Here is a 57,671-nt window from a genome sequence, read left to right as displayed (position 1 = left end):
AGCACTTCTTCGCCTGCCGGCTCGCCTCGATGGACCTCAGCCGGCGGCACGGCCCCGAGGTGGACGAGCCCAACGGCGAGTACCAGGTGGTCCGGCTGCCGTTCACCCGCGAGGGGGTGACCTCCGTCAACGTCGTCCCGCCCCGGCTGCGGGCGTACCTGGCGGCCAACATCGAGGGCGTCCGCGCGCTGCTCGCCCCGGACCTCGGCTGACCGGCTGACCCGCCGGCCACTCCCGATCACCCCGCCGCGAGGTCGCCCACCAGGTCGTGCCGGATCCGCTCGGCCGCCACGCCCGAGCGCAGCAGCACCCCGACGCCCCGGCGGACCATCGCGGGCGGCCCGCTGAGGAAGGCCTCCCGCCCGGCCCACGGCCCGAACCGGCCCACCACCTCGGGGAGTTCGCCGGTCAGCGCACCCTCGGCCGGCCCGGTGCCGGAGAGCACCGGCCGCACCGTGAGCCACGGCAGCCGCCGGGCCAACTCGTCCAGCCCGTCCAGCTCGTACAGGTCGGCGACGCGGCGGGCCCCGTAGAACACGTCGACGGCGCCGACCGGCGTCCCGCGCTCGGCCACCTCCTCGACCAGCGCGCGGATCGGCGCGATGCCGGTGCCGCCGCCGAGGCAGAGCAGGTCCGCGCCGGCGACGTGGTCGGCGGTCATCGTGCCGACCGCCGGGCCCAGCCGCAGGACGTCCCCGGGCGCGGCCCGGTGGACGAGCGCGTTGCTCACCCAGCCCGCCTGGACGGCCTTCACGTGGAAGGTCAGCAGCCCGTCCGGCCGGGGGGCCGAGGCGAACGAGAAGTGCCGCCAGACCCGCGGCCACCAGGGCGTCTCCAGACTGGTGTACTGCCCGGCCCGGTACGGGTACGCCTGGTCCGGCCGGACGGTGATCACCGCGACGTCCCGGGTGCGGCGCTCGTGCCGGACCACCTCGCCCTGCCACCAGGGCGGCGAGGTGCGGGCGGCGTCCTCGGCGGCCTCGATCATGATCGAGGAGACCAGCCGGTAGACCCGGCGCCAGGCCAGCTCGGTCTCGGCGTCCCACCGGCTGCCCGCGTACCTGGCCAGCGCCTGTACCAGGCACTCGCCGACCGGGCCGTAGTGGCCGGTCAGCGTGCCGTACCGGCGGTGGCCGCGGCCGAGCGCGCCGAGGTGGACGCGCAGGCCGGCCGGGTCGTCGGCGCTGCGGGCGGCGGCCAGCAGCGCGCGGAACAGGCGGTCCCGCTGGACGTCCATGGCGGCCGGGAAGAGCGCCCGGACCTCGGGGTGGTGCAGGAAGATCAGCGCGTAGAAGTGCGCGGTGGCGCGGTCGGCGACCGGCTCGACGACCGCCAGGCTGGCCCGGATCAGCTCGACGTCCCGTACGGTGAGCGGCTGGTCGACGGCGGAGGCGCCGAGGCCAGGGGCGCCGAGGCCGGGGGCGCCGAGGCCGGGGGCGGGCAGCGGGGCCGACAGCTGGGCCGGGCGGCCCTCGGCGGGCTCCTGCGCGGCCCAGGCCCTGGTCCAACTGTCGCCGGGGCCAGCCCAGTTGAGGCCGGGAGCGTCGGTGAAAAGCGGCCGGAACGCGGGGGCGGCAGGCGGTTCGGCGGGCGGCTCCGGGTAGTCGGGCGCGGGGACGACGGGTGGCTGCACCGGCGGGGCGGGCACCGTCGGAAGGACGGCCGTCGGCGCCTCGGCCGGGATCCACGGCGGGAGGTCCGGCGGGTCCAGCGGCATCGGCGGCCGCTCGGGCCCCGCCGCGTCCGGGCCCGCGTCCGCCGGGAGCTCCGGCAGGCCCGGGACGGAGGCGGCGCCCGCCGATCCGTGCCCGGTGCGGACCAGAAGTGTTCTGCGGGACTTCACCGCAACGTTTCGAGTACCCAAGAGAATCGTTTCGCCTCCGGCCGCCCTGCGCCACCACCTGGCTTGTCTCTGCTAGCGCCTAGGCAGCGTGGCACGCCCGAACTGCTCATCCGACAAATCACGCGAAGCCCGGACGCCCGGGCCCGGGACGCGCTACTCTCCCTCGATTCGCGCCCCGTCGCCCTGGGTGCGGAGCACGCCACCCAGGGCGACCGAGCCGTGCTCAGAGCTGCCGCAGCAGCGTCCCCGGCCGCTCCACGCAGTCCGCGACGAACCGCAGGAAACCGCCCGCCGTCCCGCCGTCGCAGACCCGGTGGTCGAAGGTGAACGACAGCTGCACGACCTCGCGCACAGCCAACTCCCCCTCGTGCACCCAGGGTTTGGCGACGATCCGGCCGACCCCGAGCATCGCCGCCTCGGGGTGGTTCAGGATCGGGGTGGAGCCGTCCACGCCGAACACCCCGTAGTTGTTCAACGTGAAGGTGCCACCGGTCAGTTCGGCCGGGGTGAGCGAGCCGTCGCGTGCCGCCTCGGTCAACCGACCGAGTTCCTCGCCGAGTTGCTCGGTGGTGCGGGCGTGGGCGTCCCGCACCACCGGGACGACCAGACCCCGCCGGCCCTGCGCGGCGAAGCCCAGGTGCACCGCCGGGTGCCGGATGATGCCCGAACCGTCCTCCGTCACACTGGAGTTGAGCTCCGGGAAGCGGGCCAGCGCGACCGTGCAGATCCGGGCGAGCAGCGCCAGCACGCTCACCTTCGGGCCCGGGGCGGCATTCAACTGCCGCCGCAGCAGCATCAGTTCGGTGGCATCGGTGTCCACCCAGCAGGTCACCGCGGGGATCTCCCGGTGGCTGCGGCCGAGCTTCTCGGCCACCGCCTTGCGCAGCCCGCGCAGCGGGACGACGCCCTCCCGCGCGACCGGCCCCGGAGCCGTCGGAGCCGCCGGAGCCGTCGGAGCCGTCAGGGCCACCGCCTTCACCGCGACCGCCCGTTCGACGTCCGCGCGCATGATCAGCCCGTCCGGGCCGCTGCCGGAGAGCGCGGCCAGGTCGACCCCCTGTTCCCGGGCCAGCCGCCGCACCAGCGGCGAGATCACCGGCACCACGCCCGGAACGGTCCGCACCACCGGCGCGGGAGCCGGAACGACAACCGGGACGACAGCCGGAACAGCAGCGGAGACAGGACCAGGAACCGCACCCCCCACCCGGCGCCGCCGCCCGCCCTTCCCCGGCTCGGCGACCCCGTACCCGACCAGCGGCCGCTCCACCTCCGCCGCCGCCTCGGCCAGCATCCCGGCCGCCGCCTCGACCAGCAGCGAAGCCCCGTCCGCCGGAGCCACCGCGACCGTCACCAGCGGCGCGCCCACGGCGATCTCCTCGCCCTCCTCGCCGTACCGGGCGGTGACCACCCCGCCGTACGGGCAGGGCACCTCCACCACGGCCTTGGCGGTCTCCACCTCCACCACCGGCTGGTCGACCGCGATCACCTCGCCGACCTCGACCAGCCACCGCACCACCTCGGCCCCGGTGAGTCCCTCACCGAGGTCGGGCAGCCGGAACTCGCGCACGACGGGCATCATCCTCGGTCCTCCCACTGCAGCCGGGCGACCGCGTCCAGGATCCGGTCCACCCCGGGCAGGTGGTGGTGCTCCAGCATCGGCGGCGGGTACGGGATGTCGAAGCCGGTCACCCGCAGCACGGGCGCGGCCAGGTGGTGGAAGCAGCGCTCGGTGACCCGGGCGGCGATCTCCGCGCCGGTACCGCCGAAGCCGCTCGCCTCGTGCACCACCACGGCCCGGCCGAGCGAGCGCACCACCCGGCAGACCGTCTCGTCGTCGAACGGCACCAGGGTGCGCAGGTCCAGCACCGCGAGGTCCCAGCCCTCGGCCTTCGCCGTCTCGGCCGCCTCCAGGCAGACCGGCAGCGAGGGCCCGTAGGTGATCAGGACGGCGGAGGTGCCGGGCCGCCGCAGCACGGCCCGGCCGATCGGCTCGACCGGCGCGGCCGGGTCGAACCCGTCCTTGCCCCAGTAGAGCCGCTTGGGCTCCAGGAAGACCACCGGGTCGTCGGAGGCGATCGAGGCCCGCAGCAGCCCGTACGCGTCGGCGACCGTCGCCGGGGTGACCACGTGCAGGCCGGGGGTGGCCGCGTAGTACGCCTCGGAGGCGTCGCTGTGGTGCTCGACCCCGCCGATGCCGCCGCCGTACGGGATGCGGACGGTGATCGGCAGCGGGAGCCGACCGGCCGTGCGGTTGCGCATCTTGGCGACGTGCGAGAACAGCTGCTCCAGCGCCGGGTAGGCGAAGGCGTCGAACTGCATCTCGACGACCGGGCGCAGCCCGTACATCGCCATGCCGATCGCGGTGCCGAGGATGCCGGCCTCGGCCAGCGGGGTGTCCAGGCAGCGGTCGGGGCCGAACTCGGCGGTCAGCCCGTCGGTGATCCGGAAGACGCCGCCGAGCGCGCCGACGTCCTCGCCGAGCACGTGCACCGCCGGGTCCTCGCGCAGGGCGTCGCGCAGCGCCGCGTTGAGCGCCTGCGCCATGCTCGCCGTACGGGTCGGTGTGGCCGTCTGGTTCATCAGTGCTGCACCTCGGCCTCGGCGGCCAGCTCGGCGGACAACTGGGCGGCCTGTTCCCGCAGTTGCGGGGTCGGCTCGGCGAAGACATGGGTGAACAGGGCCATCGGGTCCAGCTCGGGGTCGGCGTGGAACTCGGCCCGCATCCGGGCCGCCAGCGCCTCCGCCTCGTCGGCCGCCGACTGCACCAGCGCGTCGTCCAGGACGCCGAGTTCGCGCAGCGAGCGGTCCATCAGCAGGATCGGGTCGTACTCCCGCCAGGCGGCGACCTCCGGGTCGGTGCGGTAGCGGGTGGCGTCGTCGGCGTTGGTGTGCGCCTCGACCCGGTAGGTGAGCGCCTCGACCAGGGTCGGGCCGCCGCCGGTCCGGGCCCGCTCGACCGCCTCGGTCAGGACGCCGTGCACGGCGGGCGCGTCGTTGCCGTCCACCAGCCGGCCCGGCATGCCGTAACCGACGGCCTTGTGGGCGAGGGTGGGCGCGGCGGACTGCGCGCTGAGCGGGACGGATATCGCGTAGCCGTTGTTCTGCACCAGGAAGACCACCGGTGCCTGGAGCACCGCGGCGAAGTTCAGCGCCTCGTGGAAGTCGCCCTCGCTGGTGCCGCCGTCGCCGAGCAGGGCCAGCGCGACCACCGGCTCGCCGGCCAGCCGGGCGGCGTGCGCCAGCCCGACGGCGTGCGGGGCCTGGGTGGCGAGCGGGGTGCAGAGCGGGGCGGTGCGGGTGGCTCGCGGGTCGTAGCCGGTGTGGGCGGTGCCGCGCAACAGGGTCAGCGCCTCCAGCGGGTCGACGCCCCGGGAGACCACCGCGAGGGTGTCGCGGTAGCTGGGGAACAGCCAGTCGGCCTCGCCGAGCACCAGCGCGGCGGCGACCTGGCAGGCCTCCTGGCCGGTGGACGCCGGGTAGACGGCCAGCCGGCCCTGTTTGGTCAGGGTGGTGGCCTGCTGGTTGAAGCGGCGGCCGACCACCAGGCGGCGGTACAGCTCGCGCAGCAGTGCGGGGTCGTACTTCTCCAGCGCGGGGGTGCCGAGCACCCGGACCGGTGAGGCGTCCGGGAGCAGGGGGGCCGGGTCGGTCCGCGGGGCGGTGGCTCCGGGGGTCCAGCCGGGCACCGCCGTGTGGTGTCTGTGGTCGAGAACGGTCATCTCGGGGCACCTCCTGGGGTGGCGGGGGCTCCCTACCGATTGTTCGGTCGTCTGTTCATCTTGACCAGAAGCGTGACAAGGTGGTGGACATTCGGCCTGAGCGGCGGTCGACTGGTGGCAGTGCGTCCAATCGGCGAGGGTGGGGGGTCATGTCGGCTGAACAGATGTCCAGACTCGACCGGGTCGACCGTTCGATCCTGCGGCTGCTGCAGCAGGACGGCCGCGCCTCGATCCGCTCGGTGGCCGAGCGGGTGCACGTGTCCCGGGCGAACGCCTACGCCCGGATATCCAGGATGGTCGAGGACGGCATCATTCGCGGCTTCACCGCCCGCGTCGACCACGAACGGGCAGGTCAGGGCGCGTCCGCGTACATCACCCTGAAGATCGTCCAGAACTCCTGGCGCACGGTCCGGGAGCAGCTGCTGGAGCTCCCCGGGGTCGCCCACATCGCCCTGGTCGGCGGAGACTTCGACGTCCTGCTGCTGGTGCACACCGCGGACAACCACGCGCTGCGGGAGCTGGTGCTGGGCAGCATCCAGTCCATCCCCCAGGTGCTCGGCACCCGGACCATGCTGATCTTCGAGGAGACCGACCAGGTCCCCCCGGACTGACCAGGCCCCCCGGACCGACCAGGCCTCCGGACCGACCGGCAGGCCCCGGCCACCGGCCGGCGGCGGCTACCGCGCGCGCAGCCCGTCGAAGGCCAGGTGGACGACCGCGTCCGCGACCCCGTCGGTGCCCTTGAGGCCCGGCCGGTACCACTCCACGATCGAGTTGATCATCCCGAACAGCAGCCGGGTGGCCAGCCGCGGCTCGACGTCCGCGCGCAGCGCACCGTCCGCGACCGCCGCCCGCAGCAGCTCGGCGACCTGGTGGTCGAACTCCCGGCGCCGCTCCAGCGCCCACTGCTCGGTCACCGTGTTCCCGCGCACCCGCAGCAGCAGCGTCACGTACGGCAGTTCCGCGAGCAGCACCTCGGCGGTGCGGCGCACCACGTGCTCCAGCCGCTCCACCGCCGGGCCCCGCACCGCCGCCGGCTCGGCCAGGATCGCGAACAGCCCGTCCAGCGCCCGCCCGACGGCCAGCCGCAGCAGCTCCTCCTTGCCGCGGACGTGGTGGTAGATGGACGACTTGGAGATCCCGGCCGCCCGGGACAGGTCCTCCATCGAGGTGCCGTCGTAGCCGCGCTCGTTGAACACGTCGACGGTCACCGCGAGCAGTGACTCCACGGTGTAGGCGGTACGCGTGCTGTGATCGGCCATCCTCCGAGTATCCCCGGCCGCCCCGCACCGTACGCGATCGGGTCCGGTCGGGTCCGCGGCAGCGCTCTGGTCCACACCAGGCCCCGAGGCGCAGGCCCTAGACTCGGCGGACGATCGTCCACGTCCAGCAGGGTGGGGTCCAGTCCGAATGAACGCAATACCGGCCGTCGCCTCCGACGTGCCCGAGCAGCGCAGCGATGATCCGGGGGGCGTGCCCGGCGGCGGCTGGCGGGAAGGCGCCCGCGCCCTGGTGGTCCGGTTCGGGCCGGCGGTGTGGTGCTACGCGGTGCTGAAGCTGATCGGCTTCACCGTCTTCATGAAGCTGCTCTCCTTCTCCGGCGACTACCTCAAGAAGCCGGCCCGGTTCGGCGGCGGCGCCAACCCCTGGGACGTGCTGGCGACCTGGGACGGCTGGTGGTACCAGCAGGTGGCCCAGTTCGGCTACCACCCGGCGCTGGTCACGATCCCCAACGGCCCGGTCGGCTTCTCCGTCGAGCAGAACTCCGCCGCGTTCTTCCCGCTCTACCCGGGCCTGATGCGGATGACCTCGGACGTCACCGGCCTCGGCCTGTACGGCGCCGGGATGCTGGTGTCGGTGGTGGCCTCGCTGTTCGCCGCCGCCGGGATCTACGCCGTGGTGGACCGGATGGCCGGCCCCAGGGCGGGCGTGATCGCGGCCGGGATCTGGGCGATCGCCCCGGGCTCGGGCGCCGAGTGGGCGGTCTACTCGGACTCCACCTTCGTCGCGCTGGCCGCCTGGGCCTGCTACTGCGTGATGACCAAGCAGTGGGTCGCCGCCGGAGTGATCACCCTGGTCACCGGGCTCAACCGGCCGACCGCCGCGGCGCTGATAGGCGCGGTCGGCCTGGCCGCGCTGGTGGAGCTGTACCGGCGGGAGAGCGGCGTCCTGCGCCCGCTGACCGCGATGCTGCTGGCCCCGGTCGGCCTGCTCGGCTACGTGGCCTGGGTGGGCTGGCGGATGGGCGAGTGGGGCGGCTACTTCCGGCTCCAGCACGACGCCTGGCTGCACTACTTCGACTGGGGTCAGGGCACCTGGCACGCGATCCGCGGCGTGCTGCTGGGCCGCAACGACTACCCGTTCGCGTTCCCGGTGCCGGACCTCTTCGCCACCCTGATCGTGCTCACCCTGCCGGTGCTGATCGTGCTGCTGATCCGGCTGCGCCCGCCGCTGGTGCTGACCGCCTACACGCTGGCCACGATCGTCTCGGTGCTGGGGAGCCTCGGCATCTTCGGCAACGTCTCGCGCTACCTGCTGCCGGCGTTCCCGCTGCTGATCGCGCTCGCGGTGGCGATGCGCAAGCTCAGCTGGCCGGTGCTGGCCGCGGTGCTGGGTTTCGGCGCGGTCGCCTCCGGCTGGTACGCGGGGTACGTCATCTTCGAGCTGGGCGTGCCGTAGGCCCTGCCCCGCACCGACCCCCAGGGGGCGCGTCCACGACGGACGCGCCCCCGCGCGTCTTCCGGCCACCGCGCCCGCGCGTTTCCGGACACCACCCCCGCGCGTTCTCCCGGATTCCGTCCCCTGCACCCTCTTGAGCCGACCGATCGTTCGGTTACCCTGTGACGTGTCCCGTCCTCCCTCCTGAGGAGCGCACAGATGTCCGCAGCGGTCACCCACCCCCTCGTCGGCGAACTGGTCGAGCGCCACCAGGCCACCCTGGACGCCGCCCTCGACGCCGCCGCCAAGCGCGACTACTGGTCGCCCTACCCCGAGTTCCCGAAGGCGTACGGCGAGAGCGGCCCGGCGGACGGCAAGGCCGCCTTCGACGCCCTGCTCGGCCAGCCGTTCACCCTCGACGGCCACCCCGCCGACGGCGACCTGGTCGGCGGCGAGGCCTCCCCGTACGGCATCGAGCTGGGCATCGGCTACCCGCACGCCGAGCCGGACGCGCTGATCGCCGCGCTGAGCGCCGCCCGGCCCGGCTGGGCCGCCGCCACCCCGCTGGAGCGCGCCGCCGTCTGCCTGGAGATCCTGCACCGGATCAACGCCCGCTCCCACGAGTTCGGCCAGGCCGTCATGCACACCACCGGCCAGGCCTACGGCATGGCCTTCCAGGCCGGCGGCCCGCACGCCCAGGACCGCGGCCTGGAGGCGGTCGCCTACGCCTACGCCGAGCAGACCCGGCTGCCCCGCCGGGCCGGCTGGACCAAGCCCCAGGGCAAGCGCGAACCGCTGGTGATGACCAAGGAGTTCACCGTCGTCCCGCGCGGCCTCGCGCTGCTGGTCGGCTGCAACACCTTCCCCACCTGGAACGGCTACCCCGGCCTGTTCGCCTCGCTGGCCACCGGCAACCCGGTGCTGGTCAAACCGCACCCGCGCGCCGTGCTGCCGCTCGCGCTGACCGTCCGGACCGCCCGCGAGGTGCTCGCCGAGGCCGGCTACGACCCCAACCTGGTCTGCCTGGCCGTCGAGCACGAGGGCGGTACCGTCGCCCAGGCCCTCGCCGTCCGCCCCGAGATCCGGCTGATCGACTACACCGGCTCCACCGCCTTCGGCGACTGGCTGGAGGAGCACGCCAAGCAGGCCGAGGTGTACACCGAGAAGGCCGGCGTCAACGCGGTCGTCATCGACTCCACCGACGACTACAAGGGCATGCTCGGCAACCTGGCCTTCGCCCTCTCGCTCTACAGCGGCCAGATGTGCACCACCCCGCAGAACCTGCTGATCCCGCGCGGCGGCATCGCCACCGACCAGGGCGACAAGTCCTACGACCAGGTCGTCGCCGACCTCGCCGCCGCCATCGACGGCCTGCTCTCCGACGACGCCCGCGCCGCCGCCATCCTCGGCGCCGTGGTCAACCCGGGCGTGCTGCAGCGCTCGGCCGCCGCGGCCGGCGGCGAGTACGGCGAGCTCGCCCTCGCCCCGCGCGCGGTGACCTCGCCGGACTTCCCCGGCGCGACCGTCCGCACCCCCGCGCTGGTCAAGCTGGACGCCGACAAGCCGGACGACCGCGCGGTCTTCCGCACCGAGTGCTTCGGCCCGGTCTCCTTCGCCGTCGCCGTCGAGTCCACCCCCGCCGCCGTCGAGCTGCTGCGCACCACCGTCCGCGACAAGGGCGCCATGACGGCCTCCGCCTACACCACCTCGCCCGAGGTGGAGGGCCTGCTGGTGGCGGCCGCGCTCGACGCCGGCGTCTCGCTCTCGCTCAACCTGACCGGCGGCGTCTACCCCAACCAGACCGCCGCCTTCTCCGACCTGCACGGCACCGGCGCCAACCCGGCCGCCAACTCCGCCTACTGCGACGGCGCGTTCGTCGCCAACCGGTTCCGCACCGTGGAGGTCCGCCGGCACGGCTGAGCGCCGTCCGATCCGCTCCGGGCCCCGGCGGTCACCCACCGCCGGGGCCCGGCGGTTCACAGCTCCCCGCGGGCCCGGGATGATGGAGTCTGGGAGAACGCCGGACACGGCGTCCAACCGCCCTCCGAACACCGGGAGCTGACACATGACCGCGAAGCCGACGACCGCCACCGACATCCTGATCGTCGGTGCCGGACCGACCGGGCTGCTACTGGCCGGCGACCTCGCCGCGGCCGGGGTCGGCGTCACCGTCCTGGAGAAGCGCGGCGCCGAGTCCAACCTGACCCGGGCCTTCGCCGTGCACGCCCGCACGCTGGAGTTCCTGGACGCCCGCGGCCTCGCCGACGACCTCATCGCCACCGGCCGCCCGGTCACCGGCCTGAGGATGTTCGACCGTTTCGGCATCGACCTGAGTTCGCTGCCCACCCGCTTCCCGTTCGTCCTGATCACGCCGCAGTACCACGTCGAACGGCTGCTCCAGGACCGCGCCGAGCGGGCCGGCGCGACCGTCCTGCGCGGCGCCGAGGTCACCGCCCTGCGCCAGGACGCCGAGGGCGTCACCCTGGAGACCCGCGACGGGAACAGCTTCACCGCCCGGTACGCGGTCGGCACCGACGGCGTCCGCTCCACCGTGCGCGACCTGCTCGGCATCCCGTTCCCCGGCGAGTCCGTGGTCGACTCGGTGATGCTCGCCGACGTCCGGCTGGAGCGCGAGCCCGCCGACACCATCACCGTCGGCGCCAACGAGACCGGCTTCTCCTTCCTCGCCCCCTTCGGCGACGGCTGGTACCGGCTGATCGCCTGGGACCGCAAGGAGCGGCAGCCGGACGGCACCACCCCCTCGCCGGAACGCCTGGCCGCCATCGCCCGGACCACCCTCGGCGAGGACTACGGCCTGCACGACGTCCGCTGGAGCTCCACCTTCCACAGCGACGAGCGCCAGGCCCCCAACTACCGCTCCGGCCGGGTCTTCCTGGCCGGCGACGCGGCGCACTGCCACTCCCCGGCCGGCGGCCAGGGCATGAACACCGGCCTCCAGGACGCCGCCAACCTGTCCTGGAAGCTCGCCGCCACCCTTCAGGGCCGCGCCACCGACGCCCTGCTCGACACCTACCAGAGCGAACGGCACCCGGTCGGCCGGACGGTGCTGCGCACCTCCGGCGCGCTGATCCGGCTCGCCCTCGCCGAGTCCGCCCCCACCCGCGCACTGCGCGGGGCGCTCACCACGCTCGGCGGCCACCTCGACCTGGTCACCGAGCGCGGCGCCCGGATGGTCTCCGGCATCGACATCTCCTACCCGGCCCCGAAGGACGCCCACCCGCAGGTCGGCAAGCGCGTCCCGGACCTGCGGCTGACGGCGCTGCGCAAGCCCGTCGAGGGCGCCCCGGCCGCCCCCGAGCGGCTCTACGAGGCGCTGCGCGAGGGGAAGTTCGTCCTGGTCAGCAACGACGAGCTGGCCGCCGCCGAGCCCTGGGCGGACCGCATGGTCGCCGCCGCCCCGGCCGACCCGCACGGCAAGCTGCGCGACACCGTCCTGCTGATCCGCCCGGACGGCTACGCCGCCTGGGGCGCCGTCGACCCCGGCCAGGGCGAGCTCCGCACCGCCCTCACCGCCTGGCTCGGCACCCCCTGACCCCCGCCGGCGGGTGCGCGGCCTCCCCGCGCACCCGCCGGACCGGCTGTCAGACCGGTTTTCGGGCCCGGCCTTTCACACAGTTCCGCGCCGCCTGAGCCCGATTCCCGCGCGTCGCCTTTCGGCCCACGCCGGTCATGCTTCCCGCGCGGCCCCACCCGGTTCCACGTCCGTCCCTTCCGCCCCGCACCGGTAGGGGCCGGTTCCGGAATCCGGACCATTCACTGTATGGAATCCCCGCATTCCGGGTGTCCACAGTTGACTGTTTTTTAGCAACGAATTGCTTGACCATGAGCCACTTTGCCCACTGGTTCTGTCATGTTCTAGCCAGCGTTTTCGACTCCGGAACGCTCTGGCCCCTTGCCGGCCCCCACAGCCGGCCAGAGGAGGATCCGTTGCGCCCCCGCTCCCTTGCCCTCGCCGCGGCGATAGCCGTGCTGCCGCTGACCGCCGTCTCGCTCGGTGTCTCCACCGCGCAGGCCGCCCCCGCTCCCCGTGTCGCGCTCCCGAACACCGTCAACCCGGCGGTGGCCCACTCGGAGAAGAAGGGCGACGTCCCGGCCGAGCAGCAGATCTCGGTGGCCGTCAGCCTGAAGCTGCGTGACACCACCGCCCTGGACCGCTTCCTCACCGCGGTCGCCACCCCCGGCACCCCCGAGTTCGGCAAGTACCTGACGCCGGAGCAGTTCACCGCCCGGTTCGGGCCGACCCAGGCCGCCGTCGACCAGGTCAAGACCTACCTGGCCGCCCAGGGCCTGACCGTCACCGAGGTGAGCGCCAACCGCCAGGTGGTCAGCGCCCACGGCACCAACGCGCAGATCTCGCAGGCCTTCGGCACCCACGAGAGCTCCTACGTCGACCCGCAGCTGCAGCGCGCCTTCTTCGCCAACGACGCCGCCGCCTCCGTCCCGGCCGACCTGGCCGACGTGGTCCAGGGCGTGAGCGGCCTGGACAACCACGCGGTCCGCAAGAACCGCCTGGCCAAGCCGAACTCCGTCACCCCGCACACGGCCTCCTCGACCCCGAGCGGCTTCGGCCCGTCGCAGTACGACGGCGCCTACAACCTGAACAAGACCGGCGCCGACGGCACCGGCACCACGGTCGCCCTCTGGGAGTTCGACGGCTACTCGTCCTCCAACCTGACCACCTACGACTCGCAGTACGGCCTGTCCGGCCCGGCCGTCTCCACGGTCTCGGTGGACGGCGCCAACTACGACTCCGCCCCCGGCGGGGGCCAGGGCGAGGTCGAGCTGGACAGCGAGATCGTCCGCGGCGCGGCGCCGAAGGCGACCCAGCTGGTCTACGAGGCGCCCAACAGCGACCAGGGCGAGATCGACATGGCCAACAAGATCGTGGCCGACAACCAGGTCTCGGTCATCTCGATCTCGTGGGGCTCCTGCGAGCCGGACACCACCGCCGCCTCGATGACGGCCGTGGACAACGCCTTCAAGCAGGCCGCCGCCCAGGGCATCTCGATCTTCTCCGCCTCCGGTGACGACGGCTCCCGCGACTGCACCCGCTCCACCAGCGGCTCGTCGGTCAAGGCGGTCGACTTCCCGGCGTCCAGCCCGCACCAGACCGGCGTCGGCGGCACCAACCTCCAGGTGTCCGGCACCTCGTACTCCTCGGAGAGCGCCTGGAGCGGCGCCGGCGGCGGCGTCTCCACCGTGTTCGGCAAGCCGACCTGGCAGACCGGCACCGGCACCGGAACCGGCACCATGCGCACCGTCCCGGACGTCTCCTCCAACGCCGACCCGGCGAGCGGCTTCGCCATCTACACGGCCGGCTCCTGGCAGGTCTACGGCGGCACCAGCGCGGCCGCGCCGCTGTGGGCCGGCTACGCGGCCCAGTTCAACCAGAAGGCCAAGGCCGCCGGCCAGCCGGTCCTGGGCGAGGCGAGCCCGAAGCTGTACGCGGTCGCGAACAGCAGCAACTACTCCGGCGCCTTCCACGACGTGACCAGCGGCTCCAACCAGGACTACCCGGCCGGGACGGGCTACGACCAGGTCACCGGCTGGGGCACCCCGATCGCCGACGGCCTGACCACCGCCCTGCTCGGCGGCGGCTCCACCACCCCGCCCACCGGCGGCTGCACCGCGGCCCAGCTGATCGGCAACGGCGGCTTCGAGACCGGCACCGCCGCCCCGTGGACCACCTCCAGCGGCGTGATCGACAACAGCTCCTCGCAGGCGGCCCACTCGGGCAGCTGGAAGGCCTGGCTGGACGGCTACGGCAGCGCCCACACCGACACCCTGTCGCAGACCGTCTCGGTACCGGCCGGCTGCAAGTCCGCCAGCCTCACCTTCTGGCTGCACATCGACACCGCGGAGACCGGCACCACCGCGTACGACAAGCTGACCGTCCAGGCCAACGGCACCACGCTGGCGACGTACTCCAACGTCAACGCCGCCGCCGGCTACGTGAAGCGCACCCTGGACCTCTCCTCCTTCGCCGGCAAGAGCGTGACCATCAAGTTCACCGGCACCGAGGACGGCTCCAACCAGACCAGTTTCGTGATCGACGACGTCGCGCTGAACGTCAACTGACCACCAGCGGGTAGCACCACCTGACCCCCGCCGGGGCGGCGCCGACAGGGCCCGCCCCGGCGGTGTGCGTCCGCCCGGCGCGGCAGGCGGCACGGGCGGGCGGGCGGCGAGGACGTGTGTTTCCGAACTGTTTCAAGATCACTAACCCTTCGGTTCACCTGCCGTGACCCCTGTCGTACGCACGACTGATGACGTAGCCTCTCGACCGTGCATAGGGTTCCCCAAAGCTCGGTGAAGCCGTCGGCGGCGAGCCTCGGCGCCGGCCAGGCCCCTCCGAACTCACCTGGCGGGGAGGGTCACCGCATGGCCGCACAGCAGCCTCAGGACTCCGCGCGACTCCGGCTGGTCGGACTGCGCCCGGAGCGCCCCGGCCCGTCCGTACCCGCACCGCCCCCGGCACCGGCGCACGCCGGGCGGGCCACCGCCCCGGGCGGCTTCGCGGACACCCTGCACCTGGCCATCGAGGCCAGCGGCCTCAGCCTGGACCGGATCAGAGCCGCCCTCACCCAACGTGGCGTCAGAGTTAGCGTCACGACGCTGAGTTACTGGCGGCGTGGGCGCAGCCAGCCCGAACGGGCCAGCTCGCTGCGGGCCGTCCACCTGCTGGAGGAACTGCTCGGGCTGCCGCACAGCGCGCTCACCTCGCTGCTCGGCCCGCCCCGCCCGCGCGGCCGCTGGGCCGCCGTCGCGAACACCTGCCACCTCGGCCTGGAGGACGTCTGGCCGGGCGAACGGCAGATCGCGGACATCTTCGCCGAGCTGGACGCCCCGCCGCAGGGCGAACTGGAGCGGCTGAGCATCCACGACTCGTACTACGTGGACGCCGAGCGGCGCGGCAACCTGCTGCGGATGCGCCAGGTGGTGCGCGCCACCGTCGGCGGCGTGGGCCGCTGCCTGGTCGTGCACAAGGCCGACGAGGAGGCGACCGGCTGCCCGGAGATCACCTCGGTGCGGCACGGCCGGCTGGGCCGGGTCCGGCGCCGTCCGGAGGCCGGCCTGACCGTCGGCGAGCTGATGCTGGACCGCCCGCTGGCGCTCGGCGACAGCACGGTCTTCGAGTACGAGGTGGAGATCCCGCCGGGCGGCCCGACGCTGGAGTACAGCCGCCGCTTCGCCACCCCGGTGCGCGAGTACGTGCTCCAGGTGCACTTCGACCCGGCGGCCGTCCCGGCGCACTGCGAGCGCTACGACCGCGAGCCGGGCGCGGACGTCGACCACCGCCGCGAGCAGCTCTGGATCGGCGCCTCCGCGAGTGCCCACGTGCTCGCCCCGGACCAGCAGCCCGGGCACGTCGGCATCCGCTGGGAGTGGCAGTAGCCGCCCCGGCGTCCAGTCGTCCCCGGCATCCGGCCGCCCCGGCGCCCAACCGCCCCCGCCGTCCTCGAACCGGCCCGCGCACCCCCGCCACGCCTGACCGACCGCCAGGCCCCTTCCCGGCACTACCGCCTCCTCCTCGACCCCGCCACGCCCGGACCGCCGAACGGCTGTCACCCGTCCGGCGCAATCCGCCGTGCCACCTTCCGCCCGCTTTGGGACTTTGGTCCCGATAACACGCGGGGCCGGCCCGGGAAGGCCAGTCCTGTCACGCCGTCAGGCGTCGACCAGGAAGACCGCAGGAAAGAGGCGGAGCATGACCCTTACCGACCACCTGTCCCCGCTGCTGGAGTTCGACGAGGTCGAACCGGACGAGGACTGCATATGCGGGGGCTGCAGCGCCCGCCGCCGCGCCCGGCGGCACGCCGCACCGGTGCACGAGGGCGGGCACGCCGCGGCCCGCAGCATCCGCCGCCGGGCCGCCGTGCTGATGGCCGCCGTCGGCACCGCGGTGGGCGGCGGGACGGCCGCCGCCGGACACGCCACCGCCGCCCCCACCCCCGGCCCCACCCCGGGCGGCAGCAGCACCGCCCAGCCCCCGCAGACCCCGCAGGGCGAGGTCAGCGGCCTCTACGGACAGGCACCCGGCGCCCGCGCCTTCGCCGCCCCGCGCGCCGCCGCCCAACCGCCCACCCGGGCGCAGGTCATCCAGCGCGCCCAGGGCTGGGTCGACCAGCAGGTGCCGTACGGCATGGGCAGCTACTGGTCGGACGGCTACCGCCAGGACTGCTCCGGCTTCGTCTCGATGGCCTGGGGACTCGGCAGCAGCCAGACCACCTGGACCCTGCCGAACTTCGCCGAGCGGATCGGCAAGGACGACCTCCAGCCCGGCGACGTGCTGATCTACAACAACCCGGCCAGCCCGCAGTCCGGGTCGCACGTGACGATCTTCGGCGGCTGGACGGACTCCTCCCGCACCCGTTACCTCGCCTACGAGCAGACCTCCCCCAGCACCAAGAAGCGCGACACCCCGTACGCCTACTGGAACAACTCCGGCGCCTACGTCCCGTACCGCTACACCGGCCTGTCCGGCGGCAGCAACGACGGCGCCCCGGCCACCGCCTTCCCGGGCGCGGACAAGTTCGGCCCCGGCGCGAACAACGCGTACGTCACGGAGCTCGGCCGGCTGCTGGTGCAGCGCGGCGGCGCCCGGTTCTACTCCGAGGGGCCCGACCCGCGCTGGGGCGAGGCCGACCGGCGGGCCACCCAGGCATTCCAGGAGGCCCAGGGCTGGCGCGGCGCCGAGGCCGACGGCATCCCCGGCAAGGACACCTGGGACTACCTGGTCAACGGCAAGGGCCGCGCCATCGACGCCGGCACCACCCCGCTACCGCCGCCGCCGGTCCGGCCCGGCACCGGAGCGCCCGCCTTCCCCGGCCGGCAGTACTTCGGCCCGGGTCAGAACAACGACCAGGTCCGCCTGCTGGGCGAGCAACTGGTGCGCAAGGGCTTCGGCGGCTCGTACAGCGTCGGCCCCGGCCCGCGCTGGAGCGAGAGCGACCGGCGGGCCGTCCAGGCCTTCCAGCAGGCCCAGGGCTGGCGCGGCGCCGAGGCCGACGGCTACCCCGGCCCGGACACCTGGCGCCGGCTCTTCGCCTGACGCGCGCCGACGGCGTGGTGCCCGCCCCGGCGGGCGCCACGCCTCACCCCTGAGGCTTCGACGACATCCAGTGGAAGAGGCCCATCGCCACGCTGGTGGCCAGGTTGAAGCTGGACACCCCCGGCTGCATCGGCACCGAGACCAGGTGGTCCGCCCGCGCCTTGAGCTCCGCCGAGACGCCGTGCCGCTCGGTGCCGAAGGCGAGCAGCGCGTCGTCCGGGAACGGCAGCGTCCGGATGTCCGCGCCCTCCGGGTCCAGCACGTACAGCGGCCCGGCGGGCAGCTCCGGCAGGGCCAGCCGCTCCACCGCGGTGGCGAAGTGCAGGCCCGCGCTACCGCGCAGCACGGTCGGGTGCCAGGGGTCCAGATCGCCGGTGGTCACCACGCCGGTGGCGCCGAAGCCGGCCGCCAGCCGGATCACCGCCCCGACGTTGCCCAGGTTGCGCGGGTTCTCCAGCAGCACCACCGGGGCCGGGCGCGGGCGCCGGGCCAGGGCCGTCAGGTTCGCCCCGACGGACGGCCGCGCGGCCAGCGCGACCACCCCGGTCGGGTGCAGCCGGGGTGCCAGCGTCCGCAGCCGTTCCTCGGGCAGTTCCACCGCCAGCGCGTCCAGCGCCGGCGCGACGTCCGGCGCCAGCTCCCCGGCCAGGGCCAGCAGCGCCGCCCGGTCGGCGGTCAGCACCCGCCGGACGTCCCCGCCGAAGCGCAGCGCGTGCTTCAGCGGGTGGAACCCGTCCAGCAGGACGGCCCCCGGCTCCCGCTCCGCCGCCCGCCACGCCCGCAGCACCTCGTCGTCCATGGCGTTCACGGCGTTCATGGCGTTCACTCTGCCACCTCGTCCGAAGCCGTCCGATCCAGGGCCACCTGATCCAGGGCCACCCCACCTGAGGCCGCCCCGCCCGGACCGGGCTCACCGGGGCGGCCGGCGGCGGCGATCACCTCGTCGAAGCCGAGCGGCCGCCCGGTCGGGCCGTCCGGATCGGCGGCGAGCCCGGCGAGCGCGAGGTCGAGGTGCCGGTGGACCAGCGAGCCGTCCGCGTCGAGCGCGGCCAGCGCGCCCGGCAGCGGGCGGGACACCCGGACGCAGAGCAGCACCAGGTCGCCCATCCCCACGTCGGCCCGCAGCCGCCCGGCGTCCTGGGCGGCGCGCAGCAGCGCCTCGACGGCGGTGACGGCGTCGCGGCGGACGGCGACCAGGTCCTCGTCCACCACCAGCCGCTCCAGCAGCACCACGATCGCCGCGCCCATCCGCAGGTCGGCGGCGGCGTGCACGAAGCGGCGCAGCGCCCGGTACGGGTCGGTCTCGTCGCGGCGGGCCTGCGCGGCGGCCTCGGCGAGCCGGGCCAGCAGGTCGGTGACCAGGGCGCGGACCAGGGCCTCCCGGTCGGGGAAGCGCCGGTAGAGGGTGGCCGGGCCGACCCCGGCCCGCCGGACCACGGCGTCCAGCGGGGCGTCCGGGCCCCGTTCCAGGAACACCTCGCAGGCGGCGTCCAGGATCCTGCGCCGGCTGCGTTCCGCGTCGGCCCTCATCGGCAACTCCCTAACCGGAGAAATTCTCTCCCCCTATGCTAGCGTCCACTGAAGCGGAGAAAATCTCTCCGCATCGTTGAGGAGCCGAGGAGTGACGCCGTGACCACCACCGCGCTCACCGTCCACACCGACATCGACGGCACCAGCCACCCGCGCGAGGCCGTCCTCGCCTGGGAGCTCGACCGCGCCCGCACCGCCCTGCGCCTGCTCAAGCAGCGCCTCGGCGACGACCGGACGCGCGAACTGCTCACCCCCGACACCACCGCCGCCGACACCGCCCTGGCCGCCTGGGCCCACGCCTCCGGCGGCCGGTGGAGCACCGCCGTCACCGAGCTCACCGCCACCGGCATCGACGCCGACCGCTTCCTCACCTGGTGGCAGGGCCGCCTGCACGCCCCCGACCGGGACGCCCTGCTCGCCGCCAACCCCGAGCACTACCTGGCCGACTCCACCGGCGAACGGGTCGAGATCATCGAGACCCTCGGCACCGGCCCGGCCCGCTTCTTCCTGCGCTTCCACGACGACGTCCCGATCGCCGGGCCCGGCCACCAGGCCTTCCCGGTCCGCATCGGCGGCACCGGGACCCTCGCCGACGGCACCGAGGTGCTGCGGGTGATGCACGAGTTCGCCGACACCCCGGACGGCCTGCGGATCCGTCTCACCGTCCAGTTCCCCGAGGCCGCCCCCGCCCTCCTGGGCACCGGTCACCAGTGGCACTTCGCCTGCGAGTTCGCCAACTGGCTGGAGGCCGCGGCCCGCGCCGCCTGACGCCCCGGCGACGTTCGCCCCCCCGGACGTTCGCCCCCCGACGTTCGCCCTTCCAGGAGGGGCGAACGTCGCCTACTGCGGCCCCCGCACGTCCTCCCGCCCCCGCAGCGCCCGCTCCAGGTCCTTCAACGCCTGCCCCAGCAGCCGCGTCCCCGCCCGCACCACGTCCCGCTGCACCCCCGCCGGCGCCTGCGCCAGCCGTTCCTCCAGCCGCGCCTGCGCCTCCCGCACGGCGCCGAACTCCACCGGCTGCCCGGTGAGCAGCGCCGCCCCCGCGAGCGCGGTGGCCAGCCGCAGCTCCTCCGCGTACTCCGCCGTCCCCGGCACCGGGTCGGCGTCGGCGGCCGGCAGGTGCGCCTCCAGCAGGACGGCGACCCGTCCGAGGTGCCCGACGGCCGCCCGGGCCCGGTCGACCTGGCGCCGGGACACCCCGGGCAGTCCGGAGGCGTGCCGGCCCGGTTCGGCGTCGGCGCGCTGCATGGCCTGGAGCAGTTCCGAGCGGGCCTCCCGGGAGTCCAGCAGCGCGGTCCGCACCGCCCGCCCGCGCGGCGCGGCCGGGTCCTCGTAGCAGGCGACCACCGCGGCCGCGTACCGCCCGGCGGCGGCGAGCCACTCGGCCAGCCGCTCCCCGAGCCGGGCGGTCTGCCAGGTCGGGAAGAGCGCGTACGTCACCAGCGCCACCGACCCGCCGAGCAGGGTGAGCCCGACCCGTTCGAAGGCCGTCGTGAGCGGGTTCCCGGCCTGGAGCCCGAGCAGGAACACCACGTACGTCGAGATCCCGACCGTCGTCAGCGCGTACCCCGTCCGGAACGCGAGGTACGACCCGCCGATGCACAGCACGGCCAGCGCGGCCAGCACCCACTCCCCGGGGTGCGTGAGCTGCACCACCAGCGTCGAGACGGCGACCCCGACGACCGTCCCGGCCAGCCGGGCGACACCCCGGCTGTAGGTCTGGGCGAAGTCCGGCCGCATCACCATCGCGGCGGTCATCGGCGCCCAGTAGCCGTGGTGGAAGCCGATCAGCCGGGCCAGCAGGTAGGCGACGGTGACCACTCCGGCGAGCCGGACGGCGTGCTGGAAGATCGCCGAGCGCGGCCGCAGCTGCCGGCGCACCGTCCGCAGCGCGACCGGCAGCATCCGGAGGATCGACGGCCTGTGCAGCGCCCCGCCCGCGCCGATCACGGGCGTGGTGATGGTGTCCGCGTCGCCCCGCTCCAGCGTGTCCGCGGCCTTGCGCAGCAGCCCGCCCAGCCGGCGGGCCGACCGCCGGGCCGCCCCCTGCAACCGCGGCCCCTCGTCCGGCGGGACCAGGGTGAGCGTGGGCGCCGAGCGGGGCAGCCGGACGGGGTCGCCGGTGCGGACGGCCCGGGCCAGGGCGTCCATGACCTCGGCGGCGGCCGCCAGCACCTCACGGGCCCGGTCGCGTTCGGGCCCCTCCTCCGGGGCGCCCACCTTGGGATCGGCGAGCGCCGCCAGGGTGGGCCGGATGCGCTCGGCGAGGCCGCGCAGGCCGCGCAGTTCGGCCGGCCGGTGGCGGTCCTGCCAGGGGGTCAGGGCGGCGGCGTGCCGGGCCGTCATGAACGGCTCCGGGTCGACGTGCGCGGTCGGATCCTGTCTCAACCTGCGCGCGTAGTCGGCGAGTTCCGCGTAGGTGTCGGCGAGGGCGTCCCGCTGGGCGCTCCAGCTCCCGATCGGCCACAGGGTGATGACGACGGCTTGGACGACCCCGCCGAGGGCGGCGACCAGCCCGTGTCCGAGCGCGGCGGTCGCGCTGACCGGGAGCTGGACGACGATCAGCATCACCGAGACGGTGTTGGTCGCGACCACCCCGGCGGTCGGCCCGACCGCCCAGGCGAGCCCGGCGCCGAAGGCCCACACCGCGAGCAGCACCGGGAACAACCCGGGCACCCCGGCCGCCAGATAGCCGAGGAAGGTGCTGATCCCGAGCCCGGCCCCGGCCGCGACGGCGAGGCTGGCCCGGGGCCGGAAGCTGCGCTGGAAGGTGGCCGTGCCGGCGATGAAGGCGCCCATTGCGGCCGAGGTGGCGAGCGCGACCCCGCCGAGCGCGAGGGTGGGGAAGAGCACCAACGCCACCGCGACGGCCCCGCGCAGGGCCCGCTTGGGGTCGGTGAGCGCCCGGTCGAGGGTGAGTCCGGTCCGCGCGGTGTCGCGAAGGGCGGCGAACCAGGACATACGGGTCAGCCTAGGGCACGCCTTCCGCGACCGGCGCTCGTGACCGCCGGATCCGCCGCAGCCGCGCCGCCGCCCAGAGCAGCGCGCCGGTCGGCAGGAACACCGCGTCCGCCGCGATCATCGCGAGCGAGAACACCGGCAGCCCGAGCAGCAGCGCGATCCCCAGGTGTTCGGCCAGCAGCACGGCCAGCAGCACGTTCTTGACCCGCCGGTTGAGCAGCGTGAACGGGAACGCGACCTGCACGACCACCGTGCCGTACGAGATCAGGAAGACCGGCAGCAGCGCCGAGCCGACCAGCCCCGACAGCCACGGCCAGGGCGTGAAGTAGTCCAGGTGCAACGGGTAGTACAGCGCGGTGCCGTCCTGCCAGCGCGAGCCCTGCACCTTGTACCAGCCGGCCGTCGCGTAGATCAGCACCACCTCGGCGGCGATCACCAGCATCGCGCAGTTGTGCACCATGTTCGCCAGCGCGTCGAGCACCGCGCGCGGTTCGCCGTCCGGCCGCAGCCGCCCGAGCGCCCACCAGAGCCCGGCCACCGCCCAGAGCCCCCAGAACAACGGCGCCCAGCCGGCGTACGGGAAGGTCCGGGCCGTCCAGGTGAGGCTCTCACCGGAGAAGCCGCCGAACTGGCAGACCGCCAGGGCGGCGCCGAGCAGCACCCAGAGCACCACCCCGGCCCGCCCCGGCCGGGCCCGCCGGGAGTCCAGCGACCACACCTCGGCGCAGCGGGTGAAGACCAGGTAGACCGCCATCAGGTGGACGACGTTGTCGCCGCCGTCGCCGAGGAAGACGTCGCGGTTCTGCAGCGACAGCACGGTGACCAGGAACAGCACCGCGCTCGCCCTGGTCCGCCAGCCCAGCACCACCGCGACGGCGGCCAGCACCGCCAGGTGGTAGACCAGCTCGAACCAGGGCCGACCGCCGAACCACGGCAGCACGGTGAACGCCCCGTTGTCGGTCAGCAGCCGCTCGGCCAGGTCCATCGACCAGGGCGACCGGTCCCCGTACAGCACCCGCCGGTTGGGCCACTCGCGCAGCAGGTAGGCGAGCCAGACCAGCCCGAAGCCGATCCGTACCACGGCGGCCTGGTGGCGGCCCAGCGCGCGCCCGGTGAAGGCCGCCATCGCCCGGGCGGCCAGGTCGGCCGGGCCGGGCCCGCGCGGCGCCGGATCGGGCCGGGCGGCGACGGGCGGTTGCCCGGCCTGGCGCGGGATGCCCTCCGACCACCGCGGCTCAGGCGGCGGCGAGAGCTCGGGCGAGGCCTCCGGCGACACCTCGCTCACCCGAGCTCCCGGTAGTCCTCGTCGTCCACCGGCCACCAGGGCAGCTCCCGCACCTTCGGCGCCGGTGGCGCGGTCTCACCGCTCCAGGACGGCGGCGGGACGGTCACCGCGGTGGCCCGGAACTCGATCTCCAGGACCCGCTCGCCGTCCACCTCCCGGCCGATCCGCTGCAGGGCGATCCGCTTGAGGTACTGCTCGGCGAGCCTGCCGCGGGTGTTGGTCAGCGCCTCGTCCTGCGGGTTGTGCGAGCCGTCGTAGAAGTCCCAGGCCCGGCGCAGCAGGTTCTGGTCGACGTGGCTGGGGGCGGGGTTGTGCCGGATCGCGGCGAGGTCCTGCGCGGTCAGCCCGGTCCAGTCGCGGGTGCGGGTGGTGCCGTCGGCGGCGGCGGTGCGCACCCGGGCGTCCAGGTTGACGTTCTGCTGCAGCGGATTCGGCGCGAACAGCCGCCAGTTCTGTTCGAACTCCGGGTACACCAGGCCGTCGACCTCGTTCCGGTACTGCCGGGACAGCGAGTTGGCCGGCGCGACGTGCAGGAACACCGCCGCGAGGAAGAGCCCGGTGCCGACCACCAGCACCGCCGCGGTCAGGCCGAGCACGAGCTGCGCGGGCGTCGACCAGACCCGTCCGGCGGCCGGGCGGTCCGTCGTCTCCGTCATGGCCTCCCCGGCCCGGTCGGCGCGCCGCCCGGGTCCCGTCCCGGCGCGGTCGCGCGCCCATCCTGCCCTACCGGGCGAACACGACGGTGCCGGACGGGGCCACGGGGCTACGAAGCCAACAGGCCCACCGGCCTACAGGACGAAGGCGTCCTGGTCGGTGCTGCTCACCATCGGACGGCCCGCGCCCTCCCAGGCGTACATGCCGCCGTCCACGTTCACCGCGTCCCGGCCCTGCTGCACCAGGTACTGGACGACCTGCGCGGAGCGGCCGCCGACCCGGCAGAGCACGTACAGCTTCCCGTCCGGCAGTTCGCCGATCCGGGCGATCACCTCGCCGAGCGGGATGTGCAGCGCGCCGTCCACGTGGCCGGCGTCCCACTCGTCCTGCTCGCGCACGTCCAGCAGGACGGCGTCGGCGGGCACTGCGGCGGCGGTGGTGGAGGGGATCTGCGCGAACATCGTGTGGCTCTCCTGGGGCTGGGTCGGGTCGGTGCCATTGTCGCCCACCGGCTGCCGGTGGCCGTCGCCCGCCGCGGCCGGGGCGCCGAGCAGCCGCTCCAGCTCGGCCTGCTGGGCGGCGGCCTTGGCGAGCAGTTCCTCGGCGAGCTGCTCCAGCAGCCGGTCCGGGTCCTGCGGGGCCAGCGCGAGCAGCTGGCCCATCGGGGTCTGTTCCAGCCGGACCTGCTCGGTGGCGGTCTCGGTGATCTTGCCGGTCAGCCACTCCAGCCGGCGGCGCAGCCACTCCAGCCGGTCGGGGGAGTCGGTGCCGGGCGCGGCCTCGGGCGCGGTGGACCACTCGGCGGACAGGCCCTCCAGCGCGGCGGCGTCGCCGACCGCGTAGGCCTCGTTCACCCGGGCCAGGAACGCGGCCCGGCGCTGCTGCTCGGCCGGGTCGGTGCTGAGGTCGGGGTGGGCCCGGCGGACCAGCTCGCGGTAGATCCGCTGGGCGTCCCGCCCGGGGCGCACCCGGGCCGGCGCGGCGGGCGGCGGCGGGGCCGCCTCCTGCTCCCGGACGGAGTCGAACAGCGCGTCCAGGTCGGGCAGTTCGTCGACCTGTCGGCGGGCCTCGGCGGCCCGGCGGAGGTCCTCGGGGTGCCCGGTCCTGGCCGCGACCGCCTCGGCGACCAGCGCCTCCAGCTCGTCCAGCCGGGCGTAGAGCGGGCCCAGCAGCTGATGGTGGATCAGCGCGAAGTTGTCGATCTCGACCCGCAGCGTCTGCACGTCGACGTCCATGCTGAGCCAGGCGAGTTCGGCGGCGGCGACCCGCTCCTCCAGCTCCTGCTGCTGCGGGTCCGTCCAGCGGACGGGGCTCTGCGCGGTCACTTCTCGCCTCTGTCTCGTCCGGCCGGCTGCGTCCCTGCGGAGCCGCCTCGCGGGGTGGCCCGGCCTGCCACCCTACCCTCGCGCGCGAAAGCCCCGTCCGGGGCAACGGGGAGTGCGAACCGGCGCGCGCCGCACGGCACGCAACCGATCCTGAGGAATCTCCCCGTTTCGCTATCACGCCCGGGCCGGTCCGTGCTTCGCTAGGGCGTGTCTGATGATTCGCGTCGGATCAGCACGCGGCGTCGGGCGCCCGGCGGACTCGTTCAGACACGCCCTCAAGCCCGGCACGATCCACAAGACGCGCCCCGGGTTTCCGCACAGCGTGCCTTCCTCCGGAGAGACGGCCGCCTCCAGGCGTGGCGGCCAGGCGGGAGCAGACCGAATCCATGGTGGCCGAGTCCAACTCCACACCGCGTCCGGCGGACGCCGAGGCCGTACCGGGTGACCACCCGACCGGCGTGGCCGCCATGGTCCGGCTCGCCCTCGTCCTGGTCGACCGGGCCGGACGGATCGCCCAGTGGAGCCGGGCCGCCGAGGAACTGTTCGGGCACCGCGCCGAAGTCGCCCACGACCGGCCGGCCAGCGGACTGCTGCCCGCCGTGGAACCGCTCGCCGCCCCCGGCCAGGCCGCCGGGTCCGTCGTGCGCCGCCGCCGCGACGCCCTGGACACCCTGGCCGCGCTGACCGCCGACGGGCGCCCCTGGGCCGGCCAGCTGGCCGTCATCGACCGTGAGGAGCACCTGCGCGACGTGCTCTGGTGGGCCTGGCCGCTGCCCGACCCGTTCGGCGGCCTGCTCGCCCTCGCCGCCGACGCCCGGCCGCTGCGCACCGCCGGCCCCCGGCTCGCCCTCGGCGAGCGGCTGCTGCCGTTCGCCGCCGCCCCGCCCGCCCGGGGCGGCTTCCACCGGCTGGGCGCGGCCCTGACCCCGCCCGGCCGACTGGGCGCCGGTCCGCTGTCGGCCGACCGGCTGGCCGGGCTGCTGCCGGCGGGTTCGGCCGCGCGCCGGGCGCTGCTGCTCGACGTGCTGGACCAGGCCGGTCTGCCCGCCCTGCGGCTGGACCCGGCCACCGTGCTGCCGGTCCTGCCCGCCGACCCGCAGGCCGCCGCCGCGCACGCCGCCGCCGGACTCGGCCGCCGCTACCCGACCGCCCAGCAGCGCGCCGCCCGGGTCGGCCCGCCACCGCAGCCCGAGCAGTCCGCGCCCCCGGCCCGGACGGTCCGGGGTCGGCCGCCCGGCCCGCTGCCGGCCCAGCGCGAGACCGCCGAGCGGTCCGCGGCCGCCCAGCCGTCCGGCGCCGCAGGCGCCCCGGCAGGCGTCCCACCGACCAGCCCGGCCCTGACCGCCCCGGCCCCGGCGGTCCCGGCCCCGACCGCCCCGTCCCCGACCGGAGGAGGAGCCGCCATCGAGCCCGCCGCCGCCGAACCGTCCGCCGGCGGCCGTCCGCCCCGCCGCACCGACCGGACCCCTGCCGCCCCCACCGGCGCCGAGGGCGCCCAGTCCGGGCGGCTGAGCCCGTTCCTGACCAACGGGCAGGCCGGCGAGCAGCTGGCGCTGCTGAACGAGGTCGGCGGCAAGGTCGGCACCACCCTGGACCTCGGCTTCACCGCGCACGAGCTCTGCCAGGTGCTGGTCCCCCGGGTCGCCGACTTCGCCTGCGTGGACCTGGTGGACGGGCTGATCTCCGAATCCGAGCTGCCGGCCGCCCGCCCGGACGACGACACCATGCTCCGCCGGGTCGCCCTGGTCTACAACGAGACCGGCGGCGCCTGGGACCACGTGCTGTCCGAGGGCTCGCTGGTCAGCATGCCGCGCCGCACCCCGCCGGGGATGGCCCTGCAGCTGAACCAGCCGGTCCTGGTCCCGGTGATCAGCGCGGACGTCGCGGTCGACTACGCGATCGCGCTCGGCGGGGCCCGGCTGGCCCCGGTGGTCTCCGGCCGCTCGATGCTGGTGGTGCCGCTGTCCGCCCGGGGCACCGTGCTGGGCATCCTCAAGCTGCTCCGGCTGCCGGACCGCGCCCCCTTCGACGAGAGCGACGCCGCCACGCTCAAGGAGCTGGCCGTCCGCGCCGCGCTCTCCCTGGACAACGCCCGGCTGCACCGCGCCGAGGCCAGGGTGGCCACCACCCTCCAGCGCTCGATGATCCCGACCCGCCCGCCGCAGATCCCCGGCGTCCAGATCGCCCACCGCTACCTGCCGGGCGACCCCAAGGCCGAGGTCGGCGGCGACTGGTTCGACGCGATCCAGCTGCCCGGCAGCCGGGTCGCCCTGGTGGTCGGCGACGTGATGGGCCACGGCCTGCACTCGGCGGCCGCGATGGGCCGCTTCCGGACGGCCATGCAGACCCTCGCCGCGCTCGACCTGCCGCCCGGCCAGCTGCTGCGGCACCTGGACAACCTGGCCCACAAGCTCGGCGACGACCACCTCGCCACCTGCCTGTACGCGGTCTACGACCCGATCAACCGGACCTGCGAGCTGGCCAGCGCCGGCCACGTCCCGCCGGTGCTGGTGCACCCGGACGGCTCCGGCGAACTGCTGGAGATCCCGGCCGGCGCGCCGATCGGGGTCGGCGGGGTGCCGTTCGTCGCCAAGACCATCGACGTCTCGGACGGCTCGATGCTGGTGCTGTGCACCGACGGCCTGGTCGAGGTCCGGGGCGGCGACATAGGAGCGGGCCTGGCCGCGCTCTGCGGCAATCTGATCGACCCGCTGCAGAGCCCCGAGCAGGCCTGCGACGTGGTGCTCAAGCGGCTGCACTCGGACGACCGGAAGGACGACGTCGCCCTGCTGGTGGCCCGCTTCGACGGGGTCGCCCCGTCCGAGGTGGCGACCTGGGACCTCAGGGTGGACCACCGAGAGGTGCGCCGGGCCCGTTCGCTGGTCCGCGAGCAGCTGGCCGGCTGGCACCTGGAGGCGCTGAGCGACATCACCGAGCTGCTGGTCAGCGAGCTGGTCACGAACGCCGTCCGGGTGGCCCGGGACCGCGTCCGGCTCCAGCTGATCCGGGTGGACAAGCTGCTGGTGGAGGTCAGCGACGACAACCACAACCTGCCGTCGCTGGAGCCGGCCGAGCAGTTGGGCGAGACCGGCCGCGGCCTCACCCTGGTGACCAAGCTCGCCGAACGCTGGGGCACCGCCCGCAAGGCGGTCGGCAAGGTGGTCTGGTTCGAACTCCCCCTGCCGCACGCCTGACGGCCGGCTGCCCGACGGCCGTCAGACGGTGCGTGGGTCAGGGGACGAGCGCGCCCGCCGGGCGCCGCCGGGCCTCCACCGCGACCTCCAGCGACGCGGCCGCGGCCACCGAGGTGGCGGCCCCGACCCCGGCCAGCACCCGCGGCCAGAAGTCCCCGAACACCTCGACCGAGACGGCGAGCAGCAGCGCGGTGATCACCGCGACCACGTGCTCCAGCCCGGCGAGGTTCGGCAGCACGACCGCCTCGCCGACCATCATGACCACCACCAGGCCGGCGGTGAACCAGGCCCGGCAGCGGAACGCGATGCAGATCGCCAGCGCCACCACCGCGGCCGACGGCCCGGTGTCCCGCACGTAGGCGACCCACTTCGGGAAGCCGAACAGGTGGCCCGGGCCGAGCGCCACGCCGATCCGGGCGAACAGCGTGCCCGCCAGGGTGCAGGTGTAGGCCACCACCAGGGTCATCCGCCGGCCGAGCACGATCTCGGCGACGCCGAAGACCACGAACACCTGGGCCAGCGCGCCCCAGACCGGCAGGTCCAGCGCCGGCACGTACAGCGAGAGCGGGGTCCGCAGCAGCGAGACGTCCAGCGGCAGCGCCGCCTTCACCACCCCGATGCGGTTGACGAAGTGCTCACCGCCCGGAAGGTGCTGGGTGATGCTGAACAGGAGGATCAGAAACGTCGCCGCCGTGGCCATCGGAACGGCGGCGAACTTCTTGCGCGCCACCGCGTCCCGCACCGTCGCGTACAACGTCCCCCACTCGGCGACAGCGGCCGATCTGACCAGTGCCAGCGACCCCTCCCGCACGCCCCCCGCGTGGGTCCTGTCCATCACAACCGTTACTCCCGAATCCCCGAACTTTCTGAGCCACTCCCACATTAGAAGCCTCTTAACAAATCCACATCGGCATAGATGCGGATCAGGGTCATCCTCTGGGGGGAGGGATATCCCTGACCTCACCCCCTATCCGACCTCCCGGTCCCCTCCGCCCCCCGGCGGAGGGCTACCCCTTCCCGTCCCGCGCCGCGACCGGGAGCCGGGGCGCCACCACGGCGGCCCCGGAGTGCCGGCGGTGGAACAGGGCGGGCAGGCTCGGCGCGACGATGAAGCCCTCGGCCCGCGCGCTGGCGATGCCGATCCGCGGGATCTCGCTGCTCTTCTCGAACAGCAGGTAGCGGGGCTCCCAGATCGGCCGGTACTTGGCGTTCGCGCGGTACAGCGACTCGATCTGCCACCAGCGCGAGAAGAAGCCCAGGACGGAACGCCACAACCGCAGCACCGGTCCGGCGCCGAGCCGCGACCCGCGCTCGAAGACCGAGCGGAACATCGCGAAGTTCAGCGACACCCGCTTCAGCCCGACCTCCTCGGCACGCTGCAGCAGCTCGATGACCATGAACTCCATCAGGCCGTTCTCGGTGTCCCGGGCCCGGCGCATCAGGTCCAGCGAGAGCCCGTCCGAGCCCCACGGGACGAAGCTCAGCAGCGCCTTGAGCTCGCCGTCGCCGTCGTGGCACTCCAGCATCACGCAGCGGCCGTCGCCCGGGTCGCCGAGCCGGCCGAGCGCCATCGAGAAGCCGCGCTCGGTCGCCCCGTCGCGCCACTGGTCGGCCTTGGCCACCAGCTCGGCCATCTCGCACTCGGGGATGTCCTCGTGCCGGCGGATCCGCACCGTGTACCCGGCCCGCTTGACCCGGTTGTACGCCTGGCGGACCACCCGCATCGCCCGGCCGTCCAACGAGAACTCGTCCAGCTCGACGATCGCCTCGTCGCCCAGCTCCAGCGCGTCCAGCCCGTGCCGGGCGTAGATCACGCCCGCCTCCTCGGAGGCGCCCATCACGGCCGGCGCCCAGGCGTGCTCGCGGGCCTCGGCCAGCCAGGAGTCGATCGCGCCCGGCCAGGCCTCCGGGTCGCCGATCGGGTCGCCCGAGGCCAGCGAGACCCCGCCGATCACCCGGTAGGTCACCGCCGCCTTGCCGCTGGGGGAGAAGATCACCGCCTTGTCCCGGCGCAGCGCGAAGTAGCCGAGCGAGTCCCGCTCGCCCTGCTTGTCCAGCAGCGAGCGCAGCTTCGCCTCGTCCTCGGGGTTCAGCAGTTCCTTGCCGCGCGGGCTGCGGAAGGCCACGTAGAACACCAGCAGGAAGAGCACCGCGCCCATCGCGTTGATCGCCGCGTTGACCCAGGTCGGCGAGGAGATCACCGAGCGCAGGTGCTCCGAGGGGTTGATCGTGATCATCCGGCCGACGGAGTAGCGGAAGAGGTCCCAGAAGCCCGCGCCGCCGAGCCCGTTGGTCGCCCAGACCAGGAGCGCGCCGACGACCCCGCCGAACAGCAGCCCGCCGACGAAGGTGGCCGCCGCGGTCTTCGGGTTGGAGCGGTCGCCCTTGGACGTGAAGTCCTTCCGCCCGATGGCCAGCGCCAGGACGAACAGGCAGGTCAGCACGGTGGAGATGTAGTTGAGCGGGTGGTCCCTGAACCGCTCGCCGGGCGTCACCATGGCCAGCAGGTACAGCAGCGCGAACAGGCTGGCCAAGGCCGCGTTGAAGATCCAGGCGGCCCGCTTGCGCCGCCGCATCGCGATGGCCAGGAAGACCGCCAGCACCGCGCTGGCCAGGCCCGAGGTCATCAGGTACGGGGTGAAGTACTCACCCTCGTTGTGCTCGTTGACCTGGTTCCCCCACGGCACCAGCAGCACCGTCGCCACGTTCAGCAGCGCCAGCAGCCGGAGGTACCACACGGAGACGGCGGCGGCCCGCGGGCGCCAGCGGTCGAGCACGCCGACGGGCCGGGGCCCGGTGGACGTGGCGGAAGGCTCCGACTTCACAGTGGACGACACAGCTCAATTCCAAACGATCAGATGGTGGGGCGCATCCGCACACGGCCCGGCGACGGGTGCCCGCAGGGGGCCCGACGGACTGACCGGCGGCCCTCACCTCGACCGGGCGCCCACTGAATGGAGCAGGCCGACAAAGGGCAGCCAACTCCATGGTTCCCCACCCTGCCTGAGAATTGCGTGAACCGGGTAGCGGATTCCGACCCCCGCCATGTGGCGGGGGTGAGGACCGCCATCCGTTCGGCGCCCCACCCCGGCTACCCCTACCCTCGAAACGACCCGCGCGGACCGCCCGACCCCGGCCGCCAGAACCGAGGAGGCACCATCACCGACACCCGCGTGCTGATCGTGGACGACGAGATCCTGGTCCGCTCCGGCCTGGGCCTCATCGTCGGCTCCGCCCCCGACCTGGAGGTCGTCGGCGACTGCTCCGGCGGCCAGGCCGAGGAGCACGTCCAGCGCCTGCGCCCGCACGTGGTGCTCCTCGACATCCGGATGCCGGACCTCGACGGCATCTCGGTGCTGCGCCGGCTGCGCGCCCTGCCGGACCCGCCCGCCGTGGCGATGCTCACCACCTTCGACAGCGACGAGTACATCGGCACCGCGCTGCGGGCCGGCGCCTCCGGCTTCCTGCTCAAGGACACCGCACCCGAGCAGCTGGTCCACGCCGTCCGGGTGCTCGCGGCCGGCGGGAACATCCTGTCCCCGACCGTGACCCGCACCGTGATCGGCGGCTACGTGGACGGCGGCGGCCCGGACGCCGAGGCCACCTCGCTCGCCCGCACCCTCACCGGCCGGGAGCTCGACGTGCTGGCCCTGCTCGGCGAGGGACTGTCCAACGCCGAGATCGCCGACCGGCTCTTCCTCGGCACCGGCACCGTCAAGGACCACATCAGCGCGATCCTCGGCAAGCTCGGCGCGGCCAACCGGGTCCAGGCGGCGGTGCTCGCCCATCGGGCCGGGCTGGTCCGGCCGAAACCCGGCGACGGGGCATGACGGCCACCGAACAGCTGCCGTCCAGACGGCTCCCGGCCTGGTGCACCGCCCCCTGGCTGATGCTCCTGCTGCCCGCCCTCTACTCCCTCCTGGACGCCGCCCTGGTGGCCCGGAACTCCCCGTGGTGGCAGATCGCGCTCTCCACGCTGGCCGCCGTCGCCCTGCTCTGGCGCCGCCGCTTCCCGGTGGCGGTGCTGCTGCTGACCATGCCCGGCAGCTACGTCGACGACATCTGGCTGGCCCCGATCACCGCCGTCTACACGGTGGCCGCCGAACGCCCCCGCCCGCGGATCGTCATCCCCTGCGCGACCCTGTTCACGCTGGTCGAGTTCTTCCACTGGCCGCTGTCCGAGCAGACCCTCGAACTCAGCCGGGACACCGCGCTCTACGCCATCCAGTCGGTGATGCTGGCCGCCGGCCCGGCCGCCACCGGGCTGCTCGCCCGCACCCGGCGGGAGCTGGCCGCCCGGCTCGACGAGCTGACCCGCGGCCAGGAGCGGGAGAGCCGGCTGCTCGCCGAACGGGTGCTGATCAGCGAGCGCGGCCGGCTCGCCCGGGAGATGCACGACGTGGTCTCGCACCAGGTCAGCCTGATCAGCATCCAGGCCGGCGCGCTCCAGGTGAGCACCGGCGACCCGGCCGCCGCGACCACCGCCCGCACCATCCGCGAACTGGCCGTCCGCACCCTCGACGAGCTGCGCCAGATGGTCGGGGTGCTGCGCAGCACCGCCGGCCCGCGCCCGGACGCCCCGCTCGCCCCGCAGCCCCGGCTGGCCGACCTGCCCCGGCTGATCGCGGAGAGCGGGCTGGCCGCCGACACCGAACTGAACCCCGGTGACCGCCCGTGGCCGGAGGCGGTCGAGCGGGCCGCCTACCGCACCGTCCAGGAGGCGCTCACCAACATCACCAAGTACGCCCCGGAGGCGGCGGTGCACGTGAAGGTCCGGGCGAAGGGGCGCCGGCTGCGGGTCGAGGTGCGCAACGACGCGCCCCCGGTCCACCCGGACGAGATCCTGCCGGGCGGCGGCCACGGCCTGGTCGGCCTGCGCGAGCGCGCGCAGCTGCTGGGCGGCTCGCTCACCGCCGGCCCCACCCAGGACGGCGGCTTCGAGGTCCGCGCCGAGCTGCCCGCCACCCGTTCCTGACCGGGCAACGAGAAAGCCCCGCAGATCCGTAGATCTGCGGGGCTTCGCTGTGCGCGAGGGGGGAGTTGAACCCCCACGCCCTTTCGGGCACTGGAACCTGAATCCAGCGCGTCTGCCTATTCCGCCACCCGCGCATGGGTGTCGTCTTCGTTGCCGACCGATCTTCCGAACCGCTCGGTACCATGTGGTCTTCGCGTTTCCTTGGACCGGCCTCCCTGGTGGGCGGCCCTTCCGACGTGGAAAACAGTAGCACGACCCGGGGGGCCGCTCCGAATCCGTTCTCCGGCGGGACGAAGCGCATCCGAACGGATGCACGACGAACGGGCGAGCGAGTGACGGGAACCCATCCGGACGGGCACACCTGGCGTGCCGTACCCGGTATGCGTCACCCTGTGTGTCCGAGCCCACCCCCGGGCACCACGCTGTCCGGGAACCGTACGGAAGGGCCCGGCGTGGATACGATCAGTACGGAAGTACCGCAAGTAGGCACGACCGACTCCCGGCGGGATCCGGTCGGCAGGCAGGCGAACGAACCCTGGAAGGGGGTGTCCCATGGGAGTGCTGAAGAAGTTCGAACAGCGGCTTGAGGGTCTCGTCAACGGCACCTTCGCCAAGGTGTTCAAGTCCGAGGTCCAGCCCGTGGAGATCGCCGGTGCGCTGCAGCGCGAGTGCGACAACAACGCGAGCATCTGGAACCGCGACCGCACCGTCGTGCCGAACGACTTCATCGTCGAGCTGAGCCCGCACGACCACGAGCGGCTCAGCCCCTACTCCGGGCAGCTGGGCGCCGAGCTGGCCGGCATGGTCCGCGAGTACGCGGAGGCCCAGCGGTACAGCTTCATGGGCCCGCTCCAGGTGAACCTGGAGAAGGCCGACGACCTCGACACCGGCCTGTACCGGGTGCGCAGCCGCACCCTGGCGGCCGAGGAGCCCCAGCAGTACGCCCCGCAGCAGCAGCCCGGCTACGACCGCCAGCCGGCCGCGCCGGCCCCCGGCGCACCGTGGCAGCAGACCGGCGCCGGCCAGTACGGCGCGCCCCCGCCGCCCGCCGCGCCCCCGGCGATGCCCGCGGGCCCGCCCGCGACCTCCGGCGGCAACGTCCGCGCCTTCCCCGGCGCCGGTCACGGCGCCTCGCTCCGCCGCTGGATCGAGGTGAACGGCGCCCGCCACCAGATCACCGGCGCGGCCTGCGTGCTCGGCCGCTCGACCGAGGCGGACGTGCGGATCGACGACCCCGGGGTCTCCCGCAAGCACGCCGAGATCCGCCCCGGCACCCCTTCGATGGTTCTCGACCTGGGATCCACCAACGGCATCGTGGTGGACGGACAGCACACCCAGCGCGCTACGCTCCGCGACGGCTCCCGCATCGTCGTGGGCTCCACCACCATCGTCTACCGACAGGTCGAAGGGTAGTGTCCGAGTTGTTCGCGCGCCTCGCTCACCGACAGGCGGGCCGGCCATGTCAGAACTGACCCTCACGGTCATGCGGCTGGGCTTCCTGGCCGTGCTGTGGCTGTTCGTCATCGTCGCGATCCAGGTGATCCGCAGCGACCTGTTCGGGACCAAGGTGAACCCCCGCTCCTCCCGTCGTGGCGCGGGCGCCGCCCCGGGCGGCGCCGCCGCCGCTCCCGCCGCCGGACGCGCCGCGCAGGCCCCGGCCGCCGCCCCCGCGGCGGGCCAGACCCAAGGCGGCGGCCGCCGTCGCGGCGCCCCGACCCAGCTCGTGGTGGTGCAGGGCTCGCTGGCCGGCACCACCGTCGCGCTCCAGGGCCAGACCATCACCCTGGGCCGCGCGCACGACTCCACCATCGTGCTGGACGACGACTACGCGTCCTCCCGGCATGCCAGGATCTATCCGGATCAGACTGGGCAGTGGACAGTCGAGGATCTAGGCTCCACCAACGGCACCTATCTGGACCGGCAGCGCCTGACCGCGCCCACTCCGCTCCAGCCGGGCATGCCGATCCGTATCGGCAGGACCGTCATCGAACTGCGGAAGTAGTAGCGCATGAGGGACAGCATCCCGTCCATGACCCAGAGGGGGGCACAGGTCGCATGACCCTGGTGCTGCGCTTCGCCGCCGGCTCCCACAAGGGACTGATCCGGGAGGGGAACGAGGACTCCGGCTACGCCGGGCCGCGGCTGCTGGCCGTGGCCGACGGCATGGGCGGCGCCGCGGCCGGCGAGGTCGCGTCCTCCGAGGTGCTCGGCTCGATCGTCCGACTGGACGAGGACGTGCCGGGCGCCGACCTGCTGACCCTGCTGGGCGACGCCGTCCAGGGCGCCAACGACCGGCTCCGGCAGATGGTCGAGGAGGACCCGCAGCTGGAGGGCATGGGCTGCACGCTGACCGCCATGCTCTGGACCGGCCAGCGGATGGGCATGGTGCACGTCGGCGACTCCCGCGCCTACCTGCTGCGCGACGGCTCGCTGGTGCAGATCACCCAGGACCACACCTGGGTGCAGCGCCTGGTCGACGAGGGCCGGATCACGCCGGAGGAGGCCGAGACCCACCCGCAGCGCTCGCTGCTGATGCGGGCGCTCGACGGCCGCGGCCAGGTCGAGCCCGACCTGTCGATCCGCGAGGTCCGCGCCGGCGACCGCTACCTGATCTGCTCCGACGGCCTCTCCGGCCCGGTCAGCCACCAGACCCTCCAGGACACCCTCGGCAGCTACTACTCGCCCGAGCAGACCGTGCAGGAGCTGATCCAGCTCGCGCTGCGCGGCGGCGGTCCGGACAACATCACCTGCATCGTGGCGGACGTCATCGACGTCGGTGCCACGGACACCGCCAGCGGCCAGTACAACGACGTCCCGGTGGTGGTCGGCGCGGTCGCCGACACCCCGCCGTCCTCGGCCGCCGCGGACCGCTCGATCGCCGACACCCCGGCCGGCCGCGCCGCCGGCCTCGGCCGCGCCCCGCGGGGCGCCTTCGGCCCGGCCGAGGGCTACGACGCCGGCTACGGCGCCGCCCAGGGCGGCTTCGGCCCCGCCGAGGGCTACGAGGGCGAGTACGGCTACGGCTCCGGCGAGCCCTCGGTGTACGGCGCCGAGGAGTTCGACGAGGAGCCCCCCGCGAAGCGCAAGCGCAAGGGCCTCACCGTCTCGGTGGCCGTCCTGGTCACCCTCGGCCTGCTCGGCGGCGCCGGGTTCCTGGGCTACCAGTGGACCCAGGACCAGTACTACGTCGGCAAGCAGGGCGATCACGTCGCGGTCTACCAGGGCATCAACCAGAACCTGGCCGGCCTGAGCCTGTCCTCGGTGCACACCGCGTACAAGGACGTCGAACTCAAGTACCTGCCGCAGGACCAGGCCGAGCACCTCAACAAGACCATCTCGGCCGACAGCCTGGGTGCCGCCACCGCGACCGTCCAGGAGCTCGACGGCTGGGTCAAGCTCTGCAAGAAGGTCGCCGACGCCCGGACCGTCCCGGCCGCCCAGGGCACCCAGGCGGCGCAGGCCACCCACGCCGCGTTCCTGGCCGTCACGCCCACCCCGGGCGAGAAGACCCGCCCCCCGGTGGCCCCCACCACCCCGGCCCCGGCCACCCCGACGCCGACCGCCCCGAGCCCGACCACCCCGGCGCCGAACGCCGCCGCGCCGAACACCGGCCCGTCGGGCGACCTGTCCGGGCTGACCGAGGAGGAGCGCAGCCGGGCCGACTCCTGCCCGAAGCAGTGACCTCCGTGATCCGACATAGGCCCGCCCCGAGCGGGGCAGCCGGCCGTCAGGGAGCGGTCACCACGTGAGCACCTACGACCTGAGCGACGACACCGGCCGGGCCGGCAGGCGCCGGACGGCCACCGACCGCGCCGCCACCCGGCGCCGTGCCAACACCACCATCTCCCTCCAGGGCGCGCCGAACCGGCGCAACACCGAGCTGGCCCTGCTGGCCTTCGCCGTCGTGCTGCCGATCCTCGCGTACGCCAACGTGGGGCTCGCGATGGACTCCTCGCTGCCGAGCGGCATGGTCGGCTACGGACTCGGCATGGGCACGCTGGCGCTGGTCGCGCACCTGCTGGTGCGCCGCTTCGCGCCGTACGCGGACCCGCTGATGCTGCCGATCGCCACCCTGCTGAACGGTCTCGGCGTGGTGATGATCTGGCGGCTCGACAAGGCCGGCAAGCTGCTGAGCGCCAACTTCCCGGCGGCCCGGAACCAGCTGATGTGGTCGGCCCTCGGGATCGGGCTGTTCATCGCCGTGATGGTGTTCCTGAAGGACCACCGGGTGCTCCAGCGCTACACCTACATCTCGATGGTGGCGGCGCTGGTCCTGCTCGCCGCGCCGGCCTTCTTCCCGGCCCGGGCGGAGGACTTCGGCGCCAAGATCTGGATCCGGATGGGCGGCTTCTCGATCCAGCCCGGCGAGTTCGCCAAGATCATCCTGACGGTGTTCTTCGCCGGCTACCTGATGGTCAAGCGCGACGCCCTCGCCCTGGCCAGCCGCCGCTTCATGGGCCTGTACCTGCCGCGCGGGCGCGACCTCGGCCCGATCGTGGTGATCTGGCTGCTCAGCCTGCTGATCCTGGTCTTCGAGAACGACCTCGGCACGTCCTTCCTGTTCTTCGGCCTGTTCGTGGTGATGCTCTACGTCGCCACCGAGCGGACCAGCTGGATCCTGTTCGGCCTGCTGATGTCGATCGGCGGCGCGGTCGCGGTCGCCATGACCACCAGCCACGTCAAGGTCCGCATCGACGCCTGGCTCGACCCGATGGCCGCCTTCGGAGCACACCCGCCGAAGGGCGCCACCGAGCAGATCGGCCAGTCGCTGATGGCGCTCGGCTCCGGCGGGGTGACCGGCTCGGGCCTCGGCCAGGGCCGCTCCTGGCTGATCAACTTCGCCGCGAAGAGCGACTTCATCCTGGGCTCGTTCGGCGAGGAGCTCGGGCTGACCGGCCTGATGGCGATCTTCCTGCTGTACGCCCTGCTGGTGCAGCGCGGCCTGCGCACCGCCCTCGCCGCCCGCGACCCGTTCGGCAAGCTGTTCGCCGTCGGGCTCTCGTCGGCGATGGCGCTGCAGGTCTTCGTCGTGGCCGGCGGGGTCACCGGACTGATCCCGCTCACCGGTATGACCATGCCGTTCCTCGCCCAGGGCGGTTCGTCCGTGGTCGCCAACTGGGCGCTGGTCGCGATCCTGCTGAAGATCAGCGACAGCGCCCGCCGCCCCGGGGTCGAACCGACCCCGGCCACCGAGGGCCAGGGAGGACCCGCCCGATGAACAAGCCGATCCGCCGGGTCTCGATCTTCTGTCTCGTCCTGATCCTGGCCCTGATGGTGCGCACCAACTGGGTGCAGGGCGTCCAGGCCGACGCCTGGGCCACCAACAAGAACAACAAGCGCCAGCAGTACGACCGGTACGCCCACCCGCGCGGCAACATCATCGTCGGCGGCCAGCCGGTCACGAAGTCCGACTTCGTCAACGGCCTGCGCTACAAGTACAAGCGCTCCTGGGTCGACGGCCCGATGTACGCCCCGGTCACCGGCTACTCCTCCCAGGTCTTCGGCTCCAGCCAGCTGGAGAACCTGGAGGACGGCATCCTCTCCGGCACCGACGACCGGCTGTTCTTCCGCAACACCCTGGACATGCTGACCGGCGAGCAGCAGCGCGGCGGCGACGTCGTCACCACGATCAACGCCAAGGCCCAGAAGGCCGCCTGGGACGGCCTCGGGGACAAGAAGGGCGCCGCCGTCGCGATCGACCCGAAGACCGGCGCGATCCTGGCGCTGGTCTCCACCCCGTCCTACGACCCGGGCACCATCGCCGGCAGCGAGAGCGGCGACTCCAAGGCCTGGACGGACCTCAACGCCGACCCCAACAAGCCGATGCTCAACCGGGCGCTGAAGGAGACCTATCCGCCCGGCTCCACGTTCAAGCTGGTCACCGCGACCGCCGCGTTCGAGAACGGCCTGTACCGGAACATCGACGACCAGACCGCGACGCCGGACCCGTACACCCTGCCGGGCACCGAGACGGTGCTGAACAACGAGTCGCCGCTCGAGAAGTGCGGGAACGCCACGGTCAAGTCGGGGATGGACCAGTCCTGCAACACGGTCTACGCCAAGATGGGCGCGGACCTCGGCAAGGACAAGATGCGGGCGCAGGCCGAGAAGTTCGGCTTCAACAGCACCATCGACACCCCGGTCCGTTCCGAGAAGAGCATCTTCCCGAGCAGCGCGAGCCTCGACGGCACCGCGCAGGACTCGATCGGCCAGCACGACACCCGGGCCACCCCGCTGCAGATGGCCATGGTGTCCGCCGCGATCGCCAACAACGGCAGCCTGATGCAGCCGTACCTGGTCGACCAGGAGCGCTCGGCCTCGCTGACCACCATCTCCAAGCACACCGAGAAGCAGTTCTCCCAGCCGATGAGCCCGGCCACCGCGCAGAAGATGCAGGACCTGATGGTCTCGGTGGTGGAGAACGGCACCGGCAAGAACGCCAAGATCCCCGGCCTCCAGGTCGGCGGCAAGACCGGTACCGCCCAGCACGGTGAGGACAACGCCGGGCTGCCGTTCGCCTGGTTCACCTCCTGGGCCAAGACCACCGACGGCCAGTCCGTCGCGGTCGCGGTCGTGGTCGAGGACGGCTCCAACAACCGCGACGGCATCAGCGGCGGCCGGCTGGCCGCCCCGATCGCCAAGGCGGTGATGCAGGCCGTCCTCGGCAAGTGAGGAGGAGGCCCGACCGTGAGTGGAAAGTCACGATCGACACCCCCGTCCGGATACCGGTCTGATATCGGCCGACGGCCGACTCCGGTCCGATGCGGTGCGACCGGTAGCGTATCCGCCAGCAGCGGGTGTGCCCGTTGCCGCCCGCGAGACGGCGCACGGCCCGGCCGGAGAACCGGTCGAGACCCGCTCGGCGTCACCCAGAGCGTGCGGGGACACCTACGTCACAACCTCGCCGGCAGGTGAGGGAGAGGGTCGGAACTATGGAAGAGCCTCGTCGCCTAGGCGGCAGGTACGAGCTCGGCGGCGTCCTCGGACGCGGCGGCATGGCCGAGGTGTACCTCGCCCATGACACCCGGCTCGGCCGTTCCGTCGCAGTGAAGACGCTCCGGGCCGACATGGCCCGGGATCCGTCGTTCCAGGCCCGCTTCCGCCGCGAGGCGCAGTCCGCGGCGTCCCTGAACCACCCCGCGATCGTCGCCGTGTACGACACCGGCGAGGACTACATCGACAACATCTCCATCCCGTACATCGTGATGGAGTACGTCGAGGGGTCCACCCTGCGCGAGCTGCTGCACTCCGGCCGACGGCTGCTGCCCGAGCGCGCGCTGGAGATGACCATCGGCATCCTGCAGGCGCTGGAGTACTCGCACCGCGCCGGCATCGTGCACCGCGACATCAAGCCGGCCAACGTGATGCTGACCCGGCAGGGCAACGTCAAGGTCATGGACTTCGGCATCGCCCGCGCGATGGGCGACGCCGGGATGACCATGACCCAGACCTCGGCCGTCATCGGCACCGCCCAGTACCTCTCCCCCGAGCAGGCCAAGGGCGAGCAGGTCGACGCCCGCTCCGACCTCTACTCCACCGGCTGCCTGCTCTACGAACTGCTGACCGTCCGCCCGCCGTTCGTCGGCGACTCCCCGGTCGCGGTGGCCTACCAGCACGTCCGGGAGGAGGCGCAGCCGCCGTCCGTCTTCGATCCCGAGGTCCGCCCCGAGATCGACGCGATCGTGCTGAAGGCGCTCGCCAAGGAGCGCGACTACCGCTACCAGAGCGCCGACGAGATGCGCGACGACATCGAGCGCTTCCTCGACGGCCTGCCGGTGGCCGCCGCCCAGCAGGCCGCCGCGTACGGCATGGGCGCCGGGTACGGCTACGACCAGAACGGCTACCCGCAGCAGCACGACCCGTACGGCCAGACCAACGTGCTGCCGCAGCAGCCCGGCGGCGGCCCGACCACCATGCTGCCGCAGGCCGGCGCGCAGCCCGGCTACGGCCCGCAGGGCGGCTACCAGGACGACGGCTACGGCCAGGCCTACGCCGACGGCCCGGCGGGCGGCGGCCACGACGACGGCTACGGCCGGGACGGCGGCCGGCGCGGCGAGCAGCCGCCGAAGAAGAGCAACACCTCCTGGATCGTGCTGGCGGTCGCCGCCGTGCTGGTCCTGGTCGGCACCTTCTTCGTGGCCCAGGCCATGTTCAACGGCAACGGCGGCGGCACCACGGAGACCCCGAAGGTCTCCGTGCCGAACCTGGTCGGCAAGAGCCTGGCGGACGCCAAGACGGCCGCGGCCGCGGCCGGTCCCAAGCTCGTGGTGGCCGAGGGCGACAAGCTCGCCTGCCCGGACGCCAACATCAAGAAGGACCAGGTCTGCACCCAGAACCCGGCCGTCGGCGGCCAGGTCGCGGAGAACAGCACCATCACCGTGCAGCTCTCCTCCGGCCCGGCCAAGGCCCCGCTGCCGAACGTGGTCGGCAAGACCAAGGACCAGGCGACCAAGGCGCTCGGCGACGCCGGCTTCACCAACGTCACCACCGAGTACAAGGACGACGACACCGCTCCACAGGAGAACGTCACCGCCCAGGACCCGGCGGCGGGCACCGCCGGTGACCCGACCGCGCCGGTCAAGCTGACCGTCTCGCAGGGCAAGTCGAAGGTGTCCGTGCCGAACGTGGTCGGCGCGCAGAAGGAGGTGGCGCAGGCCCAGCTGGAGGGCCTCGGCTTCCAGGTCGACGCCTCGAAGACGGTGCAGACCACCGACCAGAGCAAGGCGAACACCGTCGCCGCGCAGTCGGTCCCGGCCAACACCAAGGCCCCGGCCAACACGAAGATCACGCTGACGATCTTCAAGATGCAGGACAAGCCCCAGGTCCCGCCGCTGCAGAACGTCAAGCTGTCGGAGGCCATCTCGCAGCTGGGCAAGGTCGGGCTGCTCTACACGGTGGTGTCCGGTCCGTCGGACCCGAACGCCATCGTCGTGAGCACCAACCCGATCGCCGGCACCCAGCTGGACCCGAACACCCAGGTGATGCTCATCACGAAGCCGGCCGATCCGCCCAAAGGGGGTGACCCCGGCTCCCCCTCACCCTCCAACACCAAAGGGGGGAACAACAACTAAGCCCTGGTTCCCCTGGATCTGAGGCTTGGTGGGAGTTGTCCGGCCGTACGCCCGAGGGCCCGTCGCAGCGGTTGCGACGGGCCCTCGGGCGTTCCCGGTTCCGGGCGTTCTCGGCTCCGGGCCGCGGGTTCCGGGCCGCGGCCGGCGGGCTCAGGGCTGACGCAGCTCCGGCGGCGGAGTGCGCTTGGCGTCCACGTCGTCCACCCGCACCAGGCTCCCCCAGACCGCCATCCGGTAGCGCGAGGTGTACACCGGCGTGCAGGTGGTCAGCGTGATGTACCGGCCGGGGCCGGTGTAGCCGGAGCCGACCGGGACGGGCGCGACGATGCCGGTGTCGTACTTGGACGTCTCCGGCAGGGTGCTGTCGATCCGGTAGACGTACCACTTGTCCTTGGTCTCGACGACGACCGCGGCGCCCTTGTGCACCGCGTCCAGGTCGTGGAACTTGGCGCCGTGGCCGTCCCGGTGGGCGGCCAGCGCGAAGTTGCCGACCTGATCCCAGGGCATCGCGGCACGGTAGGGCTGCTCGTACACCCCCGCCACGCCCTCGGCCAGGGTGTCGCTGTCGGTGCCCATCCGGATCAGCACCTGGTAGTCCCGGCCCATCGCCGGGACGTGCAGGAAGCCGACCGCGTCCCCGGCCGCGAACGGCGCGGCGGGGGCGGGCGTCCCGCCGGGGGCGGCCGAGGGGGTGCCGGTCGGGCTCGCGGCCCAGGTGTCGCGCAGCCGGTCGGAGGCCGCGGCCGCCGAGCGGTCCGCCTCGACGTTGGTCCACCACAGCGAGTAGGCCACGAACAGGCCGAGCACCAGTCCCAGGGTGATCAACAGCTCGCCGAAGACGCCGAGCGCGGCCAGCGCCCGACTGCGGCCGCGCCGGGCGGGCGCGGGGCCGGCCTCGGGCGGCGGGAAGGCCTCCTCCCGCGGCTCGGCCGACTGCGCGGTCTCGTCCGTCATCTCCGGTGCTCCCCCTTCGTGCCGGGTGCCCGGGCGGTCACCCGCCCGTGATCGCGGCCGGCTTGCCTTGGCTGCGCGGCCGTTCCTCGGTCATCTTGCCAAAGACGATGAGGCGGAACTTGGAGGTGAACTCCGGGGTGCAGGTGGTCAGCGTGATGTACCGGCCGGCGCCCGCGTAACCGGCGCCGTTGGGGACGGGCTTGATCACGCTCACGTTGTTGGGGGAGGTCTCCGGGATGCTGCTGGTGACCTCGTAGGTGTAGTACGAGGTGGCGGTCTCCACCACGATCTTGTCGCCCTTGCCGAGCTGGTTGATGTACCGGAACGGCTCGCCGTGGGTGTTGCGGTGCGCGGCCAGCGCGAAGTTGCCCGCCTTGTCGGCCGGCATCCCGGTGCCGGTGTAGTGGCCGACCAGGCCCTTGTCGAGCACCGCCGGCTTGGAGGTGCCCTCGGCGATCGGGAACTTCAGCCCCAGCTTGGGCAGGTAGATGATGGCGAAGCCCTTGCCGGGCTCGAACGACTCCGGCTTGGCCGGGTCCGGAGCCGGCTGCCCGGGCTGCGGCGGCGCCAGGGCGGCGTCGAACTGCTTCTCCAGCCGGTTGCGGGCGCCGTCGGCGGCCGCGTCGGCCTGCACGTTGGTCCACCACAGCTGGTACGAGACGAAGAGCAGCATCACCACGCCGAGCGTGATGCACAGCTCCCCGACGAGCCGCGCGGCCACCACGACCGCGGACTCCCTGGGGCGCGCCTTCGCCCCGGCGCCCCGGCCGCGCGCCCGGCGCCGGCCGACGCCCGCGCGCACGGAGGTCCGGCCCTGGGCGGCCCTGCGGCGCTCGGCCCGGCCGCCGGTGGGCGGGGCCGGTTCCGCGGCCGGCCCGCCGATGTCGAGGGGCAGGCGCAGCTGGAGCGTCTGGTCGGGCAGCCACGGGTACTCGGGTCCGGACGCGGCGGGCTGCTCGGCCTGCTCGTACACGCCCCAGGCGTCCTCGGCGGCGCCCTGCCCGGGCTGCGCCGGGTATTGCTGCGGGTACGCCGCCGCGCCACCGTGGTGCTGCCCGTCCCCGTACGGGCCGCCGCCGTACTGCGCGCCGCCGTACGGCTGTCCGTCACCCGGGCCCGCCTCCGGCTGGTAACGCCCCTCCGGACGCAGCGCGGTCACGCCGCTCAGCCCCGGCCGATCACCGGGGCGAGCCCGGCCGACCGGTCCACGGCCTGCGGGTAGCCGCACTCCGCCAGCCAGTTGGCGAGCATCCGGTGGCCGCCCTCGGTGAGCACCGACTCGGGGTGGAACTGCACGCCCTCGACGGGCAGTTCGCGGTGCCGCAGACCCATGATCACGCCGCTGTCGGTGCGCGCGGTGACCACCAGCTCGTCCGGCACGGTGGCCGGCTCGACCGCCAGCGAGTGGTACCGGGTGGCGGTCAGCGGCGAGGGCAGCCCCTCGAACACCCCGCCGTCCTCGTGCTCGACCGGCGAGGTCTTGCCGTGCAGCAGTTCCGGTGCCCGGTCGACCACCGCGCCGTAGGCGACCGCGATCGACTGCAGGCCCAGGCAGACGCCGAACACCGGCAACCCGATCCCCGCGCAGTGGTGCACCATCCCGATGCAGACCCCGGCCTCCTCCGGCGCCCCGGGCCCGGGGGAGAGCAGCACCCCGTCGAAGCCCTGGTCGTCCTCGCCGCCGGACCGGCGGACGGCGTGCTCGACGGTCACCTCGTCGTTGCGCACCACCTCGCAGGTGGCACCGAGCTGGTACAGGTACTGGACCAGGTTGAAGACGAAGCTGTCGTAGTTGTCCACGACCAGGATGCGGGGCGCGGTCGGCTGGGTGGTCATTCTCGCGTGGTCTCCGTGGGATGCGGGGCGGGGTCGGCAGGGTGGAGGTGCGGGGCCGCCGGTTCAGCCGGCCGCGGCACCTTCGCCGCCGTCCACTGTGACGTCACCGAAGGGGAGCAACGGTTCCGCCCACGGGAAGACGTAGGTGAAGAGGAGATAGACGATCCCCACGACGAGGAGCAGCGAGATGACGGCGCGGACCAGGGTGTTTCCCGGGAGGTGACGCCAGATCCAGCCGTACATGGTGCTCCCTCGACGTAGCGGACTGGGGTCAAGAGTAGACCCGGGATCAACGACCGCGGGGCCGGTCCGCTACTGCTGCCCGCCCGCCGACCGCAGCTCGGTGGTCCCGGAGTATCCGGGGAGGGTCAGGTCGCCGCTCTCCTGGACCTTCCAGCCGAGCCCGTACGCCTGGACGTACTGGAGGTAGTTGCGGATCGTCGGGTCGCCGTCCACGGCGGCCTTCAGCGCATCGGTGCGGCCGACCGCCCGGACCACGTACGGCGGCGAGTAGACCCGGCCCTGGAGGAGCAGGGTGTTGCCGACGCAGCGGACGGCGCTGGTGGAGATCAGCCGCTGGTCCATCACCTGCACCCCTTCGGCGCCGCCCCGCCACAGCGCGTTGACCACGGCCTGGATGTCCTGCTGGTGGATGACCAGGTCGTTGACGCCGGGCTCGGGGACGCCCGGGATGCGGGCGGTGGCGTTCGGCGGGGCGTCGTTGAGGGTGACGGTCAGGCCGCCGCCCTGCAGTGGCTCCAGGGCCGCGCCGAGCCGCAGGTCGTCCAGCCGGGCGGCGTCGGCGGGGTTGCCGCCCTGCTGCCCGGTGAGCTCCTGGGCGCGGGCCTGGAGGTCGGCCAGCTGGGCCTGGGCCTGCTGGTTCTGCGAGCTGCGCTGGCGTATCACGTCGCCGAGGCTCAGCAGCGAGTTGTCGGTCCGCAGGTCGGTGCCGCGGGCGGTCTGCGCGCTGATGTAGAAGAGCAGTCCGGCGAGCGCGAAGACCGCACAGGTCAGGGCACGCCCGACAATTCGGGTGCCGGAGCGGCGGGTAGTGGTCGGCCGAGGGGGAATCGACAAATTAGGCACCGTACCCTTATCTCCTTAAGACCCACCGAGCCACTACGCTAACGGACGCCGGTGGCGCGTGCGGGAACGGTCCCGTGCGTTCCGCACCGCCCGTCACCGGCCGACCGACCCCCGCTGCACCTCTGCGCGGTCTCACAGCGCATCGACAGGAGAGCTCCTCGTGCCGAAGTCTCGACTCCGCAAGAAGTCCGACTACACCCCGCCGACCACGGCCGCGGTGAAGATCAGTTCGGGCCGCAGTTGGGTCGCACCGCTGATGCTGGCACTGTTCCTGATCGGCCTGGTCTGGATCGTCACCTATTACGTGACCAGCGGCAGCTACCCGGTCGAGAGCTGGCGGAACTGGAACATCCTGGTCGGTTTCGGGTTCATCGCCGCGGGGTTCGGCGTCTCCACCCAGTGGAAGTAGCCTCCCGCTCCTCCTGAGGCTCCGGTCGAGCCACCTCCGCCGCTTCGGACCGCTGGTGCCGGGCGGCGGTCAGGCGTGCCCGGACACGGGTGGGAAACCGGTCGGTTATCCCCATCATCGGATGGTCCCGCTTATCCACATGGTTATCCACACTGGGGAAAAGTCCCCCCAGCCTGTGGATAACTTTTCGACCGCGAGCTTTCCACAGCTGTGCACAACTTCCCGGGAATGGGAAAACCGCACAGCAGGACACGCGTAGAACAGCAGTCCGCACCCCGGGCGCCACACAGCCTGTGCACAACCCCGCACCTGCTGTGGACAAACGCCCTCGGCGTCACGCGCCGTAGCGGGCCATCCCGATCATCAGCATCGCCGCCACCACGGCCAGCGACCCCGCCAGCGCCAGCCCCTGGACCAGGCCGCGGCGCTCTCGCGGGGCGTACATCAGACCGGCCGCCGTCAGCGCGCCCACCACCAGGCCGCCGATGTGCGCCCGCCAGTCGATGTCCGTCCGCGAGAAGGTGACGACCAGGTTGAAGACCAGGAACGCCATCACCGGGGCGAGCGGGCCCCGGTTCCGCAGCTGCATCACCACCGTGGCGCCGATCAGCCCGAAGATCGCGCCCGAGGCCCCCACCGACCGCAGCGCGTTGCCGTCGATCAGGAAGGCCAGGGTGCTGCCTCCCAGGCCGGAGAGCAGGTAGAGGGCCAGGAAGCGCAGCCGGCCGAGCGCCGTCTCCAGTGCGGGGCCGAGCCAGTACAGGACCACCATGTTCATCCCGATGTGCCACCACTGCAGGTGCAGGAACACCGAGGTCAGCAGCCGGTACCACTGGGAGGGCCCGTCGGCGACACCGTCCGGACCGCCCAGGATGGCCCGCCCGGCGCTGTACAGCTCCCAGACCTGGCCCAGCCGCGGCGTGAGCACGTAGGCGGCCAGCACGAAGACGACCACGTTGATGCCGATCAGCACCCTGGTGACCAGCCCGCCGTCCTGGGCGATCGCCCCGCCGAACCGGGTGGTCGCCCGCCGCGTCCCGGCGTGCCCGCCGCCGACGCACTCCGGGCACTGGAAGCCCACCGAGGCGGTCACCATGCACTGCGGGCAGATCGCCCGCTCACAGCGGGTGCAGGAGACGCCGGTGGCCGTCTGCGGGTGCCGGTAGCAGCCGGTCAGCATGAGGTTCTTCCCCTCCCGTACGGGACGCCGAAATCGCCAGCCTACTGCGGCGGATCCGACATCGGGCCCGCTCCCCGGCCCCTTCCGCACCCCGCGTACGGCCCACTCCGACATGCCGGTGGACAAATCAGCATGCATGATCAGCATTCAGGTGGATATGTGCATAAAGGACGCCACCCAGGAGGAGAGACTCGTGACCTTTTCGGACTCGGCTCGTGAGACGGCCACCAAGACCCGGGACACCGCCGCGCACCTCGCGGACGGCGCCAGGCAGCGCCTCGGCCCGGCCCTGGACACCTTCGGGCCGAAAGCCGCCCAGGCCGCCCAGAGCCTCCGTGTCCAGTACGACCGGCACATCGCCCCGCAGTTCGGTCACGCCTTCGCCAGTCTGCCGCCCGAAACCCAGCAGCACGCCCTGAAGGCCTTCCACCGCGCCCAGGAGGCCGCTCTGGCGGCCAGGCTCTCCGCAGGCCGCGCAGCCGACCAGGCCCGCTCCACGGTCGGCCCCAGGGTCGCCCAGGCCGTCGAGGAGGCCCGCGCCGCCGTCACCCCGGTCGCCCAGGAGGCCCAGACCCGGGGCGCCGCCGCGCTGACCGCGCTGCACGGCAACGTCACCTCGGCCGAGATCAGCCACCTCGCCGCCCGCAACGCCCGGAGGAAGCGGTGCAACGGCCTGGCCACCGGCCTCGCCGTGGCCGGTGCGCTGGCGATCGGCGGCGGGATCGTGGCCTGGCAGTGGTGGCGCCGGCAGAGCAACCCGGAGTGGCTGGTCGAGCCCCCGACCGACCGGGCCGACCAACCCGCCGGGGCGCACGCCGCCGGGGCGACGGGCCCCGGGCCGGTCAACGCCGCCGGCGCCCCGCAGAGCGCCCCGGCCGCTCCCGCCGGGCCCCGGGCCGGGGACGCGGCCACCGAGCCCGCTCCGCCACCCGGCCGGCCCGACGACGACGGTGACGGCGACCACCCCAAGCCGCACGACCCGCGCAAGCCGCACTGACCCGTAGCCCGGTCCTCAGGGCGTGTCGGTCACGCCCTGAGGACGCGCAAACGCCGATCGGCCGCTGACCTGGGTTCAGGTCAGCGGCCGATCGGCGTCACGACTGCGATGTGCTGTGGAGCATAGGAGACTCGAACTCCTGACATCTGCCTTGCAAAGGCAGCGCTCTACCAACTGAGCTAATGCCCCTCGACGGCACCGCAGGTGCCGACGGGCACTAGCGTACCGGGTTCCGGCGCCGTTCCCGGCGCCCTACCCCCGGGCCGACCGGACCTGCCGCCGAGGCGGCGTCCGGGCGGTGCCTGGGATCCGGCCGATCCGGTCGGGTGACCGGGCCGGCCGGCCCTGGAGGCGCGGTGAAGCGCCTCCGAAGATCGTTGATCGTCGGATCGTCCGGGCTCAGCGACCGGCCGGAACCGGGTCGGTGGCCTCGGTCCACAGGTCCTGCTCGGCGCGGTCCGCCTGGACCTGACGGTAGACAAAGAAGCCGCCGAGGGCGACCAGGGCGACCAGGAGAAGCTTCTTCACCGCGGGACCTCGTCCTTCTTGCGTTGGCGGACTCAAGAGCCGGTGCTCCGGCCGGACTGACCGGGCCGACGAGTCCAGATGTGTTTCGATCGCGAACGGGCTGCCGGGTGCCAGACTGCCCTTGCGGCCGATGATACACACCGGTGTCCCAATCGTGACCAGCCACCGCTGCGGCCAACCCGGCGGTCCGGGCGGAGGATTGACGCCGCACCTCCTGCCGCACGGCCGACCATCCCCGCCCGGGCCCTACGGCGTGCCCGGCGGGGCGCTGGACGGATGGTCCGACGGGCGGTCGGGCCGCCGGTTCGACGGCGTCACCACCACGGCCTTCCCGCCCGCCAGGTCGACCCTGGTCCGGGGCGGCGCCCCCTCGCCCTCCTCGTCGCGCAGCATCAGGGTCGTGCCGCGTTCGTCCAGCTCGTGCTGCTTGCCTGCGGCGAACTGCGCGTGCAGCTGCTCGAAGCCGGTGGCAGAGATCTGCCCCTCCCGGCCGGTCCCCCGCCACGGCACCCAGCGTGAGCGGCGCGCCCGCAGCGCGAGCTGGTCGACCGCCGCGAGCACCACCAGGGCGCAGATCAGTCCGGGGATACTCATCGCCCAGAAGACCGCCATGTCGTCACCATCCCTCCACACGTTCCCTCCCCGGAGAACAGCCCGGCGGGGCGCGCGGTTCCCGCAACGGCGGGGGAAACGCCGAAGGGCCCGGAGTGGATCACTCCGGGCCCTTCGCGGTGGTGGGCCTAACAGGACTTGAACCTGTGGCCTCTTCCTTATCAGGGAAGCGCTCTAACCGTCTGAGCTATAGGCCCTTGCCGCACTGAAAGATTAGCGGACCGATGGCCGATCTCCCAAATCCGGGCCGGCGGGGTTCCCGGCGGGCACCCCGCCGACCAGCGGCGGCGCTCCGGCGGCCGGGCGCAGCAGCCATTCCTCGCGGGTCGCCGGGAGGCCGGCCGCGCCCTCCTCGGTGCTGCGGACGGCGAGGATCTGGTTGATCCCGATCCGGTTCTCCTCGAAGGCGAGCGCGCTGGCGGCCATGTACAGCCGCCAGACCCGGGCCCGGCCGCGGCCGACCAGCCGGACCGCCTCGCTCCAGTGCGCCTCCAGGTTGGCCACCCATTCGCGCAGGGTCAGCCCGTAGTGCTCGCGCAGCGACTCGACGTCCCGGACCTCGAAGCCGGCCTCCTCCAGCCGGGCCACGGTGGAACCGACGGGGGAGAGCTCGCCGTCGGGGAAGACGTAGCGGTCGATGAAGGGGCTGGTGCGGTGCGGCTCACCGGGGCGGTCGGGGCGGCGGGCGATCTGGTGGTTGAGCAGCCGGCCGCCGGGCACCAGCAGCCGGTGCAGGCCCTCGGCGTAGACCCGGTACTGCTCGGAGCCGACGTGCTCGGCCATCCCGACGCTGGAGATCGCGTCGAACGGGCCGTCGGCGGTCTCCCGGTAGTCCTGGAGCCGGACCTCCACCCGCCCGGCCAGGCCGGCCTCCTCGACCCGCCGACGGGCCAGCGCGACCTGCTCCCGCGAGATGGAGACGCCGACCGCGGTGACGCCGTAGTGCTCGGCCGCGTGCAGCAGCAGCGAGCCCCAGCCGCAGCCGACGTCCAGCAGGCGCATCCCGGGCCGGAGGCCGAGCTTGCGGCAGATCAGGTCGAGCTTGGCCTCCTGGGCGGCCTCCAGGCTCTTGGCCTCCGGGGTCCAGTAGGCGCACGAGTAGACCATGGAGGAGCCCAGGACGAGCCCGTAGAAGTCGTTTCCGACGTCGTAGTGGTAGCTGATGGCCGCGCGGTCCCGGCTGCGGCTGTGCAGCCGCCCGCGGGCCTTGCGGACCTCCTCCCGGGGCGGCGTGGGCTCGGGGCCGAGTGCCCCGGCCCGCAGCGCGGCCGCGAGGACGCGGCGCCCGTTGGCGCCGAGCACGTCCCGCGGGCCGAGGTCGAGACGGCGGATCTCCGGCCGCTCGACGAACCGGGCGACGGCCGAGAGCACCTCGTAGAGGTCGGTGCCGGGGGCGATCTCCAGGTCCCCCGCGACGTACGCCCGGGCCAGGCCCAGTTCGCCCGGCTGCCAGAGCAGCCGGCGTAGCGCCCGGCGGTTGCGCAGGACGACCGTGGGGGCTCCCGGCGGCCCGGCGACGCTGCCGTCCCAGGCCTGGACCCGCAGCGGTACCGGAACCCCCAACAGCCCGTCCAGGGCCTCGACCAGTTGACCTGCGAGCTTCGCCACCGCGCGCCTCCGTCCAGCCGTCCTGCGGAACGTCTCCTGACCCGGTCGGGCGGACCGGGGGCGGCCTGCGGCACTCCCAGGCGTGGACCGGGCGCCACCCAGCTAATCCCACCGCAGCCGGCCCGCTCTCGGGCGGCACGCCGCGGGCGGCCGGCTGTCACCCGAAATGCCGACGGGCCCCGCAGGCTGCAACAGCCTGCGGGGCCCGTCCATTCCGTCCGTGGACGGCGAACTGACCTGGGGTCAGGATCCGACCGGGGTCAGTCCTCCTCGGCCAGGGTCAGCTCGACGCCGCCGGTGAAGCCGGCCGCCGCGTTGTAGATGAACGCCGAGAGCGTGGACAGCGCCGTCAGCAGGACGACGTCGACCACGGCGATCAGCGAGGTGAAGGTCATCACCTTGCCGAAGCCCACGTAGTCCATCAGGTTGAGGCCGCCGGCGCTGTCCGAGCCGGTGACGTCCTTGAGGGTCTTGGTCAGCGAGTCGAAGACGCCGAGCGAGTCCAGCGTCATCCACAGCACCGCCGCGGCCACGATGATGATGATCCCGACGGCCAGCGACAGCAGGAAGCTGACCTTCATCACCGACCACGGGTCGACCTTGGTCACCCGCAGCCGGGCCTTGCGGGTCCGGCCGAGGCCGACACCGGCGGCCGCCGCGGGGGCGGCCGGGGCCGGCCGGCGCGCCGCGCCCGGGACGGGCGTGCCGCCGGGCGGCGTGTTGCCGCTGGTCCGGGTCCCCCGGGCCGGGGTCGGCTGCCCCTTGGCATAGGTGGTCGGCTGCGAGAATCCGCTCGCGCCCGGCGCCGGGGCCCCCGGCGGCGGGGGCGTCTGTCCGCCGTAGGTCGCGCCGCCCTGTCCCGCTCCGCCGACCGGTGGCATCAGCGAGGTGGACGCGGCCGAGTGCTCGGCCGGCGGCTGCGGCCCGCCGTACCCACCCCCGCCCTGCGCGCCCGGACGGCCGCCGGAGGGTCCTCCCGCAGCACCCGTGGCTCCACTCACCTGGTCCTCCCGCACTTCCCACCAGGACGGCGGCACCGTCCTGCTTCGTCACTCGTCATCCAGCGCCCGGCGGGATTGCCCGGAACTGGTGGGCGGCCGGTGCCGCCACGCCCTCCATGAGAACGCGACGGCACCGGCCCGTGGTTCGGTTCAGACCTCGGCGTCGCCGCCGGCCGCCGTCTCCGCACCCTCAGCCGTTTCGGTGGAAGCGGTGTCCGCGACCTCGTCCTCCACCGTCTCCTCGTCCTCGGCTTCCGCGTTGCGGGCCATGCCCACGACCGCGTCGCGCTTACCGAGGTTGATCAGTTGGACGCCCATGGTGTCACGTCCGGTTTCACGAACTTCGGAAACCCTTGTGCGGATCACCCCACCCGACAGGGTGATCGCCATGATCTCGTCGGTGTCGTCGACCACGAGCGCGCCGACCAGCGAGCCCCGGCCCTCGACGATCTTCGCCGCCTTGGTGCCGTAGCCGCCACGCCCCTGGACACGGTACTCGTCCACGGCCGTGCGCTTGGCGTACCCGCCGTCGGTGGCGGTGAACACGTACGTTCCCGGGCGGACGACGTTCATCGAGAGCATTTCGTCGTCCTCGCGGAAGGCCATGCCCTTGACGCCGGAGGTGGCGCGGCCGGTGGGCCGCAGCGCGTCGTCGGTCGCGGTGAAGCGGATCGACTGGGCCTTCTTGGAGACCAGCAGCAGGTCGTCCTCGGCGGAGACCAGCTCGGCGCCGATCAGCTCGTCGTCCTGGCCCTCCTCGTCCTGGCGCAGGTTGATCGCGATCAGGCCGCCGGAGCGCGGGGAGTCGTAGTCCTTCAGCGCGGACTTCTTCACCAGGCCGGCCCGGGTGGCGAGGACCAGGTAGGGCTTGTCCTCGTAGGTGCGCACGGCCATCACCTGGGCGATGTGCTCCTCCGGCTGGAAGGCCAGCAGGTTGGCCACGTGCTGGCCGCGGGCGTCGCGCCCGGCGTCCGGGAGCTCGTATCCCTTGGCGCGGTAGACCCGGCCCTTGTTGGTGAAGAACAGGATCCAGTTGTGCGTCGTCGTCACGAAGAAGTGGTCGACGATGTCGTCCTGCTTGAGCTGCGCTCCGCGCACGCCCTTGCCGCCGCGCTTCTGCGAGCGGTAGAGGTCGGAGCGGGTCCGCTTGACGTAGCCGCCACGGGTGATCGTGACGACGATGTCCTCCTCGGCGATGAGGTCCTCGATCGAGAGGTCGCCGTCGGACGGGATGAGGGTGGAGCGCCGCTCGTCGCCGTACTTCTCGACGATCGCGGTGAGCTCCTCGGAGATGATCTCCCGCTGGCGGGCCGGCGAGGCCAGGATCGCGTTGTACTCGTCGATCTTGCGCTGCAGCTCGTCGTGCTCGTCCATGATCCGCTGGCGCTCCAGGGCGGCCAGGCGGCGCAGCTGCATCTCCAGGATGGCGTTGGCCTGGAGCTCGTCGATGGAGAGCAGCCCCATCAGGCCGGTGCGGGCCGCGTCGGCGCTCGCCGAGGCCCGGATCAGCGCGATGACCTCGTCGATCACGTCCAGGGCGCGCAGCAGGGCGCGCAGGATGTGGGCGCGCTCCTCGGCCTTGCGCAGCCGGAAGGTGGTGCGCCGGACGATGACCTCGACCTGGTGGTTGACCCAGTGCCGGATGAAGGCGTCCAGCGACAGCGTGCGCGGCACGCCGTCGACCAGGGCCAGCATGTTGGCGCCGAAGTTGGTCTGCAGCTCGGTGTGCTTGTAGAGGTTGTTCAGCACGACCTTGGCGACGGCGTCGCGCTTGAGCACGACCACCAGGCGGGTGCCGGTGCGGGACGAGGACTCGTCGCGGACGTCGGCGATGCCGGCGACCCTGCCGTCCTTGACCAGGTCGGCGATCTTCAGCGCGAGGTTGTCCGGGTTGACCTGGTAGGGCAGCTCGGTGATCACCAGGCACTGGCGGCCCTGGATCTCCTCGACCTCGACCACGGCGCGCATGGTGATCGAGCCGCGGCCGGTGCGGTAGGCGTCGTCGATGCCGCGGTGGCCGACGATCAGCGCGCCGGTGGGGAAGTCGGGGCCCTTGATCCGCTCGATCAGGGCTTCGAGCAGTTCCTCGTTGGAGGCGTCCGGGTGCTCCAGCGCCCAGAGCGCGCCGGAGGCGACCTCGCGCAGGTTGTGCGGCGGGATGTTGGTGGCCATGCCGACCGCGATGCCGGTGGCACCGTTGACCAGCAGGTTGGGGATGCGCGCCGGCAGGACGGTCGGCTCCTGCGAGCGGCCGTCGTAGTTGGACGCGAAGTCGACGGTGCCCTCGTCGATGTCGCGCATCATCTCCATGGCGAGCGGCATCATCTTGCACTCGGTGTAGCGCATGGCCGCGGCCGGGTCGTTGCCCGGGGAGCCGAAGTTGCCGTTGCCGTCCACCAGCGGCATCCGCAGGGACCACGGCTGGGCCAGGCGGACGACGGTGTCGTAGATGGAGGTGTCACCGTGCGGGTGGTAGTTGCCCATGACGTCGCCGACGACGCGGGCGCACTTGTAGTAGCCCTTCTCGGGCCGGTACCCGCCGTCGTACATCGCGTAGAGCACGCGCCGGTGCACCGGCTTGAGGCCGTCGCGGACCTCGGGGAGCGCCCGGCTGACGATCACGCTCATCGCGTAGTCGAGGTACGAGCGCTGCATCTCGGTCTCGAGCTCGACCGGCTCGATCCGCATGGTCACCTGGGCGGTGGCCTCGGCGGCTGTGGGGGTCTCGGGCTGTTCGCCTTCGGGACGGTTGTCGTCGACCACTGGTGGTCAGTTTCCTTTCACGCGGACTGGTACGTGCTTCGCTGCCGGTCGGGCGGCGTCACACGTCCAGGAAGCGGACGTCCTTGGCGTTGCGCTGGATGAAGGAGCGGCGTGCCTCGACGTCCTCGCCCATCAGCACGGAGAACAGCTCGTCGGCGCGGGCGGCGTCCTCCAGGGTGACCTGGAGCAGCAGCCGGTGCTCGGCGTCCATGGTGGTGACCCGGAGCTCCTCGGCGTTCATCTCGCCGAGACCCTTGAAGCGCTGGATCGCGTCGTCCTTGGGGAGCCGGCGCCCGGCCTCGACCCCGGCCGCGATGAGCGCGTCGCGCTCGCGGTCCGAGTAGGCGTACTCGAAGTCGTCCTTGCCCCACTTGATCTTGTACAGCGGAGGCATGGCGAGGTAGACGTACCCGGACTCGACCAGCGGCCGCATGAAGCGGAACAGCAGGGTGAGCAGCAGGGTGCGGATGTGCTGACCGTCGACGTCGGCGTCCGCCATCAGGACGATCTTGTGATAGCGGAGCTTGGAGTCGTCGTAGTCCTCCTGGATGCCGCAGCCGAAGGCCGAGATCAGCGCCTGGACCTCGGTGTTCTGCAGCACCTTGTCGATCCGGGCCTTCTCGACGTTCAGGATCTTGCCGCGGATCGGCAGGATGGCCTGGGTGCGCGGGTCGCGGCCCTGCTTGGCCGAGCCGCCGGCGGAGTCACCCTCGACGATGAAGATCTCGCACTCGGCCGGGTCCTTGGACTGGCAGTCGGAGAGCTTGCCCGGCAGCGAGGCGGACTCCAGCAGGCCCTTGCGGCGGGTGAGGTCGCGGGCCTTGCGGGCGGCGACGCGCGCGGTGGCGGCCTGGATGGACTTGCGGATGATGTCCGAGGCCTCGTTGGGGTTGCGGTCCAACCAGTCGTTGAGGTGCTCGTGGACGACCTTCTGGACGAAGGTCTTCGCCTCGGTGTTGCCGAGCTTGTCCTTGGTCTGGCCCTCGAACTGCGGCTCGCCGAGCTTGACCGAGATGATCGCGGTCAGGCCCTCGCGGATGTCCTCGCCGGAGAGGTTGTCGTCCTTCTCCCGGAGCAGCTTCTTGTCCCGCGCGTAGCGGTTGACCAGGCCGGTCAGCGCCGCGCGGAAGCCCTCCTCGTGGGTACCGCCGCCGTGCGTGTGGATGGTGTTGGCGAAGCTGTAGACCCCCTCGGTGTAGGAGGAGTTCCACTGCATCGCGATCTCCACCGAGATCGCCCTGTCCTTGTCCTCCGCCTCGAAGTCGATCACCGAGGGGTGGATCACCTCGCCCTTGCGGGAGTTGAGGTGGGCGACGAAGTCGGCGATGCCGCCGTCGTACTTGTACGTGACGGTGAGCGGCTTGCCCTCCTCGTCGACGTGCTCGGGGCGCTCGTCGGTGAGCGAGATGGAGAGGCCCTTGTTGAGGAAGGCCATCTCCTGGAAGCGCCGGGACAGCGTCTCGAAGGAGTAGACCGTGGTCTCGAAGATCTCCGGGTCGGCCCAGAAGGTGACGGTCGTGCCGGTCTGCTCGGAGCCCTCGTGCGTGGCCAGCGGAGCGGTCGGCGCACCGGCCTTGTAGTCCTGGGTGAAGCGCGACCCGTCGCGGTGGATCTCCACCGACAGGCGGGTGGACAGCGCGTTCACGACCGAGACGCCGACACCGTGCAGACCGCCGGAGACGGCGTAGCCGCCGCCGCCGAACTTGCCGCCGGCGTGCAGGACGGTGAGCACGACCTCGACGGCCGGCTTCTCCTGGCCGGGGACGATGTCGACCGGGATGCCACGGCCGTTGTCCACCACCCGGACCCCGCCGTCGGCGAGGAGCGTGACGTCGATGGTGTCGGCGTACCCGGCCATCGCCTCGTCGACGGAGTTGTCCACCACTTCCTGCACCAGGTGGTGCAGGCCGCGCTCCCCGGTGGAGCCGATGTACATGCCGGGGCGCTTGCGGACGGCGTCGAGGCCTTCCAGCACCTGGATGTTGCTACCGGTGTAGGAAGCCTGGTCGGTCTGGTCTGGGGTCTGGCTGGGGTTGCCGGAATCGGCCACGAAGCGCCCTCTCTGGCACAGCACGGGCCGCATTCCCGCCCCGTGTGGGCGGGCGTGCGACCACGGCGTTTAGACTCGGTTGCCACTAGCAACAGTGTTTGGCTCTCAGTCTACCGGTACGACTGACAGAGATGGGCGTTTGGCAGCCCTTGAAGGCAGATATGCCGCCCTGAATCCCCTCTGGACATGTCCCGATACTCGCCCGGGGGGCCCAGAGCGCCTGGAAGGGCTGTCAGGGGTTCCGGAAGATCGTGGTCCGCTCCACGCCCTCGGCGGCGGGCCGGCAACCCGGTCAGCCCCAGGTGTCGCCCGGCCCCTTGCTCCCCGGAGCGCGCAGCCGGCCGTAGCCGCGGGCGGGC

General features: G+C 73.1%; 46 protein-coding genes and 3 tRNA genes (2 of these 49 cut by a window edge). 20 read left to right on the top strand and 29 right to left on the bottom strand.

The window, feature by feature from the left end; translation table 11 throughout:
* A protein-coding gene (locus tag ABT015_RS04905; protein WP_063348425.1) for an NUDIX domain-containing protein crosses the window boundary here: on the top strand, positions 1-212 show its final stretch. Its footprint begins 331 nt before the window's first position; the window shows 212 of its 543 coding nt (coding positions 332-543); its start codon lies beyond the left edge, outside the window; the stop codon is at positions 210-212.
* 26 nt (positions 213-238) lie between these two features.
* Here ABT015_RS04905 and ABT015_RS04900 read toward each other — a convergent pair whose 3' ends face one another.
* From ABT015_RS04900 to pdhA, 4 genes are all read right to left on the bottom strand, one after another.
* The gene (locus tag ABT015_RS04900) at positions 239-1,843 is read right to left on the bottom strand and encodes a globin domain-containing protein (RefSeq protein ID WP_350876817.1); all 1,605 of its coding nucleotides are present in this window, start codon (positions 1,841-1,843) and stop codon (positions 239-241) included.
* 223 nt (positions 1,844-2,066) lie between these two features.
* Positions 2,067-3,419: a dihydrolipoamide acetyltransferase family protein gene (locus tag ABT015_RS04895; protein ID WP_350876815.1), complete on the bottom strand. Its 1,353-nt coding sequence runs from the start codon at positions 3,417-3,419 to the stop codon at positions 2,067-2,069.
* Positions 3,419-4,423, bottom strand: coding sequence for an alpha-ketoacid dehydrogenase subunit beta (locus ABT015_RS04890; protein WP_350876812.1), 1,005 nt, complete (start codon positions 4,421-4,423; stop codon positions 3,419-3,421). The genes ABT015_RS04895 and ABT015_RS04890 overlap by 1 nt, the downstream gene beginning before the upstream one ends.
* Positions 4,423-5,562 carry a pyruvate dehydrogenase (acetyl-transferring) E1 component subunit alpha gene (gene pdhA / locus ABT015_RS04885; RefSeq protein WP_350876810.1) on the bottom strand — a complete coding sequence of 380 codons (1,140 nt, stop codon included), beginning with the start codon at positions 5,560-5,562 and terminating at the stop codon, positions 4,423-4,425. The genes ABT015_RS04890 and pdhA overlap by 1 nt, the downstream gene beginning before the upstream one ends.
* 149 nt (positions 5,563-5,711) lie before the next feature.
* Here pdhA and ABT015_RS04880 point away from each other — a divergent pair, with 149 nt between their 5' ends.
* A complete protein-coding gene (locus ABT015_RS04880) occupies positions 5,712-6,173 on the top strand; it encodes an Lrp/AsnC family transcriptional regulator (protein WP_350876808.1) in 462 nt (153 codons plus the stop codon).
* Between the two features lie 66 nt (positions 6,174-6,239).
* On the opposite strand, the gene ABT015_RS04875 is transcribed toward ABT015_RS04880, so the two are convergent.
* Positions 6,240-6,824 carry a TetR/AcrR family transcriptional regulator gene (locus ABT015_RS04875; RefSeq protein ID WP_063348430.1) on the bottom strand — a complete coding sequence of 195 codons (585 nt, stop codon included), beginning with the start codon at positions 6,822-6,824 and terminating at the stop codon, positions 6,240-6,242.
* Positions 6,825-6,972: 148 nt separating this feature from the next.
* Here ABT015_RS04875 and ABT015_RS04870 point away from each other — a divergent pair, with 148 nt between their 5' ends.
* The 6 genes from ABT015_RS04870 to ABT015_RS04845 all read left to right on the top strand — a co-directional run bounded on the left by ABT015_RS04870 (position 6,973) and on the right by ABT015_RS04845 (position 17,293).
* A complete protein-coding gene (locus ABT015_RS04870; RefSeq protein WP_350876805.1) occupies positions 6,973-8,241 on the top strand; it encodes a putative hexosyltransferase in 1,269 nt (422 codons plus the stop codon).
* 198 nt (positions 8,242-8,439) lie between these two features.
* A complete protein-coding gene (gene paaN, locus ABT015_RS04865; protein ID WP_350876803.1) occupies positions 8,440-10,140 on the top strand; it encodes a phenylacetic acid degradation protein PaaN in 1,701 nt (566 codons plus the stop codon).
* A 145-nt stretch (positions 10,141-10,285) separates the two neighbouring features.
* Entirely contained in the window at positions 10,286-11,773 is a 1,488-nt protein-coding gene (locus ABT015_RS04860) for an FAD-dependent monooxygenase (RefSeq protein WP_350876801.1), read from the top strand.
* Positions 11,774-12,168: 395 nt separating this feature from the next.
* On the top strand, positions 12,169-14,319 hold the full coding sequence (locus ABT015_RS04855) for a protease pro-enzyme activation domain-containing protein (protein ID WP_350876799.1): 2,151 nt from the start codon (positions 12,169-12,171) through the stop codon (positions 14,317-14,319).
* Positions 14,320-14,622: 303 nt separating this feature from the next.
* Positions 14,623-15,636 carry an XRE family transcriptional regulator gene (locus ABT015_RS04850; protein WP_350876797.1) on the top strand — a complete coding sequence of 338 codons (1,014 nt, stop codon included), beginning with the start codon at positions 14,623-14,625 and terminating at the stop codon, positions 15,634-15,636.
* A gap of 313 nt (positions 15,637-15,949) precedes the next feature.
* Positions 15,950-17,293 (top strand): peptidoglycan-binding protein, encoded by a 1,344-nt coding sequence (locus tag ABT015_RS04845; protein WP_350876795.1) that lies wholly within the window; start codon positions 15,950-15,952, stop codon positions 17,291-17,293.
* A 43-nt stretch (positions 17,294-17,336) separates the two neighbouring features.
* Here the strand turns inward: ABT015_RS04845 and ABT015_RS04840 are convergent, their stop codons facing one another.
* On the bottom strand, positions 17,337-18,092 hold the full coding sequence (locus ABT015_RS04840; RefSeq protein WP_350876952.1) for a TrmH family RNA methyltransferase: 756 nt from the start codon (positions 18,090-18,092) through the stop codon (positions 17,337-17,339).
* A gap of 23 nt (positions 18,093-18,115) precedes the next feature.
* Positions 18,116-18,823 (bottom strand): TetR/AcrR family transcriptional regulator, encoded by a 708-nt coding sequence (locus tag ABT015_RS04835; RefSeq protein ID WP_350876793.1) that lies wholly within the window; start codon positions 18,821-18,823, stop codon positions 18,116-18,118.
* 99 nt (positions 18,824-18,922) lie between these two features.
* Here ABT015_RS04835 and ABT015_RS04830 point away from each other — a divergent pair, with 99 nt between their 5' ends.
* Positions 18,923-19,591, top strand: a complete 669-nt coding sequence (locus tag ABT015_RS04830) for a hypothetical protein (protein ID WP_063348437.1) — start codon at positions 18,923-18,925, stop codon at positions 19,589-19,591.
* A 72-nt stretch (positions 19,592-19,663) separates the two neighbouring features.
* Here the strand turns inward: ABT015_RS04830 and ABT015_RS04825 are convergent, their stop codons facing one another.
* The 4 genes from ABT015_RS04825 to ABT015_RS04810 all read right to left on the bottom strand — a co-directional run bounded on the left by ABT015_RS04825 (position 19,664) and on the right by ABT015_RS04810 (position 25,048).
* Positions 19,664-21,784, bottom strand: a complete 2,121-nt coding sequence (locus tag ABT015_RS04825; protein ID WP_350876791.1) for an FUSC family protein — start codon at positions 21,782-21,784, stop codon at positions 19,664-19,666.
* A gap of 10 nt (positions 21,785-21,794) precedes the next feature.
* Positions 21,795-23,069: an HTTM domain-containing protein gene (locus ABT015_RS04820; RefSeq protein ID WP_502897263.1), complete on the bottom strand. Its 1,275-nt coding sequence runs from the start codon at positions 23,067-23,069 to the stop codon at positions 21,795-21,797.
* A complete protein-coding gene (locus ABT015_RS04815) occupies positions 23,066-23,725 on the bottom strand; it encodes a DUF5819 family protein (RefSeq protein WP_350876788.1) in 660 nt (219 codons plus the stop codon). Before ABT015_RS04815 ends, ABT015_RS04820 begins: the two co-directional genes overlap by 4 nt.
* 132 nt (positions 23,726-23,857) lie before the next feature.
* Positions 23,858-25,048 (bottom strand): rhodanese-like domain-containing protein, encoded by a 1,191-nt coding sequence (locus ABT015_RS04810; protein WP_350876786.1) that lies wholly within the window; start codon positions 25,046-25,048, stop codon positions 23,858-23,860.
* Between the two features lie 386 nt (positions 25,049-25,434).
* Here ABT015_RS04810 and ABT015_RS04805 point away from each other — a divergent pair, with 386 nt between their 5' ends.
* Positions 25,435-28,242, top strand: a complete 2,808-nt coding sequence (locus ABT015_RS04805) for a SpoIIE family protein phosphatase (protein ID WP_350876784.1) — start codon at positions 25,435-25,437, stop codon at positions 28,240-28,242.
* 37 nt (positions 28,243-28,279) lie between these two features.
* On the opposite strand, the gene ABT015_RS04800 is transcribed toward ABT015_RS04805, so the two are convergent.
* Positions 28,280-29,077, bottom strand: coding sequence for a hypothetical protein (locus ABT015_RS04800; protein WP_350876782.1), 798 nt, complete (start codon positions 29,075-29,077; stop codon positions 28,280-28,282).
* A 172-nt stretch (positions 29,078-29,249) separates the two neighbouring features.
* Positions 29,250-31,019 carry a phosphatidylglycerol lysyltransferase domain-containing protein gene (locus tag ABT015_RS04795; protein ID WP_350876948.1) on the bottom strand — a complete coding sequence of 590 codons (1,770 nt, stop codon included), beginning with the start codon at positions 31,017-31,019 and terminating at the stop codon, positions 29,250-29,252.
* A gap of 381 nt (positions 31,020-31,400) precedes the next feature.
* On the opposite strand from ABT015_RS04795, the gene ABT015_RS04790 reads away from it, so the two are divergent.
* Entirely contained in the window at positions 31,401-32,072 is a 672-nt protein-coding gene (locus tag ABT015_RS04790) for a response regulator (RefSeq protein ID WP_063351251.1), read from the top strand.
* The gene (locus tag ABT015_RS04785; protein WP_350876780.1) at positions 32,069-33,217 is read left to right on the top strand and encodes a sensor histidine kinase; all 1,149 of its coding nucleotides are present in this window, start codon (positions 32,069-32,071) and stop codon (positions 33,215-33,217) included. The genes ABT015_RS04790 and ABT015_RS04785 overlap by 4 nt, the downstream gene beginning before the upstream one ends.
* A 50-nt stretch (positions 33,218-33,267) precedes the next feature.
* Here ABT015_RS04785 and ABT015_RS04780 read toward each other — a convergent pair.
* Positions 33,268-33,351, bottom strand: a tRNA-Leu gene (locus ABT015_RS04780).
* Between the two features lie 418 nt (positions 33,352-33,769).
* Here ABT015_RS04780 and ABT015_RS04775 point away from each other — a divergent pair.
* The 6 genes from ABT015_RS04775 to pknB all read left to right on the top strand — a co-directional run bounded on the left by ABT015_RS04775 (position 33,770) and on the right by pknB (position 42,288).
* Positions 33,770-34,630 (top strand): FHA domain-containing protein, encoded by an 861-nt coding sequence (locus ABT015_RS04775; protein ID WP_350876778.1) that lies wholly within the window; start codon positions 33,770-33,772, stop codon positions 34,628-34,630.
* 46 nt (positions 34,631-34,676) lie between these two features.
* Positions 34,677-35,219: an FHA domain-containing protein FhaB/FipA gene (locus ABT015_RS04770; protein WP_350876776.1), complete on the top strand. Its 543-nt coding sequence runs from the start codon at positions 34,677-34,679 to the stop codon at positions 35,217-35,219.
* 53 nt (positions 35,220-35,272) lie between these two features.
* Positions 35,273-36,898 carry a PP2C family protein-serine/threonine phosphatase gene (locus ABT015_RS04765; protein ID WP_350876774.1) on the top strand — a complete coding sequence of 542 codons (1,626 nt, stop codon included), beginning with the start codon at positions 35,273-35,275 and terminating at the stop codon, positions 36,896-36,898.
* Between the two features lie 160 nt (positions 36,899-37,058).
* Entirely contained in the window at positions 37,059-38,435 is a 1,377-nt protein-coding gene (locus ABT015_RS04760) for an FtsW/RodA/SpoVE family cell cycle protein (protein WP_350876945.1), read from the top strand.
* Positions 38,432-39,889 (top strand): peptidoglycan D,D-transpeptidase FtsI family protein, encoded by a 1,458-nt coding sequence (locus ABT015_RS04755; protein ID WP_350876772.1) that lies wholly within the window; start codon positions 38,432-38,434, stop codon positions 39,887-39,889. The genes ABT015_RS04760 and ABT015_RS04755 overlap by 4 nt, the downstream gene beginning before the upstream one ends.
* A 260-nt stretch (positions 39,890-40,149) precedes the next feature.
* The gene (gene pknB / locus ABT015_RS04750; protein WP_350876770.1) at positions 40,150-42,288 is read left to right on the top strand and encodes a Stk1 family PASTA domain-containing Ser/Thr kinase; all 2,139 of its coding nucleotides are present in this window, start codon (positions 40,150-40,152) and stop codon (positions 42,286-42,288) included.
* Between the two features lie 150 nt (positions 42,289-42,438).
* Here pknB and ABT015_RS04745 read toward each other — a convergent pair whose 3' ends face one another.
* The 5 genes from ABT015_RS04745 to ABT015_RS04725 form a co-directional block, all read right to left on the bottom strand.
* On the bottom strand, positions 42,439-43,242 hold the full coding sequence (locus tag ABT015_RS04745; protein ID WP_350876768.1) for a class E sortase: 804 nt from the start codon (positions 43,240-43,242) through the stop codon (positions 42,439-42,441).
* A gap of 37 nt (positions 43,243-43,279) precedes the next feature.
* Positions 43,280-44,401, bottom strand: a complete 1,122-nt coding sequence (locus tag ABT015_RS04740; RefSeq protein ID WP_350876766.1) for a class E sortase — start codon at positions 44,399-44,401, stop codon at positions 43,280-43,282.
* A gap of 5 nt (positions 44,402-44,406) precedes the next feature.
* Positions 44,407-45,078, bottom strand: coding sequence for an aminodeoxychorismate/anthranilate synthase component II (locus ABT015_RS04735; RefSeq protein ID WP_063348449.1), 672 nt, complete (start codon positions 45,076-45,078; stop codon positions 44,407-44,409).
* A 63-nt stretch (positions 45,079-45,141) separates the two neighbouring features.
* Positions 45,142-45,321: a hypothetical protein gene (locus ABT015_RS04730; protein WP_350876763.1), complete on the bottom strand. Its 180-nt coding sequence runs from the start codon at positions 45,319-45,321 to the stop codon at positions 45,142-45,144.
* A 69-nt stretch (positions 45,322-45,390) separates the two neighbouring features.
* Positions 45,391-46,149 carry a DUF881 domain-containing protein gene (locus tag ABT015_RS04725; RefSeq protein WP_063351254.1) on the bottom strand — a complete coding sequence of 253 codons (759 nt, stop codon included), beginning with the start codon at positions 46,147-46,149 and terminating at the stop codon, positions 45,391-45,393.
* 175 nt (positions 46,150-46,324) lie between these two features.
* Between ABT015_RS04725 and crgA the strand changes: the two genes are divergently transcribed.
* Entirely contained in the window at positions 46,325-46,573 is a 249-nt protein-coding gene (gene crgA, locus ABT015_RS04720) for a cell division protein CrgA (protein ID WP_350876761.1), read from the top strand.
* A 334-nt stretch (positions 46,574-46,907) separates the two neighbouring features.
* Here the strand turns inward: crgA and ABT015_RS04715 are convergent, their stop codons facing one another.
* The gene (locus ABT015_RS04715) at positions 46,908-47,753 is read right to left on the bottom strand and encodes a rhomboid family intramembrane serine protease (protein WP_350876758.1); all 846 of its coding nucleotides are present in this window, start codon (positions 47,751-47,753) and stop codon (positions 46,908-46,910) included.
* Between the two features lie 193 nt (positions 47,754-47,946).
* Here ABT015_RS04715 and ABT015_RS04710 point away from each other — a divergent pair, with 193 nt between their 5' ends.
* The gene (locus tag ABT015_RS04710) at positions 47,947-48,750 is read left to right on the top strand and encodes a DUF5324 family protein (RefSeq protein WP_350876756.1); all 804 of its coding nucleotides are present in this window, start codon (positions 47,947-47,949) and stop codon (positions 48,748-48,750) included.
* A 116-nt stretch (positions 48,751-48,866) separates the two neighbouring features.
* Here ABT015_RS04710 and ABT015_RS04705 read toward each other — a convergent pair.
* From ABT015_RS04705 to ABT015_RS04665, 9 genes are all read right to left on the bottom strand, one after another.
* A tRNA-Ala gene (locus ABT015_RS04705) sits at positions 48,867-48,939 on the bottom strand.
* 210 nt (positions 48,940-49,149) lie between these two features.
* Positions 49,150-49,278, bottom strand: a complete 129-nt coding sequence (locus tag ABT015_RS04700; RefSeq protein WP_014137031.1) for a DLW-39 family protein — start codon at positions 49,276-49,278, stop codon at positions 49,150-49,152.
* A gap of 246 nt (positions 49,279-49,524) precedes the next feature.
* The gene (locus ABT015_RS04695; protein ID WP_350876754.1) at positions 49,525-49,890 is read right to left on the bottom strand and encodes a DUF6191 domain-containing protein; all 366 of its coding nucleotides are present in this window, start codon (positions 49,888-49,890) and stop codon (positions 49,525-49,527) included.
* Between the two features lie 120 nt (positions 49,891-50,010).
* A tRNA-Ile gene (locus ABT015_RS04690) sits at positions 50,011-50,087 on the bottom strand.
* A 16-nt stretch (positions 50,088-50,103) separates the two neighbouring features.
* Positions 50,104-51,498, bottom strand: coding sequence for a class I SAM-dependent methyltransferase (locus tag ABT015_RS04685; protein ID WP_350876753.1), 1,395 nt, complete (start codon positions 51,496-51,498; stop codon positions 50,104-50,106).
* A gap of 260 nt (positions 51,499-51,758) precedes the next feature.
* Positions 51,759-52,499 carry a DUF3566 domain-containing protein gene (locus ABT015_RS04680; protein ID WP_350876751.1) on the bottom strand — a complete coding sequence of 247 codons (741 nt, stop codon included), beginning with the start codon at positions 52,497-52,499 and terminating at the stop codon, positions 51,759-51,761.
* Between the two features lie 150 nt (positions 52,500-52,649).
* The gene (gyrA, locus tag ABT015_RS04675; RefSeq protein WP_350876749.1) at positions 52,650-55,262 is read right to left on the bottom strand and encodes a DNA gyrase subunit A; all 2,613 of its coding nucleotides are present in this window, start codon (positions 55,260-55,262) and stop codon (positions 52,650-52,652) included.
* Between the two features lie 58 nt (positions 55,263-55,320).
* Positions 55,321-57,336, bottom strand: a complete 2,016-nt coding sequence (gyrB, locus tag ABT015_RS04670; protein WP_350876747.1) for a DNA topoisomerase (ATP-hydrolyzing) subunit B — start codon at positions 57,334-57,336, stop codon at positions 55,321-55,323.
* Between the two features lie 268 nt (positions 57,337-57,604).
* Positions 57,605-57,671, bottom strand: the 3' end of a protein-coding gene (locus ABT015_RS04665) for a DciA family protein (protein ID WP_350876745.1). 473 nt of this gene lie beyond the right edge of the window; the window shows 67 of its 540 coding nt (coding positions 474-540); its start codon lies beyond the right edge, outside the window — the gene reads right to left on this strand; it ends in the stop codon at positions 57,605-57,607.

This window comes from Kitasatospora sp. NPDC094016, assembly GCF_040304045.1.
Taxonomy (GTDB): domain Bacteria; phylum Actinomycetota; class Actinomycetes; order Streptomycetales; family Streptomycetaceae; genus Kitasatospora.
Note: the sequence above shows the minus strand (reverse complement) of the source record. Positions and strands in the feature narration are given on the sequence as shown.

What these genes read in the sequence shown, in the direction of transcription:
- ABT015_RS04895 (WP_350876815.1), bottom strand. Translation starts at nt 3,419, where the DNA reads ATGCCCGTCGTGCGCGAGTTCCGGCTGCCCGACCTCGGTGAGGGACTC.
- ABT015_RS04890 (WP_350876812.1), bottom strand. Translation starts at nt 4,423, where the DNA reads ATGAACCAGACGGCCACACCGACCCGTACGGCGAGCATGGCGCAGGCG.
- pdhA (WP_350876810.1), bottom strand. Translation starts at nt 5,562, where the DNA reads ATGACCGTTCTCGACCACAGACACCACACGGCGGTGCCCGGCTGGACC.
- ABT015_RS04880 (WP_350876808.1), top strand. Translation starts at nt 5,712, where the DNA reads ATGTCGGCTGAACAGATGTCCAGACTCGACCGGGTCGACCGTTCGATC.
- ABT015_RS04875 (WP_063348430.1), bottom strand. Translation starts at nt 6,824, where the DNA reads ATGGCCGATCACAGCACGCGTACCGCCTACACCGTGGAGTCACTGCTC.
- ABT015_RS04870 (WP_350876805.1), top strand. Translation starts at nt 6,973, where the DNA reads ATGAACGCAATACCGGCCGTCGCCTCCGACGTGCCCGAGCAGCGCAGC.
- paaN (WP_350876803.1), top strand. Translation starts at nt 8,440, where the DNA reads ATGTCCGCAGCGGTCACCCACCCCCTCGTCGGCGAACTGGTCGAGCGC.
- ABT015_RS04860 (WP_350876801.1), top strand. Translation starts at nt 10,286, where the DNA reads ATGACCGCGAAGCCGACGACCGCCACCGACATCCTGATCGTCGGTGCC.
- ABT015_RS04850 (WP_350876797.1), top strand. Translation starts at nt 14,623, where the DNA reads ATGGCCGCACAGCAGCCTCAGGACTCCGCGCGACTCCGGCTGGTCGGA.
- ABT015_RS04845 (WP_350876795.1), top strand. Translation starts at nt 15,950, where the DNA reads ATGACCCTTACCGACCACCTGTCCCCGCTGCTGGAGTTCGACGAGGTC.
- ABT015_RS04840 (WP_350876952.1), bottom strand. Translation starts at nt 18,092, where the DNA reads ATGGACGACGAGGTGCTGCGGGCGTGGCGGGCGGCGGAGCGGGAGCCG.
- ABT015_RS04835 (WP_350876793.1), bottom strand. Translation starts at nt 18,823, where the DNA reads ATGAGGGCCGACGCGGAACGCAGCCGGCGCAGGATCCTGGACGCCGCC.
- ABT015_RS04825 (WP_350876791.1), bottom strand. Translation starts at nt 21,784, where the DNA reads ATGTCCTGGTTCGCCGCCCTTCGCGACACCGCGCGGACCGGACTCACC.
- ABT015_RS04815 (WP_350876788.1), bottom strand. Translation starts at nt 23,725, where the DNA reads ATGACGGAGACGACGGACCGCCCGGCCGCCGGACGGGTCTGGTCGACG.
- ABT015_RS04805 (WP_350876784.1), top strand. Translation starts at nt 25,435, where the DNA reads ATGGTGGCCGAGTCCAACTCCACACCGCGTCCGGCGGACGCCGAGGCC.
- ABT015_RS04800 (WP_350876782.1), bottom strand. Translation starts at nt 29,077, where the DNA reads ATGGACAGGACCCACGCGGGGGGCGTGCGGGAGGGGTCGCTGGCACTG.
- ABT015_RS04785 (WP_350876780.1), top strand. Translation starts at nt 32,069, where the DNA reads ATGACGGCCACCGAACAGCTGCCGTCCAGACGGCTCCCGGCCTGGTGC.
- ABT015_RS04775 (WP_350876778.1), top strand. Translation starts at nt 33,770, where the DNA reads ATGGGAGTGCTGAAGAAGTTCGAACAGCGGCTTGAGGGTCTCGTCAAC.
- ABT015_RS04770 (WP_350876776.1), top strand. Translation starts at nt 34,677, where the DNA reads ATGTCAGAACTGACCCTCACGGTCATGCGGCTGGGCTTCCTGGCCGTG.
- ABT015_RS04765 (WP_350876774.1), top strand. Translation starts at nt 35,273, where the DNA reads ATGACCCTGGTGCTGCGCTTCGCCGCCGGCTCCCACAAGGGACTGATC.
- ABT015_RS04755 (WP_350876772.1), top strand. Translation starts at nt 38,432, where the DNA reads ATGAACAAGCCGATCCGCCGGGTCTCGATCTTCTGTCTCGTCCTGATC.
- pknB (WP_350876770.1), top strand. Translation starts at nt 40,150, where the DNA reads ATGGAAGAGCCTCGTCGCCTAGGCGGCAGGTACGAGCTCGGCGGCGTC.
- ABT015_RS04745 (WP_350876768.1), bottom strand. Translation starts at nt 43,242, where the DNA reads ATGACGGACGAGACCGCGCAGTCGGCCGAGCCGCGGGAGGAGGCCTTC.
- ABT015_RS04735 (WP_063348449.1), bottom strand. Translation starts at nt 45,078, where the DNA reads ATGACCACCCAGCCGACCGCGCCCCGCATCCTGGTCGTGGACAACTAC.
- ABT015_RS04730 (WP_350876763.1), bottom strand. Translation starts at nt 45,321, where the DNA reads ATGTACGGCTGGATCTGGCGTCACCTCCCGGGAAACACCCTGGTCCGC.
- ABT015_RS04715 (WP_350876758.1), bottom strand. Translation starts at nt 47,753, where the DNA reads ATGCTGACCGGCTGCTACCGGCACCCGCAGACGGCCACCGGCGTCTCC.
- ABT015_RS04695 (WP_350876754.1), bottom strand. Translation starts at nt 49,890, where the DNA reads ATGGCGGTCTTCTGGGCGATGAGTATCCCCGGACTGATCTGCGCCCTG.